This window comes from Sphingobium sp. R-21, from assembly GCF_049913335.1.
Classification (GTDB): Bacteria; Pseudomonadota; Alphaproteobacteria; order Sphingomonadales; family Sphingomonadaceae; genus Sphingobium.
The window spans coordinates 2,544,314-2,600,618 of the sequence record NZ_CP184374.1 but is presented as its reverse complement, the minus strand read 5'-3'; the positions used below and the strand labels follow the sequence as shown (position 1 = coordinate 2,600,618).

The window sequence follows — 56,305 nt, the reverse complement described above, 5'->3', positions numbered from 1 at the left end:
AATGCCGCTAGCTCCGTCGACCGACCATCACATTGTATCGATGCGAGCGTATCGACCAAATGCCTTTGGCCTCGTCTGCGCGGTCCGATAATCCGACGTCGAGATAATCGGGAGACCCTTCCACCATGCGCCTTGCCACGCTTCGCAACGGAACCGCCGACGGCCGCCTGGTCGTCGTTTCGCCCGATGCGGCGCACTGCGCCGCTGCGCCGGTCCGGTGCCTGCAGGAAGCCCTGGAGAATTGGGAGATGATCGAGCCGGAGATGGCCGCGATCACCAACTTCCCCGAAGCGCTGGACCTGGCCCATGTGCTCGCCCCGCTGCCCCGCGCCTGGCAGTGGCTCGACGGCTCGGTCTATCCCAGCCATGGCGAACTGATGGACAAAGCGCTCGGCATCGAGCCGTTCAAGCCCGACTGGCCGCTGATGTACCAGGGCGTTTCGGACACCTTTCACGCACCCCTAGCCGAGGTGCCGATGGCAAGCGAGGAACTCGGCATCGATTTCGAGGGCGAATTCGGCGTGATCACCGACGCCGTGCCGATGGGCACGTCCGCCGAGGAGGCCGGCAGGCACATCAAGCTCGTCGTCCAGATCAATGACTGGTCGCTGCGCAAGCTCGCCGGGCCGGAGATGAAGTCGGGCTTCGGCTGGATCCAGGCCAAGCCGCCCTGCGGCATGGCCCCCTTTGCCGTCACGCCTGAAGAACTCGGCCTGGCCTGGCGCAAAGGCCGCCCGGCGATGAACCTGTTCGTCCACTGGAACGGCAAGCCGTTCGGCAATGCCGATGGCGAACAGATGGCCTATGGCTTCGACGAGCTCGTGGCCCATGCCGCCCGCACCCGCAATCTCGTCGCGGGAACGGTGATCGGCTCGGGCACGGTGTCGAATCCCAATTTCCGGGAGGTCGGCTCATCCTGCATCGCCGAACGGCGGGGCATCGAAATCGTCGACACAGGCGCGGCCATCACCGAGTTCATGCATTACGGCGACACTGTCCGCATGGAGGCGGTGTGTCGCGACGGACGCTCTCCCTTCGGCGTGCTCGAACAGACGGTGGTCAGGGCCTGAACGAAGGTCTCTCCGGCGGCAAGAGCGCCGCCCCTTCGGTCGCCGAGCCGCTCAGGCATGGACCATAGCCGAGTCTTTGCGCAGCCGCGCGAACAGGCTCAGCGCCGCGCCCACCAGCGCCGCCGCGGCGAGGACGCCGAAGGCCCCGCGCAATCCGCCCGTGTGGCTCCCCGCCACCGTCACCACCACCGGGCAGAGGAATTGCCCGACCGAGAACGCGCCGGTCCACAATCCCGCGCCGCGGCTGCGGACCTCGAACGGCAGTCCGCTGATCGCCCAAACCAGCAGCGAGGGCAACAGCATGCCGGCGCCGAACTGGTTGATGAAGCACCCGGCAAGAAAGCCCGCCGGCGCACCAGAGCGACTCATCAGCAGGAAGCCGATCGCAAGCAGCGTGAACTCGATCAGCAGCAGACTCGCGATCGGCAGCTTCGATCCCACGCGCGAATAGACATATGTGCCCACCGGCACCCCGATGCTGGCGAGCGAAGTGAGGAAGCCGATCCGCGCCGGATCGGTGATGCCGAACTGGGTCAAACCGATCGGGGACTGGATCTGCGCGGTGTAGAACAGCACGGACCCGAACACGGTGATCGCAATGATCCCGCTCATTCGCAACCACGGGAAACCGGCCGAACTGGCGTCGCGCTGGGCAATTTCCGCATCCGGGGAGTCGCGCCGTGCCGGTTCCCAGGTGAATAGCAGCACCAGCACGAACATCAGCAGCGCCGAACCATAGACCCAGAATGGCGCGCGCCAGCCGAACCGGCCCAGGAAACCGCCGACGTTCAGGAACAGAAGAGCGGATATCGAGGCCATGGCTGTCTGCCCTGCCAGCCAGCGGTCACGCGCGGGGCCTTCGAAATAGTCGCCGATCATCGTCGTGCTCAGCACCATGATCATCGCTTCAGCCATGCCGACCGCCACGCGTGACACGATGATCCAGCCAAGATCGCGCAGGAAGACCGGCGCGATGCCCACCACCGCATAAACGAGAAAAGCCGCCAGGAGCAGCCGCCTGCGACCGAACCGATCCCCCAATATTCCCGCCATCGGCGAAAACAGCGCAACGCACAGCGCCGGCACCGTCAGTACCATCGGCACCCAATATTCGTGATGCTCAACGCTGGCGAATTCCTGGAGCAACGCCGGCAGATTGGGCGCCAGCAACACGATCGCCATTGCCGACAAGGTGATCGGCAGGAGCAGCGAGATCCCTGTGGCAAATCCCGCCCGTTGATGCGTGGTCATATCTTCTCCCGCCTTGAGGCCATGTCTTGTGGCAAGTTCCCCAGCCCTGACGCATTAGACTGCCGTGGCCCATCGATCCAAACGATGGTGTAGGATCGTGCACATCCATGAGAAGGGATCGGAAAACCTGTCGAAGGGCAGATTATTCGACGCCATGCCAAGCGGAGGCGTCGAGCGGCATCGGGTGGTCAGGAAGGGCGCGCGGCGAAGGCATCGCGCGTGGTGATGGTGCGGCGAGCGGAACTGATGCGCCCGCTCTGACCGCCGCGTTGAAAGCTCAACTAGGCTCGCAAGTCTATTTTCTACCAAAACAGAAGACAATATGCTGCTATCCTGGGCAAGCCTGAGATGGAGGACCAATGAGGAACAGTTCGCATAGCAGCGCCGGAAGCCGGACCGACGTCGGTCTGGTGGCAGCAGCGAATGACGATGGCCGCCCCCTGCTGGCCTATGACTGCGATCAGCATCACGCCGTCGGGCCCCGCGCCCGCGCCCTGATCTTCAACGATCCGCGATCGCGCGCACTCCTGCCACTGATCGCACGAGTGGCGCCCAGCGACGCCAATGTGCTGATCATGGGCGAGACCGGCACCGGCAAGGAACTGGTCGCACGCTATGTCCACAGCCTCAGCGATCGGGCGCACGCGCCCTTCGTCGCGGTCAATTGCGGCGCCTTTTCCGAATCGCTGATCGAGGGTGAACTGTTCGGCTATGAAAAGGGCGCCTTCACCGGGGCGAACGTCGCGCGGCCCGGCTGGTTCGAGGCCGCCAATGGCGGGACACTGTTCCTCGACGAACTGGGCGACCTGTCGCTGCCGCTGCAGGTGAAGCTGCTGCGTGTCCTGCAGGAGCGGGAAGTCGTCCGGCTGGGATCGCGCAAGGCGGTGCCGCTCAACGTCCGGGTGATCGCCGCCACCAATGTCGAACTGCAGCAGGCGGTGAATGAGAGCCGCTTTCGATCCGACCTCTTCTACCGCCTTCAGGTCGTGGCCATCCCCCTGCTCCCGCTACGCGAACGGCGAGCGGACATCCTGCCGCTGGCGCGCCATTTCCTCGAGCAATACGGGAAGCGAGCAGGCGCCAGCCGGCTGGAGTTGAGCGCGGCGGCCGAAGAGGCGCTGTTCCAGCATGGCTGGCCCGGCAACATCCGCGAGTTGGAAAATGCGATCCACCGCGCCACGCTGATCTGTGAGGATGGCCGGATCCGGCCTGCCGATCTCGGGCTGGGCGACCCTGTGGGCGCCAGCGATCCGGGCGCCGATCCCGCCTCGCTGGAGGAGGCGGTTCGTCCCCTCATCGGCCGGCTGCTGAAGGGCGACCATGATCAGTTGCTAGACCGGCTGGTCGCGTTCACCGTGACCGAGGCGTTTCGCCTGTCGAGCGAAAATCAGATCAAGACGGCCGCGGCGCTGGGCATTAGCCGCAATGTGGTGCGGACCCATCTCAAGAATCTCGATCTGATCTGACGATCCCGCTTCGGCCGATCCCCGCCCCCATCCGCCAGGCCGACGCCATGATCGCCATCGCTGCCCGCGCAGAGGCGAGCCGGCCAGGCTTGACGGTCTCACCTGACGCTGATTCTCGTCTGTCCGGGTTTCGCAATATGCAAGAACCCCGCCCGGACACGCTGGGCGTGCCCGGACAGGTGCACTTTATCTTACAGCTTGCCGCTCAGCGACACGCCGATGATGCGGGGTTCGTTGAAGACCGCCGCCATATAGTTTTCAATCACGCCCTTGAGGTTCTTCTCGTTGGTGATGTTGCGGGCGAAAGCCGCGATCTCATATCTGCCGCCGGGCGCGGTGTAGCCGATCTTCAGGCCGCCTTCGAAGTCGCCCTTCGAATAGAACTCCTTCGTCCGGTAAAGGACGAAATTGGTATAGCCCTGGATATTCCAGTCGGTCGCGACGAAGGCCTTGCCGCCATTGCCGAGCGGAACATCATAGCGGGCCGCGATATTCGCCGTATATTTGGGCGCGTTGGGCAACGGATTGCCGTCGATCCTCGCCAGATAGACCGGGCCGAAGGCCGTCGCCACGGTGCGCAACGGGTTTTCGACCGTGCAGACCACCACGCCGTTGAGAGCGCAGACCTGCGCTTCGGCATTGGGGTCGTCAATCTCCGTATGCAGCAGGCTGACACCCGCCGAAAGCGTCAGATTTTCGAACGGACGCGCTTCCAGATCGGCTTCCATGCCATAGGCCTTGGCCGCCCTGGCATTGAACAGGACGCCATTGCCGTTGACGTCATTGCCGTTGAGCTGGATGTCCTTCACCTTCCAGGCGAAACCGGTCAGGTTGAAGCGGACGCGGTTGTTCAGCAGGCTGGTCTTGATGCCGCCTTCATAGGACATGATCGTTTCCGAATCCGCCGTCGTGAAGTCGCTGTTGAACACCGCAGAGCGGCCCTGGATGGTCGGACCACGGAAGCCGCGCGCGACGCGGGCGTAGAGGCTGACCTCGGGGCTGAACGCGTAGAGCAGGCTGACGTCCCAGCTCGGCTCGTCGCCCTTCAGCTTCACATAGCGACGGCCCGCATAGGTGGAGACGCCCGCTGCATTGGCCGCGGCGCGGACCAGGCGGGTCGATTTCTCGTCTTCGGTATACCGGCCGCCTGCCGTCAGGGTCAGGCCGGGCACGATTTCATAGCTGGCCTGGCCGAACACCGCCCAGCTTGTGTTGACGTTGCGCAGGCGAACCCAGTTGTTGGGATTGCGCGCGGCGGTGGTCAGGAAATAGGCGCGCTGGTAGAAATCGGTCACGTCGCGGCTGTCGAATACCATGCCGCCGACCTGCCATTTCAGGGCATGGTCGCCATTGCTGGCAAGGCGGACCTCCTGCGTCAACTGGTCGAGATCGCGGACATTGCCCTGGCTCTGGCCGAAGCCGCTGGGGACGCCCGCGACGGGGAAATTGGCGGCCGCGCCGCCGTCGGTATCGCCCCGGCTGTAACCCTTTGTCGTTTCATAGGCGGTGATCGAGGTCAGGGTCACCGGGCCGAAGTCCAGAGCGATATTTTCCGATGCGCCGTAGGTCTTGTAGGCCTGCGGGTTGTTGTGCGCTTCGTCGAGGGCGATCTTCGTGCGCGGTTCGGCCGCGACGCTGTTCGATCCCTTCACCAGCGCGCCGCGATGGAAGATGGTCGAGGTGCCGTCATAGTCGCGATAATGGAAGCTGGTGAGCATCGACAGCGTGTCATTGGGCGTCAGGAGCAACTGGACGCGAACGTCCTTTTCGTTGAAGCCGCCCATCGCGTCCTTCTTGGGCGAGACGGTGCCGTCGGCGCTGGCGCCGGTATAGACATTGTCGACCCAGTCGTCGCGATGCTGGTAGAGCGCCGAAACGCGGAAGGCGAGCTTGTCGGCGACGATGGGGCCACCGATGCCGCCGTCGAAGGTGACGGTGTTGTAGCTGCCATAGCTGGCCGAGGCACGGCCCTGCCAGTCCATCGACGGACGGATCGTGTCGAACTTGATGATGCCCGCCGTGGTATTGCGGCCGAACAGCGAACCCTGCGGGCCGCGCAGCACTTCCACCTGGTTGACGTCGAAAACGGGGTTCGATTTCAGCACGACATGTTCAAGGACGACATCGTCCTGGATGATCGACACCGGCTGCGAGGCGCCGAGATAGAAGTCGATATTGCCGAGACCGCGGATGTAGAAGCGCGGAAAGATGCGGCCGGTGGTGGTTTCGGCGTAGAGGCCGGGCACGCGGGCCGCCAGTTCAAGGATGTCGCCGCCGCCGGACTGGAGGCCGCGCAGCTGGTCGCCCTGGACCACGCCGACGGAAACCGGGACGTTCTGCAGATTTTCGGAACGACGTTCTGCGGTCACGACGATCTCGTCGAGCGCGCCGTCAGTCGCCGCCTCCTGCGCGTGGGCGATCCCTGCGATCGACAGCGCGCCAAATGCCGAAGTCAGCAGCAGCACTGACCGTCCGTAGCAGGTTTTGGACAAGATGATTTCCCCCAGAATAGCCGTTGTTCACCCCGGCCGTGTCGATCCCCTGATCGTCTCTCACCGCAGGCGATGTGGCGCCTAGGAGCGGATTGTGGCGGTTCGGTGACAAAGAGCGGCCATTGCCAGACGATCGTATAATTTCTGCTGCATTGTTGCTGCCTGGCAACATGGGAACAGGCCGCGCTTCTCATCATCAGCGATCGATGGCGGCATTCCTGATGCGTCAGCTCTTCCATTCCCCGGCCTGATCGATGGCCTGGCGACCCAAGGCGGGATCATCCGTGAAAAAGGCATCAAGCCCAAGGGCAAGGTAGCGCTGCATCTCCGCCACGCTCCCGGCAGGGTTGCGGGCGCTGTCGCCCTGATCATTGCGGAAGTCGGCAGCCAGAAAATGATTTTCCGGCCGGAAAGTCCAGGTGCCGACCAGCAATCCCGCCCTGTGCGCGGCTTCGACCAGGCCTGTCGGCCGGGCGAGTCGTCCATCGGGCACCAGCGGAATGATCATGCGGGTCGACGGGGCCAGATAGTCGGCATAGGTCGCGATTTCGCTCAGACCCTGGGGTGCGACGATGTCTGCATAGGTGCGTTTCATGCCCTGCGCGGCGATGTCGGCGGGCATCGCGGCCGGATCGCCAATAAGCTGCATCAACCGGGCATGGGGGAAGGATGAGAGGCGGGGACGCAGCTCTTTCAGATTGCGCGTCTCAAAGGACTGGATGATCAGCGGCGCGCGGGACAGATAGCTGCTCTTGCCGATATGGTCCAGGAGGCGCGGCTCCAGCGGCAGGCCCAAGCGGGCAAAATAGGTGGAATGCTTGATTTCGGGAATGAGGCCGATGCTTCGTCCTCGCGCGGCTGCCTCGGCGGCCAGGAAATCGGCGATTTCCTCCAGCGAGACGATCTGGAACTGGCCATCGAAGCCGCGGCTTTCCGGCCGCATCGGCCCCAACCGCTCGCGGGCGCGCAGGGTCTTGAGTTCCGCCAGGGTGAAATCCTCGGTGAACCAGCCGACCTGCTGTTCCCCGTCGATCGTCTTGCTCGTCCTGCGGCTGGCGAATTCGGGGCGAGAGGCGACATCGGTCGTTTCGGCAATGTTGTTTTCGTGCCGCGCGACGAGAACGCCGTCCTTCGTCGCCACCAGATCCGGCTCGATGAAGTCGGCGCCGTCCTCGATCGCCTTTGCATAGGCGGCAAGCGTATGTTCGGGCCGGAGCGCCGAACAACCGCGATGCGCCAGGAGAAGCGGGCGCCTGCGGTCCGGGACAGGGGCGGCGACCGCCACCCCCGTCTTCATCGCCGCGCCCAGCAGCGCAAGATCGGCGCCCGAACGGAGCAGATCCCGCCGGGTGAAAGGTGCGGCCGTCATCAGAACATCACCGACAGCGTGCCGAACCATTGGCGCGGCGGGATGGGATAGACATTGTAATTGTTGGTGTTCGCGCTCGCCTGCACGGTCGATGCGCCCTTTTCGTCGAACAGGTTGGTGACGTTCAGGCTGATTTCCGCCTTCTGCAGGCCGAACATGTCGGCCGGCAGTCGGTAGGCGAGGCGGGCGCTGGCCTGGAAATAGGATTTGACCCAGGCGTCATTGGTGAAGGTCGTGTAACGGCGGCCGACATAATCGCCCACCAGCTGTGCATCGAAATTGCCGATGGTGAGGGTCGCGACCGTCTTGTTCATCCATTTCGGGCTGACCGGGATCAGCTTGCCGCCGGTCGGCACGACCCCGCCTGTCGTCGCGATACCGCCGATGCGCGTGCCGGTCGCCTGGCCGGTGGTGGTGCTGTAGTCGCTGTCATAGATGGATCGGTTGTAGGACAAGGCGTTGTAGAGCGAGAAGATCTGGCCGAAGCGCAGCGTCACGGCGGCGTCCACCCCGTCCGTCTTGACGTCGCCGACGTTGAACACGGCCGGCGTGCCACCCGAAATGCCGCCGCCGCCAATGCCGCCGATCGCGGCAGCAGGCGTGATGCCGATCAGGCGATCCCGGAAATCGACATGATAATAGTTCACCTGCGCGTCGATGCCGGTAAGGAAAGCCGTGTCGATTTCGCGGCTGGTGCGGAAGCCGATTTCATAGACCCAGCTCGTTTCGGGCCGGCCGTTATTCTTGAGATTGTCGAAGGCGGCCTGGCTGCCGCTGCTCCACGGCGTCACGCCGCCCGCCCCATAAGGCTGGAACTGGCGCAGGTTTTTCTGGACGTTGACGTAGAGCTGTTCCTTGTCGGTGATGTTCCACTTGGCGCCCAGTGCCGGCAGGAACCAGCGCTTGGTGTTGATCTCGCCCTCCGGCAAGGCGCTCGACGACCCGGGCAGCGAGCCGATGATCGGCTGCACCGGGAAGGTGCCGCTGGCGAATTGCAGACTGGACTTGAAGCCGCCCTGGATCAGCAGGCTGGGGGTAAGCTGCCAACTGTCCTGCAGGTGGAATTGCAGCACATTGGTCCGCATCTCGCTGCCATATTGGGTGAAGAGCGGGTTGGTCGGCCGTTCATAGGGGCTGTAGTCCTGCGGCCGGGTCACATCCAGCGCATACCAGCGGCGATAGGCGGCCGAGCTGTTATATTCATACCAGATGCCTGCCTGAATGGCATGGTCGCCCAGCGTCGCATCGAGCGAGGAAAGCACGCCGCCACGATCGATCCGATATTCGGTGGTGCGGATGGCATAGCCCGAATTGCCGGTCGCGGCCTTCAGATTCTGGCCCGGGAAGTAGAGCGAGAACAGGGTGGGAAGCGATGCGACGGTAATCGGCCCGGCGACGATGCCCGCGCCGTCATTATGGTGATAATAGACCTGGGTCGACCAGTCGACGGCATCCGAAAGATGCGCCTGATATTTGACATAGCCCAGATAATCCGTGCGCAGCGCTGCGCTGTAGTAGTTGCGGTAATTCTGCGCCTGCGCGGCAGGAACGGCGCCATTGGCGTCGAGATAGGCGATCGCCGCGTTGAAATCGGGATAGAAGAAGGGACGGACATAGGGCTGATAGGCCTGCGCCGCGTTGGCCGGGTTCTTGAAGACGGTGGTTGCGTCTTCGTTCGGCTCCTGCTTGTCGGAATAGGCGAAATAGCCGGTCAGCTTGCCGTTGCTGTCGTCATGCACGAACTTGGCATTGACCTGCCAGCCGCCCTGCCGCCCGTTGAAGTCCCAGGCGCGGGCGCGCTGGCGCAGTACCGACACATAGCCGCTGTTGCCATTGCCGAATTCGCCGCTGTCGAGGCGCAGGAAGGTGCGCGACGTCCCATAGCTGCCCACCGTCTGGTTGATTTGCGCACCCATTTGCTGGCGGGGATCGCTGGAGAAATTCTCGATCGCGCCGCCCAGGTTGCTGGTCGACGCGATGCCCAGTTCCGCCGCGCCGGTCGCCACGACCACGCTGCCGACATTTTCCGAGATGATCGCGCGCTGCGGCGAGAGGCCGTTGAAATTGCCGTAGCTCTGGTCGCCCAGCGGCACGCCGTCCAGCGTGTGGCCGAGTTGCTGGCCGCTGAAGCCGTGGATGAACAGCGAGGCGTTCTGTTCATTGTTGCCCCAGGGATCGGCCGTCGCATACATGACGCCCGGCAGGGTCTGGATCGCCTTGAACGGCGCGACGCCCGGCAGGATCTTCTGGATTTCGGTCGTCGTGATCGCAGTGGCCGACCGGGTCGCCTTCACGCCGGTCACGATGATTTCGGAATTGCCGGAAGCAGCAGCCTCTTCGGCGGGCGCAGGCTCCGCAGGCGCCTGGGCAAAGGCGGGAGCGGCCGCGAAAAACGACAGCAGTGCAGCGCCGGCAAGCAGCCGGCCCCGCGAGGACGGGTGAGCGATCATGGATGGATTCCCCTAAGGTGCCGTGCTGGCTTGCACGGTTGGCGGCAGCAACTAGGCGGGGAGAATGACGGTTTGTTGGCACCTTGGGGACAATATTGTTACACAGGAATAAAATAATCGCCTGCCGCCAGAAGCCTGTTTTCTGCGGACAATCATGGGGCTGGGACGCGCAGGATCGTCATTTCCGGGCCCTCACGACAGGATGCGCGATACAGGCTGTAAAGGCGCGAAAAACCATTTTCCCCTTGCCCCGGCGGCAATCCCATGCACAAAGCTTGCCAATTGCCGCGCGGGACATTGGCTTAAACCTGCGATAAGCATTCGGCAGCAAGGATGAAGTGATGGACGACGTAATGATGCAGGACCGGTCAGCCCCGGCATCGCCCCTTCCCCCCCAGGAAGTGGGAGAGGGCCTGTCCGTTATCTCCATCGCCAAAAGCTATGACAAGCGCGTGGTGCTGGCCGACGTGTCGCTGACCGTCGGCAAGGGCGAGGTGGTCGGCCTGCTCGGCCCCAATGGCGCGGGCAAGACGACCTGCTTCTATTCGGTGATGGGGCTGGTGCGGCCGGATCATGGCCGCATCGTGCTGGATGGGCAGGACATCACCGGGCTCCCCATGTATCGGCGGTCCATATTGGGCCTGGGCTACCTGCCGCAGGAAACCTCGATCTTCCGGGGGTTGACGGTCGCGCAGAATATCGGCGCGGTGCTGGAACTGGCGGAGCCGGACAAGGCGGCGCGGCAGGCGCGGCTGGAACAGTTGCTGAACGAGTTCGGCCTGACCCGGCTGCGCGATTCCTCCGCCATGGCGCTGTCTGGCGGCGAGCGGCGGCGGTGCGAGATCGCCCGCGCCCTGGCGGCCGATCCGTCGATCGTGCTGCTGGATGAACCCTTCGCGGGCATCGATCCGCTGTCCATCGCGGATATTCGCGATCTGGTGAAGCAGTTGAAGACGCGCGGCATCGGCGTACTGATCACCGACCATAATGTCCGCGAAACGCTGGAGATCGTGGACCGCGCCTGCATCATCTATGACGGCAATGTGCTTTTCGCGGGCAGCCCGACCGAGCTTGTCGCCAACGCCGACGTGCGGCGCCTCTATCTGGGCGAGAATTTCTCGCTCTGACATGAGCGGCGGACCGACCCTTCCTGACTTCGGCGAGGGGAAGGGCTGATGGCGCTCGCGCCCCGTCTGGACCTGCGACAGAGCCAATCGCTGGTCATGACACCGCAACTGCAGCAGGCGATCAAGCTGCTGGCGCTGTCCAATCTGGAGATCGAGGCGTTCGTCGCTGGCGAGCTGGAGAAGAATCCCCTGCTGGAAGCGGGAGGGCCCGAAGATTTGGCGCCTCCCGCCGACGGCGTGGACCGGACGGTGGAACAGCATGATCTGCCAGCCGCCACGGGCGATGCCGACCAGTTGATCAGCCAGGGTCTGGGCGCTGCGGATTCGCCGCTGGACGTCGATTATGGCGCGGAAACCTTTATCGACGACGGGCCGGGCGACCGGATGGCAGGCGGAGCCATCGGTTCCGGCGGGAACGACCTTCTGTCGGGCGGAAGCGGCGAAGCGCCCGATTTCGACAGTTTCGCCAATCCGGAGCAGGGCCTTCAGGAATATCTGATGGACCAGGCGCGCAGCGCGCTGTCGGGCAGTGACCTGATGATCGCGGCGCAGCTGATCGGGCAGATCGACGAGGCCGGCTATCTGGAGGCCGACCTGCTGGAGACCGCCCATGGCATGGGCGTTCCGCTCAGTCAGGTGGAGCAGGTGCTGATGGTGATCCAGGGTTTCGACCCGATCGGCGTCGGCGCCCGGTCGCTGTCGGAATGCCTGGCCTTGCAGGCCCGGGAAGCGGATCGCCACGACCCCTGCATGGCCAAGCTGCTCGCCAATCTGGATTTGCTCGCCAGGGGCGCCCTGCCCCAGCTTCGCCGGATTTGCGGAGTGGATGAAGAGGATATGGCGGACATGATCCGCGAACTGCGCGGATATGACCCCAAGCCCGGCCTGCGTTTCTCCACCGAAAGCGCAGCGCCGGTGACGCCCGACCTGTTCGTGCGTCCGATGCGGGAGGGCTGGTCGATCGAGATCAACGGCGCCACCCTGCCTCGCGTGCTGATCAATCGACATTATTATGTCGAGCTGGCCTCCGGTCCGCAGGACAAGACGTCCAGGGCCTGGCTGGCCGATTGCCTCGCCAGCGCCAATTGGCTGGTCAAGGCGCTCGATCAGCGGCAGAAGACCATCATCAAGGTCGCAAGCGAGATCGTCCGACAGCAGGAGGATTTCTTCCGCAAGGGCGTGGCGCATCTGAAGCCGCTAACGCTGAAGGCCGTGGCGGATGCGATCCAGATGCATGAATCGACCGTCAGCCGCGTGACGTCGAACAAATATCTGTCCTGCCCCCGTGGCCTCTATGAACTCAAATATTTCTTCACGAGCGGCGTTTCGGCGTCCGGCGGCGACGGCGCCGTGTCGGCCGAAGCGGTCAAGAGCCACATCAAGGCGCTGATCGCGGCGGAAACGCCCGATGCCATATTGTCCGACGATACGCTGGTCGATCTGCTTCGCGCCAAGGGCACGGACATCGCCCGCCGGACCGTCGCCAAATATCGCGAAGCCATGGGCATCGGATCGTCGGTGCAGCGGCGGCGGCAGAAGGCGCTGCGCGGGCAGGCGGCTTGACCCGGCAACGCCGCCGGGCCAGATCGGCCGCCCCCAGACAAGGAACAGCTTCATGTCCATCGCCTATCTGAACGGGAGCTTCCTGCCGATCGAGCAAGCCCGCGTCTCCGTACTGGATCGCGGCTTCCTGTTCGCGGACGGCATTTACGAGGTCGCAGCCGTGATCGACGGCAAGCTGGTCGACAGCGCGTCCCATCTCGCCCGGCTGGAACGGTCGACCAGCGCGATCGGCATCGCCCTGCCGCTGTCCCTGGCGGAGATCGAGGCGGCGCAGAAGGAATTGGTGGCGCGCAACGGGCTGACCGAAGGGCTGGTCTATCTCCAGATCACGCGCGGCGCCGATGCGACCCGCGATTTCCTGCCCTCCCCCGATATCCGGCCGACGCTGGTGATGTTCGCCCAGGCCAAGCATTTCCTCGACGTGCCCGCCGCGCGCGACGGCATCGCGGTGGCGACCATGCCGGACCTGCGCTGGGCCCGCCGCGACATCAAGAGCGTCGGCTTGCTCGCCCAGGCCATGGCGAAGCGCGCCGCTGCCGAGGCGGGCGCGCAGGAGGCGTGGATGGTGGAGGATGGGTTCGTCACGGAAGGCGCATCGTCCACCGCCTTCATCGTGACGGAGGACGGCGTCGTCACCCGGCCATACAGCCAGGCGGTGCTGGCGGGCTGCACCGGCGCAGCGCTGACGGCGCTGGCGGAGGAAAGCGGCATCGGGATCATCCGCCGTCCCTTCACCGTCGCCGAGGCATTGGCGGCGAAGGAAGCCTTCATCACGAGTGCATCCACGCTCTGCCAGTCGGTGGTGCGGATCGACGGTCAGGAAATCGGCGGCGGCAAGCCCGGCCCGATCGCGATGCGGCTGCGCGCGCTCTATATCGACTTTGCCCGGCGCACCGCCGTCTGAGCAAAAATGCGCAAAAGCTGATCCATATCGGATGAAGAATCGAACGAACGCCATTGCCGCCATTTCGGCGGCGATCATGGCTCCATTTTGGTGTCCGTTACGGCGATTTCGGGAAAAGACCCGTTTACAGGCGCGCTGATGGGCGCGATGCGCGGCTTAAATCTCCATAGTGGAGAATGGTCTGGCTGCGTAACGACGGCGTTACGATAAGCTGAAACAAACAGGATGGAGATTTTCGGCGTGGGTTTGGATCATGAAGAGATCGGTTTTGGCGCATCGCCGGACCAACCCTTCGGCACGCGGGACGAGCGGCCCGGGCTGCTCATCCTGGCCGACGATATCTATAACGACGATGCCGCGCTGCTGAGCCGGGCGGCGGGGCTTCGCCTGCTGGGCACGGTATCGCTGGATCAGGCATCGAACCGGCTCGACGTGCAGATCGGCTGCGACATCATCCTGTGCTTTTGCCCATCGCCCGATCCGATGGTTGAGCGGCTGCTAGTGCAGATAGAGACATTGGCGCTGCAGAATGACATGCCGGTCATATTGGTCGCCGATCTGGACACGATCGATCTCGCTTATGCCTGCCTGCGCAGCGAGCGGACCCAGTTGCTTTGCCGGCCGGGACATACGGATCTGGCCGCCGCGTTGCTGGCCGCCGCGCGCCAGACGCCGTCCCGCTCGCTTCATGAGGTGAATCGGGAGAGTGAAGGGCTGCAGCTCCAGCAGTTGAGCGACGAGGTAAGCCGCCTCGCCCGCACGCTGGAGGCACTGACCCTGCGGCCTCGTCACGCGACGCCATCCTTCGACCTTGGCCCGCGCATATCGGACGAACCAAGCGACTATATCGGCATGCCCGCGCTGGAACCGATCGGCAGCGCGGACAAGTCGGCCGAAGCCGCAACCTTGGAGGCGGCGCAGGTGCGCGACCTGCTGCGCGCGCGCCGGTTGCGCGACGATTTCCTGCCCGCCGACCTGTTCGCCGACCCCGCCTGGGACATGCTGCTGGATTTGCTGGCCGCGCGGCTGGAGCATGAGCGGGTGTCGGTATCCAGCCTGTGCATCGCATCAGCGGTGCCGCCCACCACCGCGCTGCGCTGGATCAGGACACTGACCGAAAAGGGCTTTGTCGACCGGCAGGCCGACCCGCACGATGGACGACGCGTCTTCATCGCGCTGGCCGATCACACGGCCGAAGCCCTGACCCGCTGGTTCACCGCCAGCCGCCGTTTCCTTTGCGCATGACGATTATCGCCTCTTCCCCGCTTGACCGGCGTCCGGATTGCCGTAGATAGGCGCGCACCGGACGCCCGCGATCAATGCTGGCATCGGGCGATTAGCTCAGTTGGTAGAGCGTCTCGTTTACACCGAGAATGTCGGCGGTTCGAGCCCGTCATCGCCCACCATTTTCTTCCATTTGAAATATCTGTTCCCGTCCGAGCAACAATGACGTAGGATCAGGCACTTAAGGAATGCTTGGGTAGGGCAACTGACTCATGTCTCTCACGCTTGTCTTCAGCGGTACGATAGCGCCTTTGCTGCTGATCCTCTCGCCCGTTTCACTGTCTAAAGCGCGCGATTGCGTGAATTGGGACGCACTGGCAAAGGCGGTGGACATTGCGATGGAAAAGCCCTGCCCGAAAAAGAGGCCCCGGCTGCCCTTGATGTGAAAAGCCCGTGCGCCACGGATATTGCGGCGCAACGCGAGCGCTGCTAATTGGTGGCGCCATGATCCAGCCGCCTGAAATCATCCGCGTCACCAAGCCCCGTGTCTCCTGCGACGGTTCGGGAGATATTCCCGCCGCGCTGGGCCATCCGCGCGTGTTCCTTGAAATCGACGAGCATGGCTATATCGATTGCGGCTATTGCGACCGTCGCTTCGTGCTCGTAGGCAGCGCGGCGGACACGCCGGAAATCGCCGGTTTGCCGGATATTCCATCGGGCGCCAGCCTTTAATCCTGGCAGGCGCGCTCCTGCAAAGGCAGGAGCAAGCCATAGCCGGATCTCTGTCGTGAGCGCCAACAAATCGGTTGGGCTTGCGACTTGCCGCCCCTATATCGGACAGCATGACCGATGCTGTTCCCCAGTTTACCGATGCCCGCGGCCTGCTTTATCGCCCTGGCCTGCTTGATCCCGACGGCGCGCGCCGCCTGACCGCAGAAGCGCTGAAGGGCTGCGACGATGGCGAGCTTTACCTACAATATCGGGCGAGCGAGAGCTTCGGTTTCGATGACGGTCGGCTGAAGACAGCTGATTATTCCACCGATGCGGGCTTTGGCCTGCGCGGCGTTTCCGGGGAGATGACCGGCTTCGCCCATGCCAACGACATCAGCGAAGCGGCGATCCGCCGGGCGGCCGAGACGCTGACGCTGCTCGATCCCGCCAGCGGCCAGCCGGCCCCCCCACCGCAGCGCACCAACCGCCACCTCTATACCGACGTCAATCCGTTGGAGATCGTGCCCTTTGCCGAGAAGGTGACGCTCTGTGCCGCCATCGACGCTGCCGCGCGCGCCCGCGATCCCCGCGTCGCGCAGGTCTCGGTCAGCCTGGCGGGAAGCTGGTCGGTGGTCGAGATCGTGCGCGCCGACGGCTTCACCGCGACGGACATCCGCCCGCTGGTGCGGCTCAACGTGTCCGTGATCCTGGAGGAGAATGGCCGCCGCGAGACGGGGGTGTTCGGCATTGGTGGCCGTTATCTCTATGACGAAGTGATGGCCCCCGCAATCTGGAACCGGGCGATTGACGAAGCGCTGGCGCAGGCTCGCGTCAACCTGCGCTCCGTCGCTGCTCCCGCGGGTGAGATGACCGTGCTGCTGGGGCCGGGATGGCCGGGCGTTCTGGTGCATGAAGCGATCGGGCATGGGCTGGAGGGCGATTTCAACCGCAAGGGCACCAGCGCCTTTTCCGGCCGGGTGGGTCAGCGGGTTGCGGCTCCGGGCGTTACCGTTGTCGATGACGGCTCAATCATGAGCCGGCGCGGCTCGCTTTCCATTGACGATGAGGGCACGCCGACGCGGGAAAATGTGCTGATCGAGGATGGCATCCTCAAGGGCTATATGCAGGACCGGCTGAACGCCCGGCTGATGGGCGTGGAACCGACCGGAAACGGTCGCCGCGAAAGCTATGCCCATGCACCGATGCCACGCATGACCAACACGTTCATCAAGGGCGGGAATGACGATCCGGAGGAACTGCTGAGCCGTATGAAGTCGGGCATCTTCGCCAAGAGCTTCGGCGGTGGGCAGGTCGACATCGTATCGGGCAAGTTCGTCTTCTCCTGCACCGAGGCCTACAAGGTCGAGAACGGCAAGCTGGGCGATCCGATCAAGGGCGCGACACTGATCGGCGATGGGCCGACCGCGCTGACAAAGGTGGTTGGCGTCGGCCATGACTGGGCACTGGACGAGGGGATCGGCATGTGCGGCAAGGCGGGGCAAAGCGTCCCGGCCGGCGTCGGCCAGCCGACGCTGCTGATGGAGGGACTGACCGTCGGCGGCACGGCGACCTGAGCCGCTAACGCCATGGGCGGAGGAACCCTTGGCGGGGTCGGTCTTTATTTTCATGATGAACATGCTGACCGACAGCCATGATGCCGTGACCGCGGACTGGGCGGCTGCTTTGCTGGATTTCTGGTTCAACCAGATCGGCGAGCAGGGCTGGTGGAACCATGATCCAGCGCTGGATCGAAGCTGCAAGATGCGGTTCCACGCACTGTGGGAAGAAAAGCGTCACGTGCCCGCGGAGGAATTTCTGGAACGGGCCGACGATGCGTTGGCGGCAGTGCTGTTGTTCGACCAGTTGCCGCGCAACATGTTCAGGGGATCAGCGGCCGCCTTTTCGACCGATGCACTCGCGCGGGCGGTGGCGCGTGGTGCCATCGCCCATGGATACGACATCCAGATTGGCGGAGCGGGGCGGCTGTTTTTCTACATGCCGTTCCAGCACAGCGAGGCTTTGGACGACCAGATATTGTCGCTCAGCCTGTTCGAGGGAGCGGGGGATGAAAAATCCCTGGCTTTCGCGCAGCAGCATTACACCATGATAGAGCGCTTCGGTCGCTTTCCCCACCGCAATGCGGCGCTGGGCCGCGTGGATGCGCCCGGCGAACAGGAAGCGATCCGGGAGGGCGGCGCCTGGTAAGGCGCATGCCTCTGACCCACCATCGGCCGGTCGCGACGGCGGCCCGACGCCGATGACCCCTGTGCCTAAAATTTAAGCAGGGCTGCAATGCTGCCCATTTTTTCAGCGCCCCATATTGCCGCACTTCCGCAAAAGCCCGCATTAACCCGACCTTCGCGAATTGGCACGGCCCTTGCTGAGGATGTCGCCGCACACCAATAACAGGGGGGCGACATGAAACTGGTCATGGCAATTATCAAGCCGTTCAAGCTTGACGATGTCCGCGAGGCACTTTCCTCGCTCGGCATCGCCGGCATGACGGTCAGCGAAGTGAAGGGCTTCGGCCGCCAGAAGGGGCAGACCGAAATCTATCGCGGCGCTGAATATTCGACCAACATGGTTCCGAAGATCAAGGTCGAGGTGGTCTGCGACGACGACCTCGCACCGCGCGTGATCGAGGCCGTTCAGGCCGCCGCGAATTCCGGCGCCATCGGCGACGGCAAGATCTTCGTACTCGATGTCGAGCAGGCGGTGCGCATCCGTACCGGCGAAACCGGCGAAACCGCACTGTAAGAAGGGGGACTTAATGACCTTTTCCAAAAAGCTCTGCGGCGTGATGGGGGCGGTCGGCCTGTCCCTGCTCGCAGCCGCACCGGCGCTCGCCGCGCCGATCAAGGCGCCAGACGCCGCCGCCATGGCCGGCATGGTCAACAAGGGCGACGTCGCCTGGATGCTGGTTTCTGCCGCACTGGTGCTGATGATGTCGGTTCCGGGCCTGGCCCTGTTCTACGGCGGCCTGGTCCGCACCAAGAACATGCTGAGCGTCTTGATGCAGGTGTTCATGATCGTCTCCGTCGCCGGCCTGGTCTGGTGCTGCTGGGGCTATTCCATCGCCTTCACCTCCGGCGGCGACAATCATTTCTTCGGCGGGCTGTCCAAGGCCTTCCTGATGGGTGTCGACGGCACGACCTATGGCGCGACGTTCAGCAACAACGTCTATCTGCCTGAATTCGTGTTCGTGGTCTTCCAGATGACCTTCGCCATGATCACCCCGGCGCTGATCGTCGGCGCCTTCGCGGAGCGCGTTAAGTTCTCCTCGCTGATCGTGTTCGTCGTGCTGTGGCTGACCTTCATCTACTTCCCGATGGCCCACATGGTCTGGTACTGGGCCGGCCCGGACTTCCTGGTTGATACGCCGACTGATGCCGGCCTGCTCTGGAGCTGGGGCGCACTCGACTTCGCGGGCGGCACCGTGGTGCACATCAACGCCGGTATCGCCGGCCTGGTCGGCGCGCTCATGATCGGCAAGCGTGTCGGCTTCCCCAAGGAACCGATGCCGCCGCACTCGCTGACCATGACGATGATCGGCGCCAGCCTGCTGTGGGTCGGCTGGTTCGGCTTCAATGCCGGCTCCAACCTGGAAGCCAATGCCGTCACCGGCGTTGCCTTCATCAACACCATGGTCGCCACCTGCGCGGCGGCGGTGAGCTGGTCGCTGGTCGAGCAGGTCCACCATGGCAAGGCCTCCCTGCTGGGCGCCGTCACGGGTGCGGTGGCAGGACTCGTCGCCATCACCCCTGCGGCTGGCTACGCGGCCCCGATGACCTCGATCGTGCTCGGCTTCGTCGTGTCGCCGATCTGCTACATCTTCGTGGCGTTCGTGAAGGGCAAGGTCGGCTATGACGACAGCCTGGACGTGTTCGGCGTGCACTGCATCGGCGGGATCGTCGGCGCCATCGGCACCGGCATCGTCGCGGCTCCCTCGCTGGGCGGCCAGGGCGTGTTCGACTACACCGTCTTCCCGGCGGCCTTCCATCCGGAGGCCTACAGCATCCCGGCCCAGGTCTGGATCCAGGTCAAGGCGGTCGTCTTCACCCTGCTCTTCTCGGGCATCGGCAGCGCGATCCTCTACTTCATCATCGACAAGACGATGGGTCTGCGTCCGAGCCAGGAAGCCGAAATGGAAGGTCTCGACCTCTCCAGCCACGGCGAGCGGGCCTACAACTACTGAGATTGGCAGGGCGGGCCGACACGCGAAAGGCCCGCCCGCCTCACCTTGTTCCTCCTGCGAACATCCCTGGGGACCGATGCGCAAGTATCGGTCCCTTTTTTTGCCCGTCAGCTTCTTTTGCCTGTCAGTTCCGGGGCCGGGTCCACAAGGATGCCGGACGCTCCTGCGTTGCGGACCAGCGGCGGGCACGGCCCGGCACCTGGAGCCCGGCGCGGAAGACCCAGCCCAGCTTGTCGCCCTTGGGCGTGGTGACGCGATGGTCCCAGGCATGCTCGCCGCGGCGGGCCACTTCGCGGGCGATGTCCCCATAGATGCCAGCGGCGGCAAGCACCGCCCAGGCGGAGCGTGGCGGCAATGCCCCCGTGCCATGGCGGGCGCTTTCCTCATGAACGGCGGCCATGTCGGCCAGCCGGCGGGCCAGGACGGCAAGGCGTGGACGGGCCCAGGGTTTCATGTGCTCGCCGGGCGGAATGTCCATTTCGACGAGCCATTCTTCCGGCAAATAGCAGCGATCGGCGGCCTCATCTTCGCTGATGTCGCGGGCGATATTGGCAAGCTGGAAGGCCAGGCCCAGATCGCAGGCGCGGTCGAGCGTCGCCTCATCACCAGGATCGACGCCCATCAGGATCGCCATCATGCAACCCACCGCGCCCGCGACATGATAGCAATAGCGCAGCATGTCCGCTTCGCTGCGGGGGCGCCATTCGCGGGCGTCCAGGGCGAAGCCTTCGATCAGGTCATGGGCGTAGCGCTCCGGAATCGCGCATTCCCGCATGACCAGGCCGAAGCCGTCGAAGGCCGGATCGCCCGTCGGTTGGCCCCGAAGCGCCGAGCCGGTGAGCGCGCGCATGCTGGCAAGGCGTGCCGCGCCGTCGGCGACGCCGCGCATCGTGCCGCCATGATCCTGTCCGTCCGCAATATCGTCGCATTTGCGGCACCAGGCATAGAGCAGCCAGGCCCTTTCCCGGGTTCGACGGTCGAACAGCCGAGAGGCGAGGGCGAAGGATTTGGAGCCTCGGGCGATGCTCTCGCGGGCCTGGACGATCAGGGCGGCGCGGTCGAGAGCTGCCATGCTGCCTGCGGAAGGGGTGGGCGGAGGGCTTGGGTCCATGGTTTCGGACATGCCCTGCCCCAGCGCCCGCGTCGAGTCACTTGCCCCGTCGTGACGCAAGTCGGAAGGGCATTAGAGCGGGTTTTGATCTGATTGAATCAGCTCGCCGCTCTGGATTCCTTGTTTCGCGCGATTTCCTGACCAGCGATCGGGTCCGATCGCCTGGAAATCGCTCTAGGAGTTCACAGCCGATCAGCCTTCATCGCAAAGATGGTTTCATGCGGCTGATAGGCGGCCATCCTGTCGAGCAACGCCTCGATCGCATTGGCATGGATCAGTATATTGGCGTGCTGCGCGCGGATGAAGCCCGCCTCCACCATATGCTGGTTGAAGGCTATGAGCTGGTCGTAAAAGCCCGCGACATTGAGCAGGCCCACAGGCTTCCGGTGATAGCCGAGCTGGGCCCAGCTGATCGCCTCCCACAATTCATCCATCGTGCCGACGCCGCCGGGCAACGTCACGAAGCCGTCCGACAGGTCGGTGAAAAGCTGCTTGCGCTGGTGCATGGTCTGCACGACATGCAGTTCCGTGCAGCCGCGATGGGCGACTTCGGCGCCGACCAGCGCCTCGGGAATCACGCCGATCACTTCACCGCCGGCTTCCAGTGCCGCATCGGCGACCGCCCCCATCAGCCCAAGCCGGCCGCCGCCATAAATGACGCCTATGCCCCGTTGGGCCAGAGCGCGTCCCACATGGCGGGCCGCATCGACATGGGCCGGGTCCACCGGCGTGGCCGAGCCGCAATAGACAGCCAGTCTCTTCATCAGTCCTTCACCCCTCAGGCCAGGTCTTCCAGCATCAGCGCGGCGGTCGCCTTGGCGCTGCCGACGACGCCGGGGATGCCCGCGCCCGGATGCGTTCCCGCCCCGACCAGATAGAGGTTGGGAATGACGTCGTCGCGATTATGCGCGCGGAACCAGGCGCTTTGCGTGAGCAGCGGCTCCAGGCTGAACGCACTGCCCAGATGCGCCGACAGGTCGCGGCGGAAATCAGGCGGGGCATAGTGGAACTGCGTGACGATGCGCGAACGGATGTCGGGAATCAGGCGATGCTGGATTTCGTCCAATATGCGTTCGGCATAGACCGGCGCGAACCGATCCCAATCGATCGGCAGCTTGCCCATATGCGGCACCGGGGCGAGCGCATAGAAGGTCGAATGACCCTCCGGCGCCATGCCGGGATCAGTGACGGTCGGATGATGCAGGTAGAGAGAGAAATCCTGCGGCAGGACGCCATGGTCGTAGATATCGGTCAACAGCCCCTCATAGCGGGGGCCGAACAGGATCATATGGTGCGGTATGCCCGGCCAGCTCCCCCTGATGCCGAAATGCAGCACGAACAGGCTGGGCGACCAGCGTTTGCGGGCGAGTTTCTCTGCCTGCTTCTCGCCCCGGGGATGATGGCCGACCAGGTCCCGATAGCTGTGCATCAGATCCGCGTTGGAGGCGACGGCATCCGCCTCCCCGCGCCAGCCCGAAGCGGTGCGCACGGCAACCGCGCGATCGCCATAGGTTTCGATCTGCACCACCGGATCGGCCAGACGCAGCGTGCCGCCCAGCCGCTCGAAATGCGTCGCCATCGCCTGGACCAGGCGGTTGGTACCGCCCTTCGCGAACCAGACGCCGCCATCCTTTTCCAGCTTGTGGATCAGGGCATAGATCGAACTGGTCCGCAACGGATTGCCGCCGACCAGCAGCGTGTGGAAGGACAGCGCCTGACGCAGCTTCTCATTCTTCACATGGGAGGAGACGACCGAATAGACCGAGCGCCAGGCCTGATGCTTCGCCAGCGCGGGCGCGGCGCGGACCATGGATGCGAAATCGAGAAAGGCGACGGAGCCGAGCTTGCGATATCCCTCCTGATAAACGCCGTCGGCATAGTCGAGGAAGCTCTCATAGCCCGCGACATCCTCCGGGTTCAGCCGGGCGATCTGGGCGCGGAGCGCAGTCTCGTCATTGGAATAGTCGAAATTCGTCCCGTCGCGCCAGTTGAGGCGATAGAAGGGCGTGACGGGAACCAGATCGACATCCTCTGCCATGTCGTGGCCGGACAGGCGCCACAACTCGCCCAGACAGTCGGGATCGGTGATGACGGTCGGGCCCGCGTCGAAGACGAAGCCGTCCTTTTCCCACATATAGGCGCGGCCGCCCGGCCGGTCCCGCGCCTCGACGAGTACCGTGTCGATTCCCGCGGACTGCAGGCGGATGGCCAGTGCAAGGCCGCCAAAGCCAGCACCGATGACGATTGCTTTCCGGTTCATCGGGGTGGGTTCATCGGGCGGGAGGGCTCAGCAATGCGCGCATGGCGTTCCTTATGGGCACGGGGGGCCGCCCGCACAAGATGCGGATACGGTCCCGCAGCGTCGAGCGGCCCGCATAGAAGCGGCCGATCAACGCCGGATCGAGGCGATAGAAGCGCTCGAATATGCGCCGGCGTTCCGTCGGCCGGGCAGCACCGAACAGCATACGGCCAAGCAGGCGATAATAGAGGCCCTGTCGCCAATGGTCCTGCGCCCAGCCGCGTGTGGCCTGGGCCAGAAGCGCGCCCTCCAGCGGCCATTCATCGACCAGCCGCAGCGCGAAACGCACCGCATCGGGCAGGGAATAGCCGGTCATTGGCTGGAACAGCGCCGCCCGCGCGCCCAGCCGCGCGACCGGGTCCTCCTGCGGCCAGAAGCGATCAAAATCGCCGCCATGGACGACGGGAAGGACGCCGCTCTCGCTGTGGACGACCGCCTCCACCTGCCAGCCCTGTGCACGCGCATAGGTGGCGATCCGCGCCTGGAGCACGGGCAGGTCGAGGTCGGGCGCGTCGCTGTAATAAGTATCCTCGACAAAGACCGTCCTGTCGTCCCGGGGCAGCAGATAGACGAAGCGATAGCCGTCCAGCTGATCGACGGTCGCGTCCATGATGACCGGGCGGGCAAGCCCGTGGGGGACTTGCAGACGCAGGGTCTGGCCGATGAATTTCTGCCAGCCGCAGCGCAGCGCCGAAAGATCCCCACCTCCCCGCGCATCCAGCACCGCTTTTGCGCGGATCACGCGGCCATCGGCCAGAGTGACGCTGACCGGCGTCAGTTCGGCTGCCTCGGCACCGGTCAGCACGGCATTGCCGAGCGTCCGGCGGACATGGCTGTCCAGCCGTGCCGAGGTGATGCTGTTATAAGGCACGGCAAGCCCGCGACAGTGGCCGGGAAAGCGGACCTCATAGCCCTCCGCCCAGCGATGGGCGATCAGCGGTTCGACCAGCCAGCGATCCCGGCTGTCCACATCGCTGTCGAAAAAGGACCAGATATGATTGCCGCCCAGCCTGTCGTCGCTTTCCAGAAGGCACAGCGAAACATCCGGGTGACGCGCGGCGAAGGCAAGCGCGGTCAGGCTGCCCGCAAGGCCGCCGCCCACTATCGCCAGATCATATTCCACCCCGGTCGTCATCGCACCCTTGTTAGGGGCTGGGCGGGGAAATGCACGGATTGATTTCCGGCGCAATATAGTATAGGGGGGTATCCTATGCATATCGTGGCGGATCGGGACAAGCTTTTGGCGCGGGTGCGCCGCATCGCCGGGCAGATCGGCGCGGTCGAACGGCAATTGTCGGGCGATGCGGGTTGTTCGGAAACATTGCAGCTCGTCGCCTCCGTCCGGGGCGCTGTCGGCAGCCTGATGGAAGAACTGATCGAGCAGCATATGCTGGAACATGTCGCCCGGCCCGGCATCAGCGACGAAGCGCGACAGGCCGCGGCGGAGGAAATGCTGGCGCTGATCCGGCGTTACGGGAAATGAGCATGCATGACGATCATGGGGGCCATGGCCACCACCACCATCCTCACAATCCCGACCATGGCTATCCGTCCGGCGCGACGGACGATGGCGAGCAAAGCCACTATTTCGACCATATCTACCTGACCCGCGGACATGACGAGAATGCCCGCAAGACGATCTGGGTGGTGTGGCTGACAGCGGCGACCATGGTGGTCGAGATCATCTTCGGCTGGCTGACAGGGTCGATGGCGTTGCTGGCCGACGGCTTCCACATGGCGACGCATGCGGGCGCGCTGGCGGTGGCGGCGGCGGCCTATGGCTATGCCCGGCGGCATGCGCGCAATCCCCGCTATACCTTTGGTACCGGCAAGGTGGGCGACCTGTCCGGCTTCGCCTCCGCGCTGATCCTGGCATTCACGGCGCTGTTCATCGCGGTCGAATCGGCAATGCGTTTCTTCGAGCCGGTGAAGGTCGCGTTCGGCGAAGCGACGCTGGTCGCGGTGATCGGCCTGGTCATCAACCTGATCAGCGCCCTGCTGCTGGGCCACGACCACAGCCATGATCATCGGCATGATCATGGGCATGAGGGGCATGGGCATGACCATGATCATGGCGGCAAGCATGCCGACAATAATCTGCGCGCCGCCTATGTGCATGTGCTGACCGACGCATTGACGTCGGTGCTGGCGATCGGGGCGCTGCTGGCCGGGCGCTATATGGGCTGGTGGTGGCTCGACCCTGCCGTAGGCCTGCTGGGTGCGGTGGTGATCGCGCGATGGGCCTGGGGGTTGATGAAAGATACCGCCGCAATCCTGCTCGACACCGCCGAACCGGCGCTGATGGAGCGGATCAAGGCATTGGCGGAAGCGGAAGGCGCGACCATCCGCGATCTGCATGTCTGGCGCATCGGGCCGCATGCCCATGCCGCGATCGTCAGCCTTGCCCCCGGCGCGGATGTCGCGGCCGTGCGCCGTCAGGTCCGTGCCTTGCCGCGCATGGAGCATGTGACGGTCGAGTGCGGATAGGATCGCCTCCGAACCTCTCTCCGCGAATTGCAGTCTGAGCCGAAAGGCAGAGGAGGCCATCGAAGCCGCGGAGCAGGCGAACCCGTCCGAAGAAAATTCTCCGTAGCATCTTGAAACTTAAATGGACCCTCCTATTTCTGCGCTGTCCCGGCTTTCTCCCCCCTCCCGCCGGGACACCCCCCCTCTTTGCGGCCCCGGCGTCCCTTGCGCCGGGGCCGCTTTTGCTTCGCTCGAATGGAAAACCGCTTCAGAGATATTGGGCGGCCACCCAGCCGCTGGCCCAGGCCCATTGGAAATTATAGCCACCCAGCCATCCGGTGACGTCGACCGCCTCGCCTATGGCGTAGAGGCCGGGGAGATGGCGCGCCTCCATCGTCTGTGACGACAGGCCGGCGGTAGAGATGCCGCCAACAGTGACTTCCGCCTTGGCGAAGCCTTCCGTGCCGTTGGGCGTGAAGGACCAAGCGGAGATGCGGCGTTCGATGTCCTGGAGCTTGCGGTCGGGAACATTGCCGAGGTCGCCGGCGAGTGCCAGCCGCTCCGCAAGTGTATCTGCCAGACGGTCGGGCAGGCAGGCGCGCAGGCTTTGCGCCAGCGTGACGCGCGGCCTGCTCCGCTTCACCTCCGTCAGCCAGCCTGGCGATTGATCGGGCAGGAAATCGAGGATGATCGCCTCCCCATGCCGCCAATAGGAGGAAATCTGCAATATGGCCGGGCCGGACAGACCGCGATGGGTAAGCAGAGCGGCTTCGCGGAAGGCGGCCTTACCGTAGCGCGCCACGACTTCGGTCGAGACACCCGAAAGGGAACGGAACAGCAGTTCTTCACCGCCCAGGGTGAGGGGAACAAGCGCCGGGCGGGGCTCCACCACCTTGAGACCGAATTGGCGGGCGAGGTCATAGGCGAAAGCCGTCGCGCCGATTTTCGGGATGGAGGGACCGCCCGTGGCAATCACCAGCGCGGGGGCGGTGGCGGTCCTGCCGCCATGGGTGACGCTGTACCGGCCGTCCGCGTGGCTAACGGCGGCGATGGCGTGGCCCAGCCGCATGGTGACGCCGCCCGCTTCGCATTCGGCCAGCAGCATGGCGACGATCTGGCGAGCACTCTGGTCACAGAAAAGCTGCCCCAGCGTCTTTTCATGCCAGGCGATCCCATGGCGCTCGACAAGTCCGAGGAAGTCCTGCGGCGTGTAGCGGCGCAGCGCCGACTTGGCGAAATGGGGGTTGGCCGACAGATAGCGGTCAGGCGCGGTGTGGATATTGGTGAAATTGCAGCGGCCGCCGCCGGAAATCAGGATCTTCTTTCCCGGCTGGTCGGCATGGTCGATGACGAGGATGCGCCTGCCCCTCTGCCCCGCCACGGCCGCGCACAGCAAGCCGGCGCCGCCAGCGCCAAGCACGATGGCGTCATAGGTTTCCGCTGCGGGCGCCATCAACCGGCGGCGAGCGCGTCCATGATCTGGCGGACCGGGGCGACATCATAGCCGGCCGACGCGGCCTGTTCGGCAAGGGCGGCGGGATGGTCGCCGGCGCGGGCGCGGGTCAGCGCCCAGAGCAGGGTGCTGCGGGTGCCAGAGCGGCAATAGGCCAGTATCTTGCCCTCCCCCGCCTGTTCCAGCGCAGCGGCCATGCCGTCGAGCTGCCACGGGGCGAAGCCGCCATGGGCCACCGGGACGGCAGCATAGGCGATACCCGCGGCCTTGGCCGCAGCCTCGATCTCCGCGCCGTTGGTCTGGCCCGGTTCCTCGTCGTCGGGGCGATTGTTGATGATCACCGTCACGCCCAGCGCCTTGGCCTCCGCCACCTGATCGACGCTGATCTGTGGAGAGACATAGAGGCTTTTGGTAAGCTGGCGGAACATGGGCGGAACTCCTTTGCGGGTCTCCTTGCGCTTGTGGGCTACGGGATTCAAGGGGGTATGCGCTAAGGAGCACCGTGCTCGGCGCGAAGGCGGGAGCGCGGAGCGGGTTTCAATCTGATTGAATCAGATCGCCGCTCTGGTTTCCTTGTTTGCCGCGATTTCTTAACCAGCGATCGATTCCGATCGCCCGGAAATCACTCTAGTTCAGACGGCAGGACTGGGCTCCCGCCTTCGCAGGAGTACGGCAGTTAATCCTTATCTTGTTCGATCAAAGATAAGGCCGGATCGCCGCGAGGAAGGCGTCGCCATAGGCGTCGAGCTTGCGCTGGCCTATCCCGCTGATGTGCCCCAGTTCGGCCAGGTTCGTCGGGCGTTGCTCCGCCATTTCGCGCAGGGTTGAATCGTGGAAGATGACATAGGGCGGCACGCCCGCTTCCTGCGCCAGTGCGCGGCGGCAGGCCCGCAGCGCGTCGAACAGCGGATCGCCCACCGGATTTTCGGCACTGCCGTTGCGGGCGCTCTTGCGGCGGCGCTCCTTGCGGGGCGGCAGGATCAGGCTGACCTCCTCCTCCCCACGCAGGATCGGGCGGGCGTTGGGGCCGAATTCCAGCCCGCCATGCTCGTTGGTCTGGAGCGCGTCCCGGACCAGCAGGGCGCGGGAGACGGGACGCAACAGCGCCATCTCCTCCCCTTCGACAATACCGTAGACCGATATCTTGTCATGGCCCCGCTCACGGATCCTGTCGCTGACGGCGCCGGTCAGCACCTGCTCGATATGGCTGACGCCAAAGCTCTGGCCGGTGCGATAAACAGCGGACAGGAATTTGCGCGCCGTCTGCGTCGCGTCGATGCTGGGCGGCGGGTTCAGGCAATTGTCGCAATTGCCGCAGACAGGCGGCGGATTTTCTCCAAAATGACGGAGCAATATGGCCCGGCGGCAGGTGCCGGTCTCGACCAGCCCGCCCAGCGCGGTGATCCGGGCGCGTTCGCCCTGCTGGCGCAGCGGGTCGAGTTCGCCGATTCGTTGGCGGGCGCGGGCGAAATCGTCGGCGCCCCAGAAGAGATGCGCTTGCGCCGGTTCACCATCGCGGCCTGCGCGGCCGGATTCCTGATAATATCCCTCGATCGACTTGGGCAGCGCCGCATGGGCGACGAAACGGACGTCAGGCTTGTCGATCCCCATGCCAAAGGCGATGGTGGCTACCATCACCATATCCTCGCTGGCGATGAAGGCAGCCTGGTTGGCGGCGCGGACCTGCGGGTCGAGACCGGCATGATAGGCACGGGTCGGGCGGCCTGCCCTGCCGAGCGTCTCGGCCAGTTTCTCGGCGGCGGCGCGCGTTGGAGCATAGACGATGCCGGGGCCGGCCTGGCTGGCGATCAGTTCGGAAAGCTGGCGCGGCAGACCATCCCTTGGATGGACGGCATAGCGGATGTTGGGCCGGTCAAAGCCCGCGATGATCAGGCCGTCACCGGGAATGCCGAGCTGGACGAGAATATCGTCGCGGGTGTGATGATCGGCCGTGGCGGTCAGCGCGAGGCGAGGAACATCGGGAAATTCGTCCAGCAGCGGGCGCAGCAGGCGATAGTCCGGACGGAAATCATGGCCCCATTCGGATACGCAATGGGCCTCGTCAATGGCGAAGAGCGCGATCTTCGCGGTGCGCAGCAGGTTGCGGAACCCCTCTCCGCTCGCGCGTTCGGGCGCAACGTAGAGCAGGTCGAGATCGCCATTGCGCAGCCGGTCCTGCGTTTCGCGCCAGTCGGTATCGACGCTCGTCAGGCTGGCGGCGCGGATGCCGACCGCCTGCGCGGCGCGAAGCTGGTCGTGCATCAGCGCGATCAGCGGCGACACGACCACGCAGCAACCATCCAGCGCAACTGCGGGAAGCTGGTAGCAGAGCGATTTGCCCGCGCCGGTCGGCATGATCGCCAGCGTCGGCTGGCCCGCCATGATGCGCCCCACCACCTGTTCCTGCACGCCCCGGAAACCGGGAAAACCGAAAATATCGTGGAGGAGGGTCGGGATGTCGGGCCGCATGGCGGACGGCTCTAACGGCTCAACGGGTGGAGGGCCAGCCTTAGGGTTCCAGCAGGCATCCCCAGCCGGGCTGGTAGCGCGCGGTGCGGGACGCGAGCAAAGGCACCGCCGCGCTGACCGATCGCGTTTCGGGCAGGTCCTTCAGCGATACGGCCCACATGCCCGGTTCCTTGTCCCCCTTGCAGCTTTCCATGGAGCGGCCCTCGACATAGCGGCAGGAGCAGGTGACGCGCGCGCCAAATCCTGCGCCGACCTGCGCCCTGGCGCGCAACACGCTCCAGTTCCACGCCAGCAGCACGAGCGGCAATGCCGCCGCCGCCAAGGCCAGGTAAATCCATTTCGGGCGACCGGACATGCACCCCTTCCCCGCTTCCCGCGCTGTGTTCGATACTCCATCCCAGGCCGGCGGACCATTTCGCCGGGCCCGGAAATGCTCTAGGGCGCGGCTTATGAGGCTTGAGCGGAAAAGCGTAAAGCGCCTTGGCGCATGGGGCGGCATTTTGGCGATTCTTGCCATGGCCGGGCTGTGGACGGTACGCGCCGCAGCGGGGCCGGAGCCGGTCTATCATGTCACCGGCGATTCGGATGCCGATGCCGCGGCCCTGCGCGCCGCCATCGACCCGCTGTTCGAGGATGCGGTGGGCGAAACACGGGCGCTGGTCGTCATGCACGACGGCGAGATCGTGGCGGAGCGCTATGCGCCCGGCTATGCGCCGCAGACGAAGCTGCCGTCCTGGTCCCTGGCCAAGAGCGTGACGGCGGTTCTGATCGGGCTGATGGTGTCGGACGGACGGCTGGCGCTTGACGCTCCCGTGCCTGTCGCCGCCTGGGACCAGCCGGGGGATCCAAGGGGCCGCATCACCCTGCGGCAGTTGCTGGCGATGACGTCCGGCCTCGATCATGTCGAGGACAGGGAACCGCTGGCGGAGGCCGACACGATAAGGATGCTGTTCACCGACGGTGCGCAGGACATGGGCGCCTTTGCGGAGGCGAAGCCGCTCGCCCATGCGCCCGGTACCAGCTTTTCCTACTCGACGGGCAACAGCATCATCCTGGCCGACCTGATGGCACGCATGCTGACCAACAGCACCGATCCCGGGGTGCGGCGGCGGGCGATGCAGATGTTCATCGACGGGCGGCTGAAAGTACCGGCGCGCCTCAACAGCCTGACGGTGGAATATGATGCGGCCGGGACGATGATCGGCGGCAGCTTCATGCATATGACGGCGCGCGACTATGCCCGATTCGGGGAATTGTTGCGCAATCAGGGACGCGGCGTGGCGGGCCATCAGATCGTGCCGGAAAAATGGGTCGACCATATGCGGACGCCATCGCCGCGCAATGCCGCCTATGGGGCGCATCTTTGGCTGAACCGCGACAGCGAGGAAAGCGCGCTGATGCCCGGCCGGGCCCCGCGCAGCCTGTTTGGCTGCGTCGGGCATGGGGGGCAGTATATACTTGTTTCCCCATCCCAGCGCCTGACGATCGTGCGGCTGGGCATGTCGCCCGACAAAGAGGAGCGCGACGCGCTCAAGGCGGGGCTGGCGAAGCTCGTCGGGCTTTATTCGCGGTGACGGGGGAATGTCCCAGCCTGGACAGAAACAGGTTCAGCCGCAGTCGATCCATACCTCTCCAGAGCGCATTGCGTTAGATTCGAGTCATGCAGCGCGCTCTATGGTTTTGATGTCGCATCGTTTTTGCGCACGATACTATAGAGCGGGTTTTGATCTGATTGAATCAGCTCGCCGCTCTGGATTCCTTGTTTGCCGCGTTTTCTTGACCAGCGATCGGTTCCGATCGCCTGGAAATCGCTCTAAAGCAGGAAATTCCCTTCGATCACCGTCCGGCAAGCGCCGGTCAGGATCACCCGGTCCCCTGAAAGCTGGCAGAGCAATCGCCCGCCGCGCCGCGAGGCCTGGAAAGCGGTGAGCCGGACCCGGTCGAGCCGCCTGGCCCAATAGGGCGTGAGCAGGCAATGGGCCGAGCCGGTGACGGGATCCTCGTCTATGCCGGCGCCGGGGACGAAGACGCGGCTGACGATGTCGCTGTCCTCCCCAGGGGCCGTGGCAATCAGCAGGATGGGCCCGGCCTTCTTCAGCGTCGCGAAATCCGGTTCCAGCGCATGGATCGCCGCGGCATCGCGATAGACGAAGATCGCATAGCCCCCTTCGCGCCAATGGCTTTCCAGAACCTCCCCGCCCATGGCTGCCGCCAGTTCCGGCAGCGGTTTGGGCTCGGTGGGCCAGGCGGGAAGAGAGAGGGCATAGCCGTCCCGATCACGCGATACGCTGAGGACGCCCGCCTGTCGCGTTCGGAAGCGGATGGCGGTGCGTCCGGCCATCAGCACATGGCCGCTGGCCAGCGTGGCATGGCCACAGAGCTTCACCTCCACCGCCGGCGTGAACCAGCGCAGCGCATAATCCGCCTCTGGATCATCGGGCGTGGGTACGGTGAAGGCCGTCTCCGACAGGTTGTTTTCCGCCGCTATCGCCTGGAGCGTCGCATCCTCCAGCCACCGGCCGAGCGGCATGACCGCAGCCGGATTGCCGGTAAAGGGCGCGTCGGCGAAGGCGTCGACCTGAATGATGGGCAGGCTGGTCACGGGTAATCCTTTGTTCCGACGCCCATCATGACCGTGCGTCCGGCGTCGGCATAGGGCCGATCCGGCGAAAATGGCTTGGCGCGGCCTGGTGCCTCACGCCAGCAGGACGAGCGTGGTGCACACCGCCAGCCCGACGATGAGATTGAGCGGAATCCCGATCCGCACGAAATCGGAAAAGCGATAATCGCCCGCTGCGTAGACCAGCGCGTTGGTCTGATAGCCGATCGGCGTGGCGAAACAGGCCGACGCGCCGATCATCAGCGCGATCACCAGAGGGCGCGGATCAGTGCCCAGCTGGTGGGCCAGCGCGATCGTCAGCGGCGTGAGCAGCGCCGCGACCGCATTGTTGCTGAGCAGTTCGGACAGCAGCAGCGCGAAGAAATAGATGAGGAACACCAGCGACCATGCCGGCGCGGCGGCGAGCACCGGCTTGATCCATCCGACCATCAGTGCGACGCTGCCCGCCTGTTCGAGCGCCAGCCCGACCGCCAGCATCGCGAAGATCAGGATCAGCACGTCGCCGTCGATCGCGGCCCAGGCTTCCTCCGGGTCGATGCACCGGGTGACGAGAATCACGCCCACCGCGAGGAAGGCGGCGAGGCCGATGCCGACGAGGTTGATGGCCGACAGCAGCACAACCGCGGTCAGGGCAAGGATCGCGATCCATGCCTTGCGCGGACGGAAGGCGCGCGTGCGGCTGATGTCGACGCCGATCAGATGGGCATTGTCCTTGAGCGAGCGGATGCTGTCGTCGCTGCCCGCGATCAACAGGCGATCGGCGCCCCGCACACGGGTTTCGCCAAGGTCGGGGCCCGGCAAGTGGCGCGCCCGGTGAATGCCGATGATCCGCACGCGCAGCGCATGGAGGAAGGAAATGTCGATCAGCCGTTCCCCGATGGACGGATGGCTGGGGGCGATCATCGCTTCGATGACCGTGCCGCCGGCGGGCGTCTCGGACGCGGCGGCCAGGCCGATGTCGAAGTCACCGGAATCGCGCAGGGTCATGATCATCGCGCCGTCCGCATGGACCAGCAGGCGATCGCCGGCGTGCAGTTGTTCCGCCTCTATTCCCCGGCGCCGTATCTCCCCCGCCCTCTTGAGGCCAAGAAGGCTGGCGGAACGGCCGAAGATCGACAGGGAGCCGATAGTGCGGCCGATCAGGTCGCTGTCCCGCGAGACGATGAGTTCGGTCAGATAATCCTGCACATTGCCGCCATTCTCGCCCGCGATGGAGGGCGGGTCGCTGGGCAGCAGGAAGGACAGCCCGGCCAGTGCAGCGACGCCGGCGCCCACCCCTGCCAGCCCATAGGGTGTGATGTCGAATATGCCGAAGGGCGCCATACCCTGGTCAGCGGCGATGCCCGCGACGATCAGGTTGGTCGATGTGCCGATCAGCGTCATGCAGCCGCCCAGCACGGCGATGGCGTTCATCGGGATCAGCAGCTTCTTGACCGGATAGCCGGTCGCCTGCGCCAGCTTGAACATGATCGGGATCAGCAGGACCACGACGGGCGTGTTGTTGAGAAAGGCCGAAAGGACGACGGTGCCGAGCGTGACTTCGGCCAGCACCAGCCGCGGGTGGCGCTGGGCACGGGCCATGACCAGGTCGGCGACGCGGTTGATCGTTCCGGTGCGGATCAGCGCGCCGGAAAGCACGAACATCGCCCCCACCGTCAGCGGCGCACTATTGGAGAAGACGGAGAACAGGTCCTTTTCGTCGAGCATGCCCAGCAGCGCGAAGGCGCAGGCGCCGACCACCGAAACGACGGTGGGGGAATAGCGTTCGCGCACAAAGGCGACGAACATCAGCGCAAGGATGACAAGCCCGATCTCCGCGCGATAGACGCCGATCAGCGCGGTGATGAAATGCATGCGTCTTGTGCCCCGGATCGCGTTTTCGCGCGCTGCATCAACGAAATGGGCCAGCCATGGTTGCATGGCTGGCCCGTGTTCGCGGCTGAAGGGGACGTTTTGACCGTCAGTCCATGGAAACCATGGTGACGCTCCCCAGGCTTACGCACTGCCGCTCGCCCTCCCGCGGGCGATCTATGACGATGATGTTACCGCAGATTGGCTGAGTCGTCTCGCGCGAATCATGCCTTTATCGAAAGAATACGTCGATTCGGCGCGTTGTGAGGCAGGATGGAGGTCTCCTGCCCTGCATCAGGCCTGCTCCTCCGCAGGCAGGGACGCGGCACAACCCTGGATCAGCCCTCTCCGCACTGCGCGCGATGGAGTAGTTTCTGGTCGGCCAGCACCAGCGCCATCATCGCCTCCACCACGGGCACGCCGCGAATGCCGACGCAGGGGTCATGGCGGCCCTTGGTGATGATGTCCGACGCCGCGCCTTCGCGGGTGACGGTTTCGACCGGAATCAGAATCGAGCTGGTCGGCTTGAAGGCGATGCGAACCTTGATCGGCTGGCCGGTTGCGATGCCCCCCGCAATTCCCCCCGAATGGTTGGCAAGGAAGACGGGATTACCGTCATTGCCCGGCCGCATCGGATCGGCATTCTGCTCGCCGCGCAGGCGCGCGGCCGCGAAACCGTCGCCGATCTCTACCCCCTTCACCGCATTGATGCTCATCATCGCGGCGGCCAGTTCACTGTCCAGCTTGGCATAGAGGGGCGCGCCCCACCCCGCTGGAACGCCACTGGCGATACATTCCACGACCGCCCCGAGCGACGAGCCGTCCAGCCGTGCCTCGTCCACCAGCTTTTCCCAGCGCTTCGCCGCTTCCCGATCGGGACAGAAAAAGGGATTATTGTCGATCTCGCTCGCGTCGAAGCGGGCATGGTCGATGGCGTCGCCGCCGATTTCGCTGACATAGGCGAAGATGTCGACATCAGGGATGACAAGCCGCGCTACCGCGCCCGCCGCCACGCGGCTTGCGGTTTCGCGGGCCGACGATCGGCCGCCGCCGCGATAGTCGCGAAAACCATATTTGGCGTCATAGGCATAGTCGGCATGGCCGGGGCGATAGGCCTTGGCGACTTCCGAATAATCCTTGGAGCGCTGGTCGGTATTCTCGATCATCAGGCTGATCGGGGTGCCGGTGGTCTTGCCCTCGAACACGCCGGAAAGGATGCGCACCTCGTCCGCTTCGCGGCGCTGGGTGGTGAATTTCGACGTGCCGGGCTTGCGCTTGTCGAGATAGGGCTGGATGTCGCCTTCGCTCAACGGCAGGCCCGGAGGGCAGCCGTCGACCACCGCACCGATGGCGGGGCCATGGGATTCGCCCCAGGTCGAGAAGCGGAAGACGCGGCCGAAGGTGTTGAAGCTCATGCTTGCCTTTCCTTGGGGGAGGGCCTTTTCACCCTCGCCCTCCCGCCGCTTCGCGGCAGGCCCCTCCCCCTCCATGAAGGGAGAGGGGGTTATAGCCTATTTGTCCAGCGCGATGTCGGGCGCGTCTTCGGCCTTCATGCCAATGACGTTGTAGCCCGCGTCGACATGGTGGATTTCACCGGTCACGCCCGCCGCCAGATCGGAGAGGAGATAGAGGCCGGCGCCGCCCACATCCTCGATCGTCACATTGCGGCGGAGTGGGCTGTTCAGCTCGTTCCACTTCATGATGTAACGGAAATCGCCGATGCCGCTCGCCGCCAGCGTCTTGATCGGGCCGGCGGAGATGGCATTGACGCGGATATTCTCCGGGCCCAGGTCCATCGCCAGATATTTGACGCTGGTTTCCAGCGCCGCCTTGGCCACGCCCATCACATTGTAATGGGGGATGACCTTTTCCGCGCCATAGTAGCTGAGCGTCAGCAGGCTTCCGCCCTCCGCCATCAGCACCCGCGCGCGCCGGGCCACCGCCACGAAGCTGTAGGCGGAGATATTCATCGTCAGCAGGAAGTTTTCCAGGCTGGTGTCTACATATTTGCCGCGCAGTTCGTTCTTGTCGGAAAAGCCGATGGCATGGACCACGAAATCCAGCTTGCCCCAGCGCGCCTTGACCTCGTCAAAGGCGGTGTCGAGCTTTTCCATGTCAGACACGTCGCAATCGATCAGGAAGTCGGAACCCAGTTCCTCCGCCAGCGGCCTCACCCGCTTGGCCAGCGCGTCGCCCTGGTAGGAAAAGGCCAGTTCCGCGCCCTGGGCGTGCAGCGCCTTCGATATGCCCCAGGCGAGCGACTTGTCATTCGCCAGTCCCATGATCAGACCGCGTTTTCCCGCCATCAAGCCTGTCATCTTGTTCCATTCCCTTTGTCGACCTGCGCGGCGGCGGCGGCTTCCTCTTCCGGGAACTCCGCCAGCGCCGCATTCAATTCCGCGCCAATTACCACGCCAAGCCCGACAAGGAAGAAGAAAATGAGCGTGATCATCACCCCGGCCAGGCTGCCATAGGTCCGGTCATAACCGCCCAACAGCGAAAGCGTGACCGGCAGCAGCAGGGTCACGCCATACCACCACAGCGCCGTGGCAATGGCGCCGGGCAATTTGGGAAAGCAGGAATCCTTGTACAGGCTGGGGGTCAGGGAGACGTAGAGATAATAGAGCGCGACGCACAGGATCGCCATCGGGGCCAGCTTGGTCACGGCGACGATCCGGATCGCCTGGTCGGCAAAGGGCAGGATCTGGTGCAGGAACTGGTCGATGCCGGTGATGATGACCTGCATGGAAAAGGCGAACATCACCGCAAAGACGCTGATCAGCGTGATGCCGATGGCGGTCAGGCGATAATGCCAGAAGGGGCGCGTACTCTTGGTCCCATAGGCGCGGCGCAATATGTCACGGATCGTCTCTATGAGGCTGCCTACGGTCCACAGCCCGACCAGCCCGCCCAGCCAGAGCAGCGGCCCCGTGCGGGCATTGAGCACGTCGACGATCGGCTGGCGCACCACCTCCGCCACGCCGGGCGGCACCGTTTCCAGAAAGGCGCTGACCGCTGACAGCCCGTCCTGCGAGCGGCCGAAGATGCTGGCCACCGCTGCCGCTACGATGAAAAAGGGAAACAGCGTCATCAAAGAGAGATAGGCAAGGTTCCCGGCATGGATGAAACCGTCGCTATAGGTGCCGACCACCACCCGCTTGGCTATTTCGAAGGCATGGCTGCCGGGCCGCACGCGCGCGATGTGGCGGTTGAACTTGGTGCGGGCTTCTTCGGCGAGCCGCTGGCGGCGGGATTCGGGGGAATAGGGGGACGGTTGCGGCATTCCCCCCTAACCCTTCAAACGCCCAGATGGGTCCGCACGGCGCGGCTGTCGCGCCACCCTTCGACCAGCGCCCTGATCGCTGGATCGTCGGCTGGCACGTCGATCAGCAGGGTGACGAGCTGATCGCCGCGCTGGCCATCCTTGCCCGTGAAGCCCTTGCCGCGCAGGCGCAGCGTCTTGCCGGAGGAGGCGCCCGCCGGCACGCCGAGCATGACCGGGCCGTCGACCGTGGGCACCTTGACCTTCGCGCCCTGCACCGCCTCGTCCAGGGTGATGGGCAGGTCAAGCAGCACATTGTCGCCGTCGCGGGTGAAGAAGGGGTGCGGCTTCACCTCTATGGTGACGATGGCGTCGCCCGCGCCGCCGGGGCCCTGCTGCCCCTTGCCGGAAAGCCGCATCTGCGTGCCCGTCTCGACGCCCGCAGGCAGCTTGAGGTCGATGGTCTTGCCGTCCTGAAGCGTGATCCGCTGGGGCGCGAGCGTCGCGGCGTCGACGAACTGGACCGCCAGGCGATAGGTGACGTTCGCGCCCTTTTGCGGCGGTGCGCCCCGGCCGAAACCGCCAAAGCCTCCGCCCGCGCCGCCGCGCCGCCCTGCGCCACCGCCGAAAAGCCCTTCGAATATGTCGCCGAAATCGGCGCCGCCCTCCTGAAACTCGAACCCGCCATTTGGTCCCGGTCGGCCACGGAAGCCCCCGCCCCCGGCCCCGGCCCCGCCGAAACCGAAGGGCGAAGTCGGATTGCCTTCGCCATCGATTTCGCCCCGGTCGAAACGGGCACGCTTGTCCTTGTCCGACAGCAGGTCATAGGCACTGGTGACGGCGGAAAACTTCTCCGCTGCGTTCGGATTGTCCTTGTTCCGGTCAGGATGCAGTTCCTTGGCGAGCTTTCGATAAGCCGACTTGATCTCTGCCTCGCTCGCGCCGCGCGCGACGCCCAGAGTGGAGTAGGGATCAGCCATTGCCGCTAACATATCCTTCTGCATGAAAACCGTCTGCGCCCTATGTGGCGAAAGCCGCGGGATCGTTCAAGCGTGGGAAAGCCTTATCGACATGGCTTTGGCAGGGGCGTACATCACCGCGCATGACCGACCCCTTCGTCCTGTTCGATGCCTGGTATGCCGAGGCGCGCGAAACCGAGATCAACGACAGCAACGCCATGGCCCTCGCCACCGCCGACGCGCGTGGACGGCCTGCGGTGCGGATGGTGCTGCTGAAGGGGCATGGGCCGGACGGTTTCCTGTTCTACACCAATTTCGAGGGACGCAAGGCGGGAGAACTGCTGGCCAATCCGCACGCTGCGCTGCTGTTCCACTGGAAGTCGCTGCGGCGGCAGATCCGCATCGAAGGGCCGGTGAGCCCGGTCGACGACGCCATGGCCGACGCCTATTTCGCGTCGCGCAGCCGCGACAGCCAGTTGGGGGCATGGGCCTCCGACCAGTCGCGCCCGCTGGAGTCGCGCGACCTGTTCATGGCCCGCTATGAGGAAGTCAGCCTGCGCTTCGATGGCGGGCCGGTGCCGCGTCCGCCGCACTGGTCGGGCTTTCGCGTCGTGGCCGAACGCATCGAATTCTGGCAGGATCGCGAACATCGCCTGCATGAGCGCCGCCTGTTCGAACGGTCCGCGGAGGGCTGGCGCGAAGGACTGCTCTATCCCTGATGCCACGGATTTGCCGCGTCGGGCGAGGCGCGGAATATGGCTCCTCATTCGTCTAATGCGATGACGGCAGAGATCTGCCTTCGATTGCGGGCGTTGCGGGTGGCTGTTAGAGATGGCCACCATCAGGAAAGACCATGCATGCGGTGCGCCCACGCGCCGGTTAAAGGAAAAAGATGCGAAATCGACTGACGGCGTTCATCCTGACAGGCATGGTTCTGGGGGTGATCGTGGGCTTTGCCACCAATATCTGGGTGGGTGGCGACAAGACGCTGGCGAAGGATGTGGCGGGCTATTACCATCTGCTGGCCGACATCTTCCTGCATCTGATCAAGATGATCATTGCGCCCCTGGTCTTCTCCACTCTGGTGGCGGGCATCGCGCATATGGGCGACAGCGCGGCGCTGGGGCGGATCGGCGGGAGGGCGCTCGCCTGGTTCATCATCGCCAGCCTGATCTCGCTGACGCTGGGCCTCATCTTCGTCAATTTCTTCGCGCCGGGCGAGGGGCTGAATCTCGTCCGTTCCGGTGCGGATTCCGGCGTCAGTACCGAAGCGCTCAACTTCCGCGACTTCATCCTGCATGTCTTCCCCACCTCCATGATCGGGGCGATGGCGGAAAATTCGATCCTGCAGATCGTCGTCTTCTCGCTGTTCGTGGGCGTGGCGCTGACCGCCATCGGCGACAAGGGCAAGCCGATCGTCACCGTGATCGAGGCGATGGTCGAACTGATGCTGCAGGTGACAGGCTATGTGATGCGCGTCGCCCCCTTCGCCGTATTCGGCGCGCTGGCGTCGGTCGTGACGACCGAGGGACTGGGCGTGCTCAAGACCTTTGGCGAACTGGTGGGCGAATTCTACCTGTCGCTGATCGCGCTCTGGACGCTGTTGTTCGCGGCGGGATCCATCTTCCTGGGCAAGCGGATGGTGAAGCTGATCCGCTATGTGCGCGAACCGATATTGATCGCCTTCTCGACGGCCTCGTCCGAAGCCGCCTATCCCAAGATGCTGGAGCAGCTCGACCGCTTCGGCGTGCCGCGCCGCATCTACAGCTTCGTGCTGCCGCTGGGCTACAGCTTCAACCTGGACGGGTCGATGATGTATTCGACCTTCGCCACCATCTTCATCGCCCAGGCCTATGGCATCGACCTGCCGATCGCGACGCAGATCACCATATTGCTGGTGCTGATGGTAACCAGCAAGGGCATCGCCGCCGTCCCGCGGGCATCACTGGTGGTGGTCGCGGCGACGCTGGGCCAGTTCGACCTGCCAGTGGAGGGTGTCGCCTTCATCCTGGCGGTGGACCATTTCATGGACATGGGCCGTACCGCGACCAACGTGCTGGGCAATGCGATCGCCACCAGCGTCATCACCAAATGGGAGGGCATGCTGGAGGTCGAGGAACCGGAATATGTGCCCCATCCCAAGGCACCGGCGCATGGCGCAGCGCACGGCCGCGCCGGGCTGGAGCTGGCCCCCGACATGATGAACGAGGAAAAGGGGCGTTAGGGCGCGTCCAGATCGCTGGAGCGTCGTGCGCAAAAATGGGAACCGGTTTTGCGCAAGAACAATGCGACATCAAAAGCATAGAGCGCGCTGCATGACTCGGATTTAACGCAACGCACTTCAGTCGCTGCTAATCCTTCTTCGCCGCCGCAGCCCAATAGGCCAGGCTGCGCGCAAAGCCTGCGAAGCCGCGCTCCAGCGCGGCGCCGCTTTCACCATGCGGACGGCCCTCGGCATCCAGCGTATCCCCGATCTGGCCGACGCTGAGGCGCTCCGGAAGCACCGCCATGCCCATGGCGTTCAGCGTTACCGTCCAGGCGGCGTGGCTGTTGACCCCGGCATAGCGCCCCATTGAATAGCTGGCGATGCCGGCAGGGCGGCGGTCGAATTCCTTGAGGAAATGGTCCGTGAGGTTCTTGAGACCCGGCTGCACGCCGCGATTATATTCGCCTGCGACGAAGACGAAGGCATCGGCGGCGGCAAGGCGTTGCGCCAGGGCCTCCATGGCGGGGGGTGCCTCGCCCGGCGGATAGTCGCTGTAGCGCATATCGAGCATGGGCAGGCCGACCGCCATCGCATCGACCAGTTCCGCCTTGTGACCGAGCGCCTGGAAGCCGTGGATCAGATAATCGGCAAGGCGTATGCCCAGCCGGCCCCGACGGTAGGAGCCGTAAAGGACGAGGATGTCGAGCGCCATGAAAGACTCCCTTGGTGGTTCAGGGGAAGTGTCGCACCGGCGACAGATGTCGTCCAGACGTCATGCGGCCGGCCCGGTCCTGTACATCCGTTGCGCCGAAATCAGCGCAATTTGGCAATGTTGAGCCCGTCCTGCTTGGCACGAGCCTTTACCGATTCCTCGCTGCGCGTAAGGGCCTTGGCGATCGCCTTGAGCGCCATGCCCTTCCTGGCCAGCGTGTGGAGCTTTTGCAGCTCATCCGCCGTCCAGGGCTGCTTGTGGCGCTCGAAGCGTTCGCCTGCCATCTCTATCAATCCGCGAAGGGATCGCGCACGAGGATGGTGTCCTCGCGCTCGGGGCTGGTGGAGACGAGGGTGACCGGGCAACCGATCAGTTCCTCGATCCGGCGGATATATTTGACCGCCTGCGCCGGAAGATCCGCCCAGCTGCGGGCACCCGCCGTCGTATCCTGCCAGCCTTCGATATCCTCGTAGATCGGCTCGGCCTTGGCCTGATCCTGAGCATGGGCGGGGAGATAATCATAAGTCTGGTCGCCAATCCGGTAGCCGACGCAGATCTTGAGCGTGTCGAAACCATCCAGCACGTCAAGCTTGGTAAGCGCGATTCCGGTGACGCCCGACACGGCGACCGACTGGCGCACCAGCACGGCGTCGAACCAGCCGCAGCGGCGCTTGCGCCCGGTGACGGTGCCGAATTCATGGCCACGTTCGCCCAGGCGCTGGCCGACCTCATTCTCCTGCTCGGTCGGGAAAGGGCCGGAGCCGACGCGGGTGGTGTAGGCCTTGACGATGCCCAGCACGAAGCCGGCGCCATTGGGACCAAGGCCCGTGCCGCTCGCCGCCGTGCCCGCCACCGTGTTGGAGGAGGTGACGAAGGGATAGGTGCCATGATCGATGTCGAGCAACGTACCCTGCGCGCCTTCGAACAGGATGCGCCTGCCTTCGGCCTTGGCCTTGTTGAGCGTCAGCCAGACAGGCTTGACGAAAGGCAGGATGAAGCCGGCGATGTCGCGCAGTTCGGCCATCAGCGCGTCGCGGTCGATCGGCGCCTCGTTGAACCCGACGCGCAGCGCGTCATGATGCGCGGTCAGCCGGTCGAGTTGCGGACCGAGATCGTCGAGATGGGCAAGGTCGCAGACGCGGATGGCGCGGCGACCGACCTTGTCCTCATAGGCCGGCCCAATGCCGCGGCGGGTGGTGCCGATCTTGCCCGCGCCGCTCGCATCTTCCCGCAAACCGTCGAGATCGCGGTGGAAGGGCAGGATCAGCGGGCAGGTTTCGGCGATCTGGAGATTGTCCGGGGTGATCTCCACTCCCTGCCCCTTCAGCTTCGCGACTTCATCGCGGAAGTGCCAGGGATCCAGCACCACGCCATTGCCGATCACCGACAACGTACCGCGCACGATGCCCGACGGGAGCAGGGAGAGCTTGTAGACCTTCTCGCCCACGACCAGCGTGTGACCGGCATTATGGCCGCCCTGGAAGCGGGCGACGACGTCGGCGCGTTCCGACAGCCAGTCGACGATCTTGCCCTTGCCTTCGTCGCCCCACTGGGCGCCGATCACGGTCACATTTGCCACAGATACAGTCCTCCGCCCGCCGCGCGGACCGGCCATGCCCTTCGACGGGACTCGGCATGCCGGTGGGATAGGGTGGATGCCGGGGCATCCTGCGGGGCGCGCGTTAGCCGGGCATGGCGGACGCGTCAAGGCGAAGGCGTTACACTTTGATACAGCGGGAGGGCTTTACGCGACCGGCCGGTTCGGCAAGCTCCCGGTCCGGATAAGAAAGGACGAGCCCATGCGGCGATTCATGAAGGGAGCATTGCTCGGGCTGGGGCTGGCCCTGACGCTGGTCGCATCGGGCAGCGAGGCGCAGGGCCTGCGCGAACGCTGGCGAACGCGGATGACGGAGGGGCAGCAAAGCGCGCCCGGCGGTCAGACCATGGCCTATGGCAAGGATGGCCTGCAGGTGCTGGACTATTGGCCGGCCGAATCGAAAAAGGCGCCGCTGGTCGTCTTCGTCCATGGCGGTGGATGGAAACGGGGAAGCAAGGACAACGCCACCGGGGTCACCAAGGTCAGGCATTATCACGAACTCGGCTATGCCTTCGCCTCCGTCAATTATCGGCTGGTGCCTGATGCGACGGTGGAGCAGCAGGCGCAGGATGTCGCGGACGCTCTGGCCTTTCTGCGGAGCAAGGCGCAAGACCTGGGTTTCGAGTCCAGCCGGATCGCGCTGATGGGACATAGCGCAGGCGCGCATCTGGTGGCGCTGGTGGGCACCGACATGCGCTATTTGGCCCAGGCGGGGTTGACGCCCGATGCCGTGCGTGGGGTGATCCTGCTGGATGGCGCAGCCTATGATGTCGGTCGCCAGATGGCAGAGGGCGGGCGCTTCATGGCCGGCACCTATGCGCAGGCATTCGGTACCGATCCGGCGCGACAGAGGGCGCTGTCACCAACATTTCATGCCGAAAAACCCGATGCGCCAAGCTTTCTGATCCTGCATGTCGACCGCGCGGACGGCGCGGCGCAGTCCGAGGCGCTGGCGGCGGCGCTGCGCCAGGCGGGAACGCCGGTGGAGATCGCGGCGCTGGAGGGCCAGGGCCTTCGCGGGCATATGCAGGTCAACCGTTCCATGGGCGATCCCGATTATCCGGGGACCGCCATCGTCGATCATTATCTACGCCGCATCTTCGGTCAGTAGGCGCGCGGTTCGTCGCCGTCGAGCCAGTGGGAGCAGCGCAGCGCCTTGCCATCCTCCTCCCCCGTCAACGCGGCGATGGTCTGCCAGCCCTCACCCCGCAATTGCGCGGCGCGTGCCGTGTCATGGCGCAGCGGCAGGAACAGCCGCCTGGGCGCTTCGCCGCCAAAGCCCGCATCGATCAACGGATCGGGATAGAGGGAAAAGCCCATCGCCGGTTCATCCGAGCCGTCGGCGCGCATGATCGCATAGCTGCCGCCCCGGCCGATCTCTCCGGTGAACCCTTCCGCGAAGATCGAGAAGCCGAACCAGTTCTGATATTCGAAGCCGTGCCGTTCGGTGGGATCGAGCGTCAGCGTGATGTCCCAGCCGATCGGCCTGGCGATGGCGCGCAGGCCCGCGATCCGGCTGTCGATGGCGCCGCCCAGTTCGGCATTCAGCGCTTCCAGCCGCTCCATCGCCGCGTGGAACGGGCCGGTGCCCTCGATCAACGGCAGATAGGCGGCAGCGGCCGGGCTGATCGCCGCGAGCGCGCCCGCATCCTTGGCGTCGAGTTCGGCGCGCACGGCTTCGATCTCTTCCGGCGCAAGCGGCAGAGGGCCGGCGGCGAGCATGTCGATCAGATCCGGCAGGGTGAAGTCGATCGTTATGCCTGTGACCCCGGCCGCCTGCAGCGCCTCTATAGCGACGTTCACGATCTCCACGGCTGCCGCGACGCTGTCGCTGCCGATCAGCTCGGCGCCGACCTGGAAGCGCTCCCGCTCGGGGCGGAGCTGATTCGCGCGCAGACGGATGACCGGGCCTGCATAGGACAGGCGGAGCGGACGCGGGGCGGAAGCCAGGCGCGTGGCGGCGATGCGGCCGACCTGCGCGGTCATGTCCGGCCGCAGGGCCAGGCTGCGCTGCGAAACCGGGTCGATGGCGCGGACGAGATCCTGCGCGCGCATGGATTTAAGGCGACCGACCAGCGAATCCTCGAACTCCGCGATCGGCGGCATCACCCGCTCATAGCCATGGGCGGAGGCGGTATCGAGCACGCGGCGCGCAAGGCGCGCCGACGCCTCGGCCTGCGGCGGCAGGCGATCGGAAAGTCCCTCGGGAAGGAGGCCGGGCGGGATCGTGGCGCTCGTCATGGTCATGGGGCTGGCCTTTAGCGAATTATGCGCGCAAGGCCAGCCCGAACCATATCAGACGAAGCGGAGAAGCTTCACCGTCTTGACGCCTGCCAGCTTGCAGATGTCGTTGAGGACGGTTTCGTTGACCACGCCGTCGACCGACAGCAGCAGCACGGCTTCGCCGCCCTGGTTGCGCCGGCCAAGGTGGAAGGTGCCGATATTGACGTTCGCTTCGCCCAGCGTCGAACCCAGGCGGCCGATGAAGCCCGGCGCGTCCTGGTTGACGATGTAGAGCATGTGTCCTGCAAGGTCGGCCTCGACCTTGATGCCGAACAGTTCGACCAGGCGCGCCTGCGCATTGCCGAACAGCGTGCCCGCGACGGACTTGTCGCCGTTTTCCGTCTTCACGGTCACACGGACCAGCGTCTGATAGTCACCCTCGCGGTCATGCCGGACTTCCCGGACGTCGAGGCCGCGTTCCTTCGCCAGGAAGGGCGCGTTGACCATGTTCACCGTGTCCGAATAGACGCGCATCAAGCCGGCCAGCACCGCCGCCGTGATCGGCTTCTGGTTGAGTTCGGCGGCATGGCCCTCGACCTCCACCGCGACGCTCTGGATGCGGTCGCCCTCAAGCTGGCCGACCAGGCTGCCCAGCTCCTCCGCCAGCGCCATATAGGGCTTGAGCTTCGGGGCTTCCTCCGCCGACAGCGACGGCACGTTGAGGGCATTGGTGATGCCGCCGTCGAGCAGATAATCGCTGAGCTGTTCCGCGACCTGGAGCGCGACATTGACCTGCGCCTCGTCGGTCGATGCGCCCAGATGCGGCGTGCAGATGAAGTTGGGCGTGCCGAACAGTGGCGATTCCTTGGCCGGTTCGGTCACGAACACGTCGAGTGCGGCACCCGCGACATGGCCCGAATCCATCGCTTCCTTGAGCGCGGCCTCGTCGATCAGCCCGCCGCGCGCGCAGTTGATGATGCGCACGCCCTTCTTCGTCTTGGCCAGATTTTCCTTGCTCAGGATATTGCGCGTCTGGTCGGTCAGCGGCGTGTGCAGCGTGATGAAGTCGGCCTTCGCCAGCAGCGTGTCAAGGTCCGCCTTTTCCACGCCCATTTCGACGGCGCGTTCGGGCGTCAGGAAGGGGTCGAAGGCGACGACCTTCATCTTGAGGCCCAGCGCGCGGCTGGCGACGATCGAACCGATATTGCCGGCGCCGATCAGGCCCAGCGTCTTGCCGGTGACTTCCACGCCCATGAAGCCGTTCTTCGGCCACAGGCCCTGCTGCGTCTGGGTGTTGGCTTCCGGCAACTGGCGGGCCAGCGCGAACATGAGCGCGATGGCATGTTCCGCGGTGGTGATCGAATTGCCGAACGGCGTGTTCATGACGATCACGCCCTTGGCCGACGCCGCCGGAATGTCGACATTGTCCACGCCGATGCCGGCGCGGCCGATAACCTTCAGGTTGGTCGCGTGGTCGAGAATATCCTTGGTGACCTTGGTCGAGCTGCGGATGGCGAGGCCATCATATTGGCCGATGATCGCCTTCAGTTCATCCGGGGTCTTGCCGGTGATCTCGTCGACCTCGACGCCGCGCTCACGGAAGATCGCGGCGGCGCGGGGGTCCATCTTGTCGGAAATAAGTACCTTGGGCATGACGAATTGCCTTTCAATTCATCATCCTGACGAAAGTCAGGATCTCAGGCGGTGCAGTCGTACCTGGAGGCCTGAGATCCGGTCTTCGCCGGATGACGGGGATTTGGGAGAGGTTTGTTAAGCAGCCTTGGCCGTCGCATAGGCCCAGTCGAGCCACGGCCCCAGCGCCTCGATATCGGCGGTCTCGACCGTAGCGCCGCACCAGATGCGCAGGCCCGCCGGGGCGTCGCGATAGCCCGCGACGTCATAGGCGGCACCTTCCTTCTCGAGCAGGCCGGCCATGCTCTTGATGAAGGCTTCGTCCGCACCCTCGACGGTCAGGCAGACGCTGGTGGTCGAACGGGTCGCCGGATCGGCGGCGAGATGACCAAGCCAGTCGCGTTCCTCGACGATCCTGTTCAGCGCCGCCGCATTGGCGTTGCTGCGCGCGATCAGACCGGAAAGGCCGCCCAGGGACTTGCCCCATTCCAGCGCGAAGATCGCATCCTCGACCGCCAGCATGGACGGGGTGTTGATCGTCTCGCCCTTGAAGATGCCTTCGGCGAGCTTCCCCTTCGCCATCAGGCGGAAGACCTTGGGCAGCGGCCAGGACGGCGTGTGGGTTTCCAGACGCTCCACGGCGCGGGGGCCGAGGATCAGCACGCCATGGCCGCCCTCGCCGCCCAGCACCTTCTGCCAGGAGAAGGTGGCGACGTCGATCTTGGTCCAGTCGATCTCATAGGCGAACACGGCGCTGGTCGCGTCGGCGAAGGTCAGGCCTTCGCGGTCGGCCGGAATCCAGTCGGCGTTCGGCACGCGCACGCCCGAGGTGGTGCCGTTCCAGGTGAACAGCACGTCATGGGCGAAGTTCACACCGTTCAGGTCGGGCAACTGGCCATAGTCGGCGCGGATGATCGTGGGGTCGAGCTTCAACTGCTTGGCGGCGTCCGTCACCCAGCCTTCGCCGAAGCTTTCCCAGGCGAGCGTCGTCACCGGGCGGGCGCCCAGCATGGTCCACATCGCCATTTCGAAGGCGCCCGTGTCGGAGCCCGGCACGATGCCGATGCGATGGGTTTCGGGCAGGTTGAGCAGTTCGCGCATCAGATCGATGCAATAAGCGAGGCGGGTCTTGCCAATCTTGGCGCGATGCGAGCGGCCGAGGGAGTCAGCGCTCAGCTTGTCGGCGCTCCAGCCTGGAGGCTTGGCGCAGGGACCGGAAGAGAAATAGGGGCGGGCCGGACGGTTGGCGGGCTTTTCAGCAGGCGCAAGGGTGGCGTCAACGGCAGTCAGATCAGTCATGTAATGCTTCTCCTTACAGAGAGCACGCGCGGCGTTGGGACCGCGTGGCCCGCTGGCCGCCCTAAAGTGTCCGGCCAAAGAGTCAAGTTGAATGTCTGGACGCGATGAGCCGAGCCAGCCGTTAACCCCTCAGCCAGCGGGACGTGGTAAAGGATTGTGTCATGATTGAGCGGGTTAGGGGGAAAGCGATTTTTCGCGGCCTGGGACTGGCGGCTGTCGCGGCCGCCATGCTGACGCTGGCAGGCTGCGGCGGCGACCTGGTCCCGCGCGGCCGGGTGGAACGCCCGGCAAAGCCGCCAAGGGCCACCCGGCCGGCCGCTCCGCCAACCATGGAGGTCCGGCAATGCATGGCGAAGCTGCAATCGCAATCCGTCCTGTTCACGCCCCTTCCCGACCAGAATTTCGGGGGCGGGTGTAATGCTTATGGCAGCGTCAAGCTGCTCGATATCGGCGTGCCCGCGACCAATCTGGGCGCGATGACCTGCAACCTCGCGGCCAATTTCGCGGCCTGGGCCCGTTTCGGCGTGCAGCCTGCCGCGCGGTTGATCCTGGGGGCGGAGGTCGAGAAGATCGAAACCTTCGGCACCTATAATTGCCGGCCGATCGCGGGAAGCGGGAAGCTGAGCGAACATGCGCACAGCAATGCGGTCGACGTGTCGGGCTTCGTGCTGAGCGACGGGCGACACATCACCATCGAGAAGGACTGGAACGGCGACAAGCGCGTCAGGCAGTTTCTGGAGATCATCCACGCCAGCGCCTGCAAGCGGTTCAGCACCGTGCTGAGCCCCGATTACAACGCCGCCCATCACGATCATTTTCATTTCGACATGGGCGGCCGCGGCGGCTTTTGCCGCTAAGCGGAAACGGGAACGCGGCGGCTTTTGCCGCTAAGCGGAAACGGGAACGCGGCGGCTTTTGTCGCTGAGCGGAAACGGGAACGCGGCGGCTTTTGCCGCTGAGCGGAAACAGGAACATGGCGGCTCCTGCCGCTTGGCGAGCCCATGAAGCGGGCCGAACTTAACGGCATTTAATCTTAACCGCCTTGGCTTTGTCACCTTGGCCGCCTACCTTGGTGAAAATGACCAGAAAAGAAATCGAAGAACGCAAATTCCGCCCCGCCCGTCAGGAAGCCGCCGACGCCCGCAAGGGGGTGGAAACACCGCAGACCAGCAGCGCCGCCTATCGCCTGGCCTTCCAGGACACCGAATTCCTGCTGCGGGAGGACCTGCGGCCGGTGCGGTTCCAGCTCGAATTGCTGAAGCCGCAACTGCTGATGGACGAGGCGAAGATCGAATCGACCTTCGTCTTCTACGGATCGGCGCGCATCCCCGAACCGGAGCAGGTGCGGGCGCGCATCGACGCCGCGACCACGCCCGAACAGAAGCGCATCGCTGAAAATCTGGGTCGAAAGGCGCGCTATTATGACGAGGCGCGCAAGCTGGCGCGGATCGCGGCGCAATATCCGGTGAACGAAGCGGGATGCCGCCATTTCGTCGTCTGTTCGGGCGGCGGCCCCTCGATCATGGAGGCGGCCAATCGCGGCGCCGACGATGTGGGCGCCACCACCATCGGCATGAACATCGTGCTGCCCCATGAGCAGGCGCCCAACCGCTTCGTCACGCCGGAATTGAGCTTCCAGTTCCATTATTTTGCCCTGCGCAAGATGCATTTCCTGCTTCGGGCACGGGCGCTGGCGGTATTTCCCGGCGGCTTCGGCACGTTCGACGAGATGTTCGAACTGCTGACGCTGATCCAGACCGGCAAGATGAAGCCGATCCCGGTGCTGCTGTTCGGGCGCGAGTTCTGGACGCGGGTGGTGGATTTCGAGGCGCTGGCCGACGAAGGCGTGATCTCGCCTTCGGACCTCAACCTGCTGACCTGGGTCGAGACGGCGGAGGAAGCGTGGCACGCCGTGCAGAGCTTCTATCAGGACAGCGAAGCGCAGGACTGCGGGTAACGCGCCTGATGCTCATGCGAAGGCAGGAGCATGGACTCCCTCTTCCGCCTTGCCCTCTTCCCCGCACGGGACTAGGGCCCGGCCATGCGTCCCGACCTCGCCCATGTCGACACCTGGATCTTCGATCTGGACAATACGCTCTACCCGGCGAAGGCGGACCTGTTTGCCCTGATCGACGTCAAGATGGGCGAATTCATCCAGGGCCTGCTCGGCTGCGATCCGGTCGTGGCGAGGGAAACGCAGAAGCGCTATTTCCTGGAACATGGCACGACGCTCTCCGGCCTGATGCACCATCATGGCATAGAGCCGCAGGCGTTCCTGGACTATGTCCACGACATTTCCATGGACCGGCTGGAGGTGGACGAGGCGCTGAACGCCCATATCGCGGCGCTGCCGGGGCGGCGGCTGATCTTCACCAACGGCGATGGGGCCTATGCGACGCGGGTGCTGGACCGGCTGGGCCTTTCCGGCGCGTTCGAGCTGATCCACGACATCCACGCCTGCCAATATGTGCCCAAGCCCGATCCGTCGGGCTATGCGGAATTGTGCCGTGTTCACAATGTCGATCCGACCCGCGCCGCCTTTTTCGAGGATATGGCGCGCAATCTGCGCCCGGCCAAGGCGATCGGCATGACCACCATCTGGGTCAATAACGGCTCCGAAGCCGGCGATCATGGCCATCATCCCGACTTCATCGATTTCGAAACCGACCATCTGACGCCGTTCCTGGCGGATATTTTTGGGGAAAAGCCATGAGCAACGAACTGATCGCCATCATCGACGCCGCCTGGGAGGACCGGGCCAACATCAACCTCCAGACGCAGGGCGAGGTCCGCCAGGCGGTCGACAAGGCGCTGGCCCTGCTGGACAAGGGCGCACTGCGCGTGGCGGAGCCGACCGCGGAAGGATGGCAGGTCAACCAGTGGGCGAAGAAGGCGGTGCTGCTCTCCTTCCGCCTGAACGACAATGTCATGATCGACAACGGGCCCGGCGCCGGCCATTGGTGGGACAAGGTGCCGAGCAAATTTGCCGGCTGGGACGAGGCGGCCTTCCGCGCCGCCGGTTTCCGGGCCGTGCCGGGCAGCTTTGCCCGCGCTGGTTCGCACATTGCCAGGAACGTCATCCTGATGCCAAGCTTCGTCAATATCGGCGCCTTCGTCGATGAAGGCACGATGGTCGACACCTGGGTGACGGTGGGAAGCTGCGCGCAGATCGGCAAGAATGTGCACCTTTCCGGCGGCGTGGGCATTGGCGGCGTGCTGGAGCCGTTGCAGGCCGATCCGGTGATCATCGAGGACGACTGCTTCATCGGCGCGCGGTCCGAAGTCGTGGAAGGCGTGCGCATCGGCAAGGGATCGGTGCTGTCGATGGGCGTGTTCATCGGCATGTCCACCAAGATCATCGATCGCGCCACGGGCGAAGTGTTCATCGGCGAAGTGCCGCCCTATTCGGTGGTCGTGCCCGGCAGCCTGCCCGGCAAGCCGCTGCCCGACGGGACGCCGGGGCCGAGCCTCTATTGCGCCGTGATCGTGAAGCGCGTCGACGCGCAGACGCGGTCGAAGACCGGGATCAACGAACTGCTGCGCGATTGAAGGCACGCCGCCATTCCGCCCATGCGGGCCTGCGAAGCGTGAACGAAATGGCGACGCACCTTCGACGTCTCTAGATCAAAGCGGCATGACTTCCTAAATGAGTGTCATGCCGCCCTCGACGCCCGATAACTCCCCGCTCCCGCCCATATGGGCGACGATGCGGCGTTTCTTTCCCTATCTCTGGCCCGCCGACGCCCCCGCGCTGCGGCGGCGCGTCGCCATCGCCATGCTGCTGGTGCTGGTGGCGAAGGTCGTCAGCCTGGCCATGCCCTTCGCCTACAAGGGCGCGGTCGACCGCATGGCGCCGGGCATGGAATCCGGCGCGGGCCTCGCCATCGCGCTGGTCGTCGCCTATGCGGGCGCGCGCTTCGGCAGCGTGCTGTTCGATAATCTGCGCAACGCCATTTTCGAGCGGGTCGGGCAGGAAGCAGGACGGCGGCTGGCCGACGATGTGTTCGTCCACCTGCACCGCCTGTCGCTGCGCTTCCATCTCGACCGGCGGACCGGCGCGGTTACCAAGATCGTGGAACGCGGCACGAAAAGCATCGACACGATGCTGTATTTCCTCCTCTTCAACATCGCGCCGACGGTGCTGGAACTGGCGGCGGTCTGCGTCATCTTCTTCGTGAAATTCGGCGCCGGCCTGGTCGCGGCGACGCTGGTGATGGTGGCGCTCTATATCTGGTTCACCCGGACGATCACCGAATGGCGCAACCAGCTTCGCCGCGACATGGTGGATATGGACACCAATGCGGTGGCCCATGCCGTGGACAGCCTGCTCAATTTCGAGACGGTCAAATATTTCGGCGCCGAGGAGCGCGAAGCCACCCGATACGGCAAGGCGATGCGGCGTTACGCCGAAGCGGCGGTAAAGTCGGAGAACAGCCTGGCCTGGCTCAATATCGGCCAGTCGCTGATCACCAACCTGATGATGGCGGGGGCCATGGGCTATACCGTCTGGGGATGGAGCCATGGGCAGTTCTCGACCGGCGACGTGGTGCTGGTGAATACGCTGCTGAGCCAGCTTTTCCGGCCGCTCGACCTGCTGGGGATGGTCTACCGGACGATCCGCCAGGGGCTGATCGACATGGAGGCGATGTACAAGCTGATCGACACGCAGGCCGAGATCAGCGATGCGCCCGGCGCGCCGATGCTGCATGTGGAGGCAGGCGAGGTGCGCTTCGACCATGTGCATTTCGGCTATGATCCCGAACGGGAGATATTGCACGGCGTGAGCTTCACCGTGCCGGCTGGCAGGACGCTGGCCATTGTTGGCCCGTCCGGCGCGGGCAAATCGACCATCGCGCGGCTGCTGTTCCGTTTCTACGACATTCAGGGCGGCCGGATCAGCATCGACGGGCAGGACATAGCGGCGGTGACGCAGCAGTCGCTGCGCGCGTCGATCGGCATCGTGCCGCAGGACATGGTGCTGTTCAACGACACGGTCGGCTATAATATCGGCTATGGGCGCGAGGGCGCGACGCAGGAGGAGATCGAGGCGGCGGCGAGGGCGGCGTCGATCCATGATTTCATCATGGGCCTGCCACTGGGTTATGCCACGCGGGTCGGCGAGCGGGGACTGAAGCTCTCCGGCGGTGAAAAGCAGAGGGTCGCGATCGCCCGCACGCTGCTGAAAGACCCGCCTGTGCTGGTGCTGGACGAGGCGACCAGTGCGCTCGACAGCCGGACCGAGACGGAAATCCAGGACGTGCTGCGCAGCATTTCGCGCAAGCGCACGACGCTGATCGTCGCGCACCGCCTGTCCACCGTGGTCGATGCCGATGAGATCATCGTCATGGAAAAGGGCCGCGTGGTCGAGCGCGGGCGGCATGGCGATCTGGTCCGGGCAGACGGCCTTTACGCGGCTATGTGGGCGCGCCAGGCGACCGAGCGGGACGATATGCCGGTGGAGCCGGGGATCGAGGATATTTTCGAGGTGGTGGAGGTCCCTGGGGGTCGGGCGTAAGGTGAAGTTGGGCACGCCCGTGGGCCGCTTGGCGGATCTAAGCCTGCTTCAACGGCGCTGACTCATCCTCGGAACCTGCTGATGGGGCGTAACCTAACAACCAGGCCTCGGCGTCATCCATCGACAGGAATGCCCGCACTCGGTCGTCGTCGGACAGCCGATTGGCTTGCAACTTGGACAGGTTGGAGCCCAAGACGACCGCATAGCGATCACCCCCGCCTTTGAGCACTTCATGCGGCAGTTTAAAGCTACTGATCGTCTCGGCGGGCTGTACCGGAGATAATCTGGCATCGACGAGAAACCTGAATGACCCAAACCACCGACGAGCTGCGGAGGCGTTAGCCAGAAGCTCCTCGTTAAATCTTTCGACCTCCGAGACTGACATGATGCCGGCAATCTCGACGTGCACAAGTTTGTTTTTCTCGTCGATTCGAAACGCAAACATGCACCGCCTCCTTCCAATCACTTTGGGCTGGCGAGGTTTATAAATTCTTTCCGGACCAGTTGTCCGCCCCGCGTTGGTGTCTCCTCGGCTACCGCGCCAACGATAATCACCGCCAGCGGCTTCCGTTTCCGCCGTCAGAGACGTTTACCTCAATATATCGTTCCGGCTGTGAGACTCTATTTCCGCCCTGGCGCCCCGGTTGATTTTGCTGCTGTCGGCCCTTATTTTCCCCATCGCGGACCGGGCCCCTCTGGCGTGCTGATTCCAGCGCGTGATGTCGGACCGCATCGGAGTTTCCGGTGCGACTGACGGTCTGGTTCAGACCACCCCCCATTCGCAGCGGACGCTCCGATCAACCTTGTCGTTGAACGAGAGGAGCATATGCCATGGAATTTCTCTTCGCGGACTGGCTGGGAACACCGGCCTGGTTCTGGCTGGCCTTTTTCGCCATCGTCGTCGCGCTGACCGCCTTCGACCTGGGTTTCCTGCACCGGGAGAACAAGGAAATCGGCATCAGGGAAAGCCTGAAGCTCTCCCTTTTCTACATCAGTATCGCCTGCGCGTTCGGCCTCTGGGTCTGGTTCGTGCGCGGGGCTGAGCCGGGGATGCAATATTTCACCGGCTTCTTCATCGAAAAGGCGCTGTCGATCGACAATGTCTTCGTCATCAGCCTGATCTTCACCTATTTCGCCATTCCGGCCCGGTACCAGTATCGCGCGCTGCTGTGGGGCATCATCGGCGTGATCGTACTGCGCGGCCTGATGATCGCGGGCGGGGCGATGCTGCTGCATCAGGCCTATTGGATATTGTACCTGTTCGCCGCCTTCCTGATCTTCACCGGCATCAAGATGATGTTCGGCGGCGATGAACCGATGGACGTGGGCAGGAACCCGCTGATCCGCTTCATTTCGAAGCATATGCGGGTGACGCCGGACCTGCATGGCGAGCATTTCCTGGCGCGCATGGCCGATCCGAAGACGGGCCGCATGGTGACGGCGGCGACGCCGCTGCTGCTGGCGCTGGTGGTGATCAACTTTGCCGACCTGGTGTTCGCCGTCGACAGCGTGCCGGCGATCTTCGCGATCACGACCGACACCTTCATCGTCTACACATCCAACGTGATGGCGATATTGGGCCTGCGGGCGCTGTATTTTGCCCTGGCGGCGATGGTGCATCGCTTCCACTATCTGAAATATGCGCTGGCCGCGATCCTCGTCTTCATTGGCGCCAAGATCTTCGTGGCGGACTTCCTGCTGGGGGGCGACAAGTTTCCGCCCGTCGTCAGCCTGGGCGTGACCTTTGCGCTGATCGGCGCGGGCGTCGGCTGGTCGCTGTGGAAGACGCGGGAAGAGGCGCGGCGGATCGCCTAGGGCATCAAAAGCATAGAGCGATGTCCAAGCGATCGGAACCGGTCGCTGGTTGGGAAATCGCGGAAAACTAGTCCTCGGTAAAGCGGGCCGCGACTTCGGGAGGAACCCGGAGGATGCGGCCCGTCTGCCGGTCGATGATCGCCCAGGTCGACCGGGCCGACACCTTCACCTTGCCGTCAGGGCCCGTGAATTCCATGTACCGGTCGAAGCGCGCGCCGCGCGGGCCTTCTGGAATCCAGGTGCGGACGCTGACCGTTTCACCCTGCTGCACATTGCCGCGATAATCGATCTCATGCCGGGTGACGACCCAGACATAGGCATCCAGATGTTCGGGCGCGGCGTCGCGCGTCCAATGTTCGGTGGCGACCTGCTCCATCCACTGGACCCAGACGGCATTGTTCACATGGCCCAATATGTCGATATGTTCGGGGCCGGCGGTGAATTGAGTGGCGTAGGTGGAAGGCATCAGTCCGCCACGCCCAATTGCCAGAGAATGAAGGCGAATTCCTCCGCCGTTTCGCGGAGGCTTTCGAAGCGGCCCGACTTGCCGCCATGGCCCGCGCCCATATTGGTCTTGAGGATAAGGATATTGTCGTCGCTTTTGGTGGCGCGCAGCTTCGCCACCCATTTGGCGGGTTCCCAATAGGTGACGCGAGGGTCGTTGAGGCCGGCCGTCACCATCAGCGGCGGATAGGCCTGGGCGCTGACATTGCTGTAGGGATCATAGGACAGAATGGTCTCGAACGCCGCCTTGTCCTCGATCGGATTGCCCCATTCGGGCCACTCTCCGGGCGTCAGCGGCAATGTCTCGTCCAGCATGGTGTTGAGCACGTCGACGAAGGGGACATGCGCCACCACGGCGCCCCATAGCGCGGGATCGCTGTTGATCACCGCCCCCATCAGTTCACCGCCCGCAGAGCCACCGGAGATGCTGATCCTGCCCGTCGAGGTATAGCCGCGCTCGATCAGTCCCTTCGCCACGTCCACGAAATCG

General features: G+C 64.5%; 51 protein-coding genes and 1 tRNA gene (1 of these 52 only partly in view). 25 read left to right on the top strand and 27 right to left on the bottom strand.

The genetic code is table 11. From position 1 onward, the window contains the following. Positions 1-125 precede the first annotated feature (125 nt). Entirely contained in the window at positions 126-1,070 is a 945-nt protein-coding gene (locus ACN9MX_RS12450; RefSeq protein WP_363826951.1) for a fumarylacetoacetate hydrolase family protein, read from the top strand. A 51-nt stretch (positions 1,071-1,121) separates the two neighbouring features. Here the strand turns inward: ACN9MX_RS12450 and ACN9MX_RS12445 are convergent, their stop codons facing one another. After that, on the bottom strand, positions 1,122-2,321 hold the full coding sequence (locus ACN9MX_RS12445; protein WP_363826949.1) for an MFS transporter: 1,200 nt from the start codon (positions 2,319-2,321) through the stop codon (positions 1,122-1,124). 359 nt (positions 2,322-2,680) lie between these two features. Between ACN9MX_RS12445 and ACN9MX_RS12440 the strand changes: the two genes are divergently transcribed. Continuing rightward, entirely contained in the window at positions 2,681-3,787 is a 1,107-nt protein-coding gene (locus ACN9MX_RS12440) for a sigma-54 interaction domain-containing protein (protein WP_363826947.1), read from the top strand. Positions 3,788-3,978: 191 nt separating this feature from the next. Here the strand turns inward: ACN9MX_RS12440 and ACN9MX_RS12435 are convergent, their stop codons facing one another. From ACN9MX_RS12435 to ACN9MX_RS12425, 3 genes are all read right to left on the bottom strand, one after another. Then, on the bottom strand, positions 3,979-6,279 hold the full coding sequence (locus ACN9MX_RS12435; RefSeq protein ID WP_363826944.1) for a TonB-dependent receptor: 2,301 nt from the start codon (positions 6,277-6,279) through the stop codon (positions 3,979-3,981). Positions 6,280-6,505: 226 nt separating this feature from the next. Then, positions 6,506-7,648 carry a glycerophosphodiester phosphodiesterase gene (locus tag ACN9MX_RS12430; RefSeq protein ID WP_363826941.1) on the bottom strand — a complete coding sequence of 381 codons (1,143 nt, stop codon included), beginning with the start codon at positions 7,646-7,648 and terminating at the stop codon, positions 6,506-6,508. Further along, complete coding sequence (locus tag ACN9MX_RS12425) at positions 7,648-10,098, bottom strand: TonB-dependent receptor (protein WP_363826938.1); 2,451 nt, start codon at positions 10,096-10,098, stop codon at positions 7,648-7,650. The genes ACN9MX_RS12430 and ACN9MX_RS12425 overlap by 1 nt, the downstream gene beginning before the upstream one ends. Positions 10,099-10,439: 341 nt before the next feature. Between ACN9MX_RS12425 and lptB the strand changes: the two genes are divergently transcribed. From lptB to ACN9MX_RS12370, 11 genes are all read left to right on the top strand, one after another. Further along, complete coding sequence (gene lptB, locus ACN9MX_RS12420) at positions 10,440-11,225, top strand: LPS export ABC transporter ATP-binding protein (RefSeq protein ID WP_363738344.1); 786 nt, start codon at positions 10,440-10,442, stop codon at positions 11,223-11,225. Positions 11,226-11,273: 48 nt separating this feature from the next. Next, positions 11,274-12,788: an RNA polymerase factor sigma-54 gene (gene rpoN / locus ACN9MX_RS12415; RefSeq protein WP_363826935.1), complete on the top strand. Its 1,515-nt coding sequence runs from the start codon at positions 11,274-11,276 to the stop codon at positions 12,786-12,788. A 52-nt stretch (positions 12,789-12,840) separates the two neighbouring features. Next, positions 12,841-13,692, top strand: coding sequence for a D-amino-acid transaminase (locus ACN9MX_RS12410; RefSeq protein WP_363826932.1), 852 nt, complete (start codon positions 12,841-12,843; stop codon positions 13,690-13,692). Between the two features lie 240 nt (positions 13,693-13,932). After that, a complete protein-coding gene (locus ACN9MX_RS12405) occupies positions 13,933-14,937 on the top strand; it encodes a MarR family transcriptional regulator (RefSeq protein WP_363826930.1) in 1,005 nt (334 codons plus the stop codon). Positions 14,938-15,022: 85 nt separating this feature from the next. Beyond that, a tRNA-Val gene (locus ACN9MX_RS12400) sits at positions 15,023-15,098 on the top strand. A gap of 90 nt (positions 15,099-15,188) precedes the next feature. Next, positions 15,189-15,362, top strand: coding sequence for a hypothetical protein (locus ACN9MX_RS12395; protein ID WP_426387035.1), 174 nt, complete (start codon positions 15,189-15,191; stop codon positions 15,360-15,362). A 58-nt stretch (positions 15,363-15,420) separates the two neighbouring features. Next, a complete protein-coding gene (locus tag ACN9MX_RS12390; RefSeq protein ID WP_133653123.1) occupies positions 15,421-15,648 on the top strand; it encodes a zinc-finger domain-containing protein in 228 nt (75 codons plus the stop codon). A 110-nt stretch (positions 15,649-15,758) separates the two neighbouring features. Further along, the gene (gene tldD / locus ACN9MX_RS12385) at positions 15,759-17,201 is read left to right on the top strand and encodes a metalloprotease TldD (RefSeq protein ID WP_363826804.1); all 1,443 of its coding nucleotides are present in this window, start codon (positions 15,759-15,761) and stop codon (positions 17,199-17,201) included. A gap of 55 nt (positions 17,202-17,256) precedes the next feature. Then, the gene (locus ACN9MX_RS12380) at positions 17,257-17,832 is read left to right on the top strand and encodes a DUF924 family protein (protein WP_363827020.1); all 576 of its coding nucleotides are present in this window, start codon (positions 17,257-17,259) and stop codon (positions 17,830-17,832) included. Between the two features lie 213 nt (positions 17,833-18,045). Then, positions 18,046-18,384, top strand: coding sequence for a P-II family nitrogen regulator (locus ACN9MX_RS12375; protein ID WP_133653121.1), 339 nt, complete (start codon positions 18,046-18,048; stop codon positions 18,382-18,384). Positions 18,385-18,397: 13 nt separating this feature from the next. Continuing rightward, positions 18,398-19,822 carry an ammonium transporter gene (locus tag ACN9MX_RS12370; RefSeq protein WP_363826802.1) on the top strand — a complete coding sequence of 475 codons (1,425 nt, stop codon included), beginning with the start codon at positions 18,398-18,400 and terminating at the stop codon, positions 19,820-19,822. A gap of 124 nt (positions 19,823-19,946) precedes the next feature. On the opposite strand, the gene ACN9MX_RS12365 is transcribed toward ACN9MX_RS12370, so the two are convergent. The 4 genes from ACN9MX_RS12365 to crtY all read right to left on the bottom strand — a co-directional run bounded on the left by ACN9MX_RS12365 (position 19,947) and on the right by crtY (position 24,367). Further along, positions 19,947-20,894, bottom strand: a complete 948-nt coding sequence (locus ACN9MX_RS12365; RefSeq protein ID WP_363826799.1) for a phytoene/squalene synthase family protein — start codon at positions 20,892-20,894, stop codon at positions 19,947-19,949. Between the two features lie 221 nt (positions 20,895-21,115). After that, positions 21,116-21,697, bottom strand: coding sequence for a TIGR00730 family Rossman fold protein (locus tag ACN9MX_RS12360; protein WP_363826796.1), 582 nt, complete (start codon positions 21,695-21,697; stop codon positions 21,116-21,118). 14 nt (positions 21,698-21,711) lie between these two features. After that, the gene (locus ACN9MX_RS12355; protein WP_363738289.1) at positions 21,712-23,193 is read right to left on the bottom strand and encodes a phytoene desaturase; all 1,482 of its coding nucleotides are present in this window, start codon (positions 23,191-23,193) and stop codon (positions 21,712-21,714) included. Positions 23,194-23,203: 10 nt separating this feature from the next. Beyond that, positions 23,204-24,367, bottom strand: a complete 1,164-nt coding sequence (crtY, locus tag ACN9MX_RS12350) for a lycopene beta-cyclase CrtY (protein WP_363826793.1) — start codon at positions 24,365-24,367, stop codon at positions 23,204-23,206. A gap of 75 nt (positions 24,368-24,442) precedes the next feature. Here crtY and ACN9MX_RS12345 point away from each other — a divergent pair, with 75 nt between their 5' ends. Then, positions 24,443-24,715, top strand: a complete 273-nt coding sequence (locus tag ACN9MX_RS12345; protein WP_363738285.1) for a metal/formaldehyde-sensitive transcriptional repressor — start codon at positions 24,443-24,445, stop codon at positions 24,713-24,715. Beyond that, complete coding sequence (gene dmeF / locus ACN9MX_RS12340) at positions 24,712-25,719, top strand: CDF family Co(II)/Ni(II) efflux transporter DmeF (RefSeq protein ID WP_363738283.1); 1,008 nt, start codon at positions 24,712-24,714, stop codon at positions 25,717-25,719. Before ACN9MX_RS12345 ends, dmeF begins: the two co-directional genes overlap by 4 nt. A 247-nt stretch (positions 25,720-25,966) precedes the next feature. Here dmeF and ACN9MX_RS12335 read toward each other — a convergent pair whose 3' ends face one another. The 4 genes from ACN9MX_RS12335 to ACN9MX_RS12320 form a co-directional block, all read right to left on the bottom strand. Further along, a complete protein-coding gene (locus ACN9MX_RS12335; protein WP_363826790.1) occupies positions 25,967-27,151 on the bottom strand; it encodes an NAD(P)/FAD-dependent oxidoreductase in 1,185 nt (394 codons plus the stop codon). After that, positions 27,151-27,579 carry a TIGR01244 family sulfur transferase gene (locus tag ACN9MX_RS12330; RefSeq protein ID WP_020820263.1) on the bottom strand — a complete coding sequence of 143 codons (429 nt, stop codon included), beginning with the start codon at positions 27,577-27,579 and terminating at the stop codon, positions 27,151-27,153. The genes ACN9MX_RS12335 and ACN9MX_RS12330 overlap by 1 nt, the downstream gene beginning before the upstream one ends. A gap of 268 nt (positions 27,580-27,847) precedes the next feature. Then, positions 27,848-29,620 (bottom strand): DNA helicase RecQ, encoded by a 1,773-nt coding sequence (gene recQ / locus ACN9MX_RS12325; protein WP_363826788.1) that lies wholly within the window; start codon positions 29,618-29,620, stop codon positions 27,848-27,850. Between the two features lie 40 nt (positions 29,621-29,660). Then, positions 29,661-29,975 (bottom strand): hypothetical protein, encoded by a 315-nt coding sequence (locus ACN9MX_RS12320; protein WP_166666358.1) that lies wholly within the window; start codon positions 29,973-29,975, stop codon positions 29,661-29,663. A gap of 94 nt (positions 29,976-30,069) precedes the next feature. Between ACN9MX_RS12320 and ACN9MX_RS12315 the strand changes: the two genes are divergently transcribed. Then, the gene (locus tag ACN9MX_RS12315; RefSeq protein ID WP_363826785.1) at positions 30,070-31,194 is read left to right on the top strand and encodes a serine hydrolase domain-containing protein; all 1,125 of its coding nucleotides are present in this window, start codon (positions 30,070-30,072) and stop codon (positions 31,192-31,194) included. A gap of 239 nt (positions 31,195-31,433) precedes the next feature. Here the strand turns inward: ACN9MX_RS12315 and ACN9MX_RS12310 are convergent, their stop codons facing one another. From ACN9MX_RS12310 to ACN9MX_RS12285, 6 genes are all read right to left on the bottom strand, one after another. Beyond that, on the bottom strand, positions 31,434-32,222 hold the full coding sequence (locus ACN9MX_RS12310) for a PhzF family phenazine biosynthesis protein (RefSeq protein WP_363738277.1): 789 nt from the start codon (positions 32,220-32,222) through the stop codon (positions 31,434-31,436). A gap of 93 nt (positions 32,223-32,315) precedes the next feature. Beyond that, complete coding sequence (locus ACN9MX_RS12305; RefSeq protein ID WP_363738275.1) at positions 32,316-34,094, bottom strand: SLC13 family permease; 1,779 nt, start codon at positions 34,092-34,094, stop codon at positions 32,316-32,318. A 335-nt stretch (positions 34,095-34,429) separates the two neighbouring features. After that, a complete protein-coding gene (gene aroC / locus ACN9MX_RS12300) occupies positions 34,430-35,506 on the bottom strand; it encodes a chorismate synthase (protein WP_363826782.1) in 1,077 nt (358 codons plus the stop codon). 96 nt (positions 35,507-35,602) lie between these two features. After that, positions 35,603-36,409 carry an enoyl-ACP reductase FabI gene (gene fabI / locus ACN9MX_RS12295; RefSeq protein WP_363826779.1) on the bottom strand — a complete coding sequence of 269 codons (807 nt, stop codon included), beginning with the start codon at positions 36,407-36,409 and terminating at the stop codon, positions 35,603-35,605. After that, a complete protein-coding gene (locus ACN9MX_RS12290; RefSeq protein ID WP_363738270.1) occupies positions 36,406-37,374 on the bottom strand; it encodes a YihY/virulence factor BrkB family protein in 969 nt (322 codons plus the stop codon). The genes fabI and ACN9MX_RS12290 overlap by 4 nt, the downstream gene beginning before the upstream one ends. A gap of 14 nt (positions 37,375-37,388) precedes the next feature. Beyond that, positions 37,389-38,333 (bottom strand): J domain-containing protein, encoded by a 945-nt coding sequence (locus ACN9MX_RS12285; RefSeq protein ID WP_363826776.1) that lies wholly within the window; start codon positions 38,331-38,333, stop codon positions 37,389-37,391. A gap of 122 nt (positions 38,334-38,455) precedes the next feature. On the opposite strand from ACN9MX_RS12285, the gene pdxH reads away from it, so the two are divergent. Both pdxH and ACN9MX_RS12275 read left to right on the top strand, forming a co-directional pair. After that, positions 38,456-39,031: a pyridoxamine 5'-phosphate oxidase gene (gene pdxH / locus ACN9MX_RS12280; RefSeq protein ID WP_363738266.1), complete on the top strand. Its 576-nt coding sequence runs from the start codon at positions 38,456-38,458 to the stop codon at positions 39,029-39,031. A 173-nt stretch (positions 39,032-39,204) separates the two neighbouring features. Then, positions 39,205-40,536 carry a dicarboxylate/amino acid:cation symporter gene (locus ACN9MX_RS12275; protein ID WP_363826774.1) on the top strand — a complete coding sequence of 444 codons (1,332 nt, stop codon included), beginning with the start codon at positions 39,205-39,207 and terminating at the stop codon, positions 40,534-40,536. Between the two features lie 127 nt (positions 40,537-40,663). Here ACN9MX_RS12275 and ACN9MX_RS12270 read toward each other — a convergent pair whose 3' ends face one another. The 3 genes from ACN9MX_RS12270 to ACN9MX_RS12260 form a co-directional block, all read right to left on the bottom strand. Beyond that, the gene (locus ACN9MX_RS12270; protein ID WP_363735749.1) at positions 40,664-41,230 is read right to left on the bottom strand and encodes an NADPH-dependent FMN reductase; all 567 of its coding nucleotides are present in this window, start codon (positions 41,228-41,230) and stop codon (positions 40,664-40,666) included. Between the two features lie 101 nt (positions 41,231-41,331). Further along, on the bottom strand, positions 41,332-41,514 hold the full coding sequence (locus tag ACN9MX_RS12265) for a hypothetical protein (RefSeq protein WP_363735748.1): 183 nt from the start codon (positions 41,512-41,514) through the stop codon (positions 41,332-41,334). A gap of 5 nt (positions 41,515-41,519) precedes the next feature. Continuing rightward, positions 41,520-42,809 (bottom strand): adenylosuccinate synthase, encoded by a 1,290-nt coding sequence (locus tag ACN9MX_RS12260; protein ID WP_363735747.1) that lies wholly within the window; start codon positions 42,807-42,809, stop codon positions 41,520-41,522. A gap of 325 nt (positions 42,810-43,134) precedes the next feature. Between ACN9MX_RS12260 and ACN9MX_RS12255 the strand changes: the two genes are divergently transcribed. Then, entirely contained in the window at positions 43,135-43,938 is an 804-nt protein-coding gene (locus ACN9MX_RS12255) for an alpha/beta fold hydrolase (RefSeq protein WP_414714630.1), read from the top strand. Here the strand turns inward: ACN9MX_RS12255 and ACN9MX_RS12250 are convergent. The 3 genes from ACN9MX_RS12250 to ACN9MX_RS12240 form a co-directional block, all read right to left on the bottom strand. Beyond that, positions 43,932-45,068, bottom strand: coding sequence for an ATP phosphoribosyltransferase regulatory subunit (locus ACN9MX_RS12250; protein ID WP_414714629.1), 1,137 nt, complete (start codon positions 45,066-45,068; stop codon positions 43,932-43,934). The two genes, ACN9MX_RS12255 and ACN9MX_RS12250, sit on opposite strands and share 7 nt — an antisense overlap. A 54-nt stretch (positions 45,069-45,122) precedes the next feature. Further along, positions 45,123-46,703 (bottom strand): phosphoglycerate dehydrogenase, encoded by a 1,581-nt coding sequence (gene serA, locus ACN9MX_RS12245; RefSeq protein WP_363826770.1) that lies wholly within the window; start codon positions 46,701-46,703, stop codon positions 45,123-45,125. A 117-nt stretch (positions 46,704-46,820) separates the two neighbouring features. Next, positions 46,821-47,981, bottom strand: a complete 1,161-nt coding sequence (locus ACN9MX_RS12240) for a phosphoserine transaminase (RefSeq protein ID WP_363735744.1) — start codon at positions 47,979-47,981, stop codon at positions 46,821-46,823. 161 nt (positions 47,982-48,142) lie between these two features. On the opposite strand from ACN9MX_RS12240, the gene ACN9MX_RS12235 reads away from it, so the two are divergent. The 5 genes from ACN9MX_RS12235 (at position 48,143) to ACN9MX_RS12215 (ending at position 53,496) form a co-directional block, all read left to right on the top strand. Beyond that, positions 48,143-48,838: an extensin family protein gene (locus ACN9MX_RS12235; RefSeq protein ID WP_363735743.1), complete on the top strand. Its 696-nt coding sequence runs from the start codon at positions 48,143-48,145 to the stop codon at positions 48,836-48,838. 221 nt (positions 48,839-49,059) lie between these two features. Further along, positions 49,060-49,938 carry an LOG family protein gene (locus ACN9MX_RS12230; RefSeq protein ID WP_363826767.1) on the top strand — a complete coding sequence of 293 codons (879 nt, stop codon included), beginning with the start codon at positions 49,060-49,062 and terminating at the stop codon, positions 49,936-49,938. Positions 49,939-50,022: 84 nt separating this feature from the next. Then, positions 50,023-50,694 (top strand): pyrimidine 5'-nucleotidase, encoded by a 672-nt coding sequence (locus ACN9MX_RS12225; protein WP_133653094.1) that lies wholly within the window; start codon positions 50,023-50,025, stop codon positions 50,692-50,694. Then, complete coding sequence (gene dapD, locus ACN9MX_RS12220; RefSeq protein ID WP_363826764.1) at positions 50,691-51,530, top strand: 2,3,4,5-tetrahydropyridine-2,6-dicarboxylate N-succinyltransferase; 840 nt, start codon at positions 50,691-50,693, stop codon at positions 51,528-51,530. Before ACN9MX_RS12225 ends, dapD begins: the two co-directional genes overlap by 4 nt. A gap of 106 nt (positions 51,531-51,636) precedes the next feature. Then, positions 51,637-53,496: an ABCB family ABC transporter ATP-binding protein/permease gene (locus ACN9MX_RS12215; RefSeq protein WP_363827015.1), complete on the top strand. Its 1,860-nt coding sequence runs from the start codon at positions 51,637-51,639 to the stop codon at positions 53,494-53,496. A 37-nt stretch (positions 53,497-53,533) separates the two neighbouring features. Here ACN9MX_RS12215 and ACN9MX_RS12210 read toward each other — a convergent pair whose 3' ends face one another. Then, a complete protein-coding gene (locus tag ACN9MX_RS12210; RefSeq protein WP_363826762.1) occupies positions 53,534-53,941 on the bottom strand; it encodes a hypothetical protein in 408 nt (135 codons plus the stop codon). A gap of 386 nt (positions 53,942-54,327) precedes the next feature. Between ACN9MX_RS12210 and ACN9MX_RS12205 the strand changes: the two genes are divergently transcribed. After that, on the top strand, positions 54,328-55,311 hold the full coding sequence (locus tag ACN9MX_RS12205) for a TerC family protein (RefSeq protein ID WP_363735739.1): 984 nt from the start codon (positions 54,328-54,330) through the stop codon (positions 55,309-55,311). 67 nt (positions 55,312-55,378) lie between these two features. Here the strand turns inward: ACN9MX_RS12205 and ACN9MX_RS12200 are convergent, their stop codons facing one another. Next, positions 55,379-55,777 (bottom strand): acyl-CoA thioesterase, encoded by a 399-nt coding sequence (locus tag ACN9MX_RS12200; RefSeq protein ID WP_363826759.1) that lies wholly within the window; start codon positions 55,775-55,777, stop codon positions 55,379-55,381. Continuing rightward, positions 55,777-56,305, bottom strand: the 3' end of a protein-coding gene (locus ACN9MX_RS12195; protein WP_363826756.1) for a S9 family peptidase. 1,544 nt of this gene lie beyond the right edge of the window; only the last 529 of its 2,073 coding nucleotides appear in the window; its start codon lies off the right edge, out of view — the gene reads right to left on this strand; the stop codon is at positions 55,777-55,779. Before ACN9MX_RS12195 ends, ACN9MX_RS12200 begins: the two co-directional genes overlap by 1 nt.

Excerpts from the sequence above, each read along its gene's own strand:
- pdxH (WP_363738266.1), top strand. The coding sequence starts at position 38,456 with ATGACCGACCCCTTCGTCCTGTTCGATGCCTGGTATGCCGAGGCGCGC.
- ACN9MX_RS12210 (WP_363826762.1), bottom strand. The coding sequence starts at position 53,941 with ATGTTTGCGTTTCGAATCGACGAGAAAAACAAACTTGTGCACGTCGAG.
- ACN9MX_RS12255 (WP_414714630.1), top strand. The coding sequence starts at position 43,135 with ATGACGGAGGGGCAGCAAAGCGCGCCCGGCGGTCAGACCATGGCCTAT.
- ACN9MX_RS12335 (WP_363826790.1), bottom strand. The coding sequence starts at position 27,151 with ATGGCGCCCGCAGCGGAAACCTATGACGCCATCGTGCTTGGCGCTGGC.
- ACN9MX_RS12355 (WP_363738289.1), bottom strand. The coding sequence starts at position 23,193 with ATGAACCGGAAAGCAATCGTCATCGGTGCTGGCTTTGGCGGCCTTGCA.
- ACN9MX_RS12380 (WP_363827020.1), top strand. The coding sequence starts at position 17,257 with ATGAACATGCTGACCGACAGCCATGATGCCGTGACCGCGGACTGGGCG.
- ACN9MX_RS12425 (WP_363826938.1), bottom strand. The coding sequence starts at position 10,098 with ATGATCGCTCACCCGTCCTCGCGGGGCCGGCTGCTTGCCGGCGCTGCA.
- aroC (WP_363826782.1), bottom strand. The coding sequence starts at position 35,506 with ATGAGCTTCAACACCTTCGGCCGCGTCTTCCGCTTCTCGACCTGGGGC.
- dmeF (WP_363738283.1), top strand. The coding sequence starts at position 24,712 with ATGAGCATGCATGACGATCATGGGGGCCATGGCCACCACCACCATCCT.
- serA (WP_363826770.1), bottom strand. The coding sequence starts at position 46,703 with ATGCCCAAGGTACTTATTTCCGACAAGATGGACCCCCGCGCCGCCGCG.
- ACN9MX_RS12305 (WP_363738275.1), bottom strand. The coding sequence starts at position 34,094 with ATGCATTTCATCACCGCGCTGATCGGCGTCTATCGCGCGGAGATCGGG.
- crtY (WP_363826793.1), bottom strand. The coding sequence starts at position 24,367 with ATGACGACCGGGGTGGAATATGATCTGGCGATAGTGGGCGGCGGCCTT.
- ACN9MX_RS12410 (WP_363826932.1), top strand. The coding sequence starts at position 12,841 with ATGTCCATCGCCTATCTGAACGGGAGCTTCCTGCCGATCGAGCAAGCC.
- ACN9MX_RS12235 (WP_363735743.1), top strand. The coding sequence starts at position 48,143 with ATGATTGAGCGGGTTAGGGGGAAAGCGATTTTTCGCGGCCTGGGACTG.
- ACN9MX_RS12285 (WP_363826776.1), bottom strand. The coding sequence starts at position 38,333 with ATGGCTGATCCCTACTCCACTCTGGGCGTCGCGCGCGGCGCGAGCGAG.
- ACN9MX_RS12250 (WP_414714629.1), bottom strand. The coding sequence starts at position 45,068 with ATGACGAGCGCCACGATCCCGCCCGGCCTCCTTCCCGAGGGACTTTCC.
- ACN9MX_RS12440 (WP_363826947.1), top strand. The coding sequence starts at position 2,681 with ATGAGGAACAGTTCGCATAGCAGCGCCGGAAGCCGGACCGACGTCGGT.
- ACN9MX_RS12395 (WP_426387035.1), top strand. The coding sequence starts at position 15,189 with ATGTCTCTCACGCTTGTCTTCAGCGGTACGATAGCGCCTTTGCTGCTG.
- ACN9MX_RS12265 (WP_363735748.1), bottom strand. The coding sequence starts at position 41,514 with ATGGCAGGCGAACGCTTCGAGCGCCACAAGCAGCCCTGGACGGCGGAT.
- ACN9MX_RS12275 (WP_363826774.1), top strand. The coding sequence starts at position 39,205 with ATGCGAAATCGACTGACGGCGTTCATCCTGACAGGCATGGTTCTGGGG.
- fabI (WP_363826779.1), bottom strand. The coding sequence starts at position 36,409 with ATGACAGGCTTGATGGCGGGAAAACGCGGTCTGATCATGGGACTGGCG.
- ACN9MX_RS12330 (WP_020820263.1), bottom strand. The coding sequence starts at position 27,579 with ATGTTCCGCCAGCTTACCAAAAGCCTCTATGTCTCTCCACAGATCAGC.
- ACN9MX_RS12205 (WP_363735739.1), top strand. The coding sequence starts at position 54,328 with ATGGAATTTCTCTTCGCGGACTGGCTGGGAACACCGGCCTGGTTCTGG.
- ACN9MX_RS12445 (WP_363826949.1), bottom strand. The coding sequence starts at position 2,321 with ATGACCACGCATCAACGGGCGGGATTTGCCACAGGGATCTCGCTGCTC.
- ACN9MX_RS12230 (WP_363826767.1), top strand. The coding sequence starts at position 49,060 with ATGACCAGAAAAGAAATCGAAGAACGCAAATTCCGCCCCGCCCGTCAG.
- ACN9MX_RS12345 (WP_363738285.1), top strand. The coding sequence starts at position 24,443 with ATGCATATCGTGGCGGATCGGGACAAGCTTTTGGCGCGGGTGCGCCGC.
- ACN9MX_RS12360 (WP_363826796.1), bottom strand. The coding sequence starts at position 21,697 with ATGAAGAGACTGGCTGTCTATTGCGGCTCGGCCACGCCGGTGGACCCG.
- tldD (WP_363826804.1), top strand. The coding sequence starts at position 15,759 with ATGACCGATGCTGTTCCCCAGTTTACCGATGCCCGCGGCCTGCTTTAT.
- ACN9MX_RS12240 (WP_363735744.1), bottom strand. The coding sequence starts at position 47,981 with ATGACTGATCTGACTGCCGTTGACGCCACCCTTGCGCCTGCTGAAAAG.
- ACN9MX_RS12450 (WP_363826951.1), top strand. The coding sequence starts at position 126 with ATGCGCCTTGCCACGCTTCGCAACGGAACCGCCGACGGCCGCCTGGTC.
- ACN9MX_RS12225 (WP_133653094.1), top strand. The coding sequence starts at position 50,023 with ATGCGTCCCGACCTCGCCCATGTCGACACCTGGATCTTCGATCTGGAC.
- ACN9MX_RS12290 (WP_363738270.1), bottom strand. The coding sequence starts at position 37,374 with ATGCCGCAACCGTCCCCCTATTCCCCCGAATCCCGCCGCCAGCGGCTC.
- ACN9MX_RS12270 (WP_363735749.1), bottom strand. The coding sequence starts at position 41,230 with ATGGCGCTCGACATCCTCGTCCTTTACGGCTCCTACCGTCGGGGCCGG.
- ACN9MX_RS12390 (WP_133653123.1), top strand. The coding sequence starts at position 15,421 with ATGATCCAGCCGCCTGAAATCATCCGCGTCACCAAGCCCCGTGTCTCC.
- ACN9MX_RS12430 (WP_363826941.1), bottom strand. The coding sequence starts at position 7,648 with ATGACGGCCGCACCTTTCACCCGGCGGGATCTGCTCCGTTCGGGCGCC.
- ACN9MX_RS12365 (WP_363826799.1), bottom strand. The coding sequence starts at position 20,894 with ATGGCAGCTCTCGACCGCGCCGCCCTGATCGTCCAGGCCCGCGAGAGC.
- ACN9MX_RS12315 (WP_363826785.1), top strand. The coding sequence starts at position 30,070 with ATGAGGCTTGAGCGGAAAAGCGTAAAGCGCCTTGGCGCATGGGGCGGC.
- dapD (WP_363826764.1), top strand. The coding sequence starts at position 50,691 with ATGAGCAACGAACTGATCGCCATCATCGACGCCGCCTGGGAGGACCGG.
- lptB (WP_363738344.1), top strand. The coding sequence starts at position 10,440 with ATGGACGACGTAATGATGCAGGACCGGTCAGCCCCGGCATCGCCCCTT.
- ACN9MX_RS12370 (WP_363826802.1), top strand. The coding sequence starts at position 18,398 with ATGACCTTTTCCAAAAAGCTCTGCGGCGTGATGGGGGCGGTCGGCCTG.
- recQ (WP_363826788.1), bottom strand. The coding sequence starts at position 29,620 with ATGCGGCCCGACATCCCGACCCTCCTCCACGATATTTTCGGTTTTCCC.
- ACN9MX_RS12200 (WP_363826759.1), bottom strand. The coding sequence starts at position 55,777 with ATGCCTTCCACCTACGCCACTCAATTCACCGCCGGCCCCGAACATATC.
- rpoN (WP_363826935.1), top strand. The coding sequence starts at position 11,274 with ATGGCGCTCGCGCCCCGTCTGGACCTGCGACAGAGCCAATCGCTGGTC.
- ACN9MX_RS12320 (WP_166666358.1), bottom strand. The coding sequence starts at position 29,975 with ATGTCCGGTCGCCCGAAATGGATTTACCTGGCCTTGGCGGCGGCGGCA.
- ACN9MX_RS12215 (WP_363827015.1), top strand. The coding sequence starts at position 51,637 with ATGCCGCCCTCGACGCCCGATAACTCCCCGCTCCCGCCCATATGGGCG.
- ACN9MX_RS12375 (WP_133653121.1), top strand. The coding sequence starts at position 18,046 with ATGAAACTGGTCATGGCAATTATCAAGCCGTTCAAGCTTGACGATGTC.